Source organism: Chitinophaga oryzae (assembly GCF_012516375.2).
GTDB classification, from domain to species: domain Bacteria; phylum Bacteroidota; class Bacteroidia; order Chitinophagales; family Chitinophagaceae; genus Chitinophaga; species Chitinophaga oryzae.
This window is the reverse complement of record NZ_CP051204.2, coordinates 4,785,751-4,843,421: the sequence shown is the minus strand read 5'-3', so window position 1 is coordinate 4,843,421 and position 57,671 is coordinate 4,785,751. Positions and strand designations below refer to the sequence as shown.

The 57,671-nt window shown below is 53.8% G+C and carries 28 protein-coding genes (2 of these 28 only partly in view); 20 read left to right on the top strand and 8 right to left on the bottom strand.

Going from position 1 to position 57,671, the window contains the following annotated elements; genetic code table 11:
* The 5 genes from HF324_RS19680 to HF324_RS19660 all read right to left on the bottom strand — a co-directional run.
* A protein-coding gene (locus HF324_RS19680; RefSeq protein WP_168860599.1) for an MBG domain-containing protein crosses the window boundary here: on the bottom strand, positions 1 to 359 show its beginning. 7,327 nt of this gene lie to the left of the window's left edge; only the first 359 of its 7,686 coding nucleotides appear in the window; it begins with the start codon at positions 357 to 359; its stop codon lies beyond the left edge, outside the window.
* A 137-nt stretch (positions 360 to 496) separates the two neighbouring features.
* A complete protein-coding gene (locus HF324_RS19675) occupies positions 497 to 1,639 on the bottom strand; it encodes an ABC transporter substrate-binding protein (protein ID WP_168860598.1) in 1,143 nt (380 codons plus the stop codon).
* 10 nt (positions 1,640 to 1,649) lie between these two features.
* Positions 1,650 to 2,195: a phage tail protein gene (locus HF324_RS19670; protein ID WP_168804119.1), complete on the bottom strand. Its 546-nt coding sequence runs from the start codon at positions 2,193 to 2,195 to the stop codon at positions 1,650 to 1,652.
* A 27-nt stretch (positions 2,196 to 2,222) separates the two neighbouring features.
* A complete protein-coding gene (locus HF324_RS19665) occupies positions 2,223 to 2,777 on the bottom strand; it encodes a phage tail protein (protein ID WP_168804118.1) in 555 nt (184 codons plus the stop codon).
* A 20-nt stretch (positions 2,778 to 2,797) separates the two neighbouring features.
* Positions 2,798 to 3,274, bottom strand: coding sequence for a phage tail protein (locus tag HF324_RS19660; protein ID WP_373997308.1), 477 nt, complete (start codon positions 3,272 to 3,274; stop codon positions 2,798 to 2,800).
* 243 nt (positions 3,275 to 3,517) lie between these two features.
* Here HF324_RS19660 and HF324_RS19655 point away from each other — a divergent pair, with 243 nt between their 5' ends.
* Positions 3,518 to 4,366, top strand: a complete 849-nt coding sequence (locus HF324_RS19655) for a bifunctional UDP-sugar hydrolase/5'-nucleotidase (RefSeq protein WP_168860597.1) — start codon at positions 3,518 to 3,520, stop codon at positions 4,364 to 4,366.
* Positions 4,367 to 4,434: 68 nt separating this feature from the next.
* Entirely contained in the window at positions 4,435 to 5,175 is a 741-nt protein-coding gene (locus HF324_RS19650; protein ID WP_168860596.1) for a hypothetical protein, read from the top strand.
* A gap of 15 nt (positions 5,176 to 5,190) precedes the next feature.
* Here HF324_RS19650 and HF324_RS19645 read toward each other — a convergent pair whose 3' ends face one another.
* The gene (locus tag HF324_RS19645) at positions 5,191 to 6,177 is read right to left on the bottom strand and encodes a TolB family protein (RefSeq protein ID WP_168804114.1); all 987 of its coding nucleotides are present in this window, start codon (positions 6,175 to 6,177) and stop codon (positions 5,191 to 5,193) included.
* Positions 6,178 to 6,334: 157 nt separating this feature from the next.
* On the opposite strand from HF324_RS19645, the gene HF324_RS19640 reads away from it, so the two are divergent.
* Complete coding sequence (locus HF324_RS19640) at positions 6,335 to 8,275, top strand: sensor histidine kinase (RefSeq protein ID WP_168860595.1); 1,941 nt, start codon at positions 6,335 to 6,337, stop codon at positions 8,273 to 8,275.
* Positions 8,250 to 8,873: a response regulator gene (locus HF324_RS19635; protein WP_168804112.1), complete on the top strand. Its 624-nt coding sequence runs from the start codon at positions 8,250 to 8,252 to the stop codon at positions 8,871 to 8,873. Before HF324_RS19640 ends, HF324_RS19635 begins: the two co-directional genes overlap by 26 nt.
* 7 nt (positions 8,874 to 8,880) lie before the next feature.
* Here the strand turns inward: HF324_RS19635 and HF324_RS19630 are convergent, their stop codons facing one another.
* Positions 8,881 to 9,747, bottom strand: coding sequence for an alpha/beta fold hydrolase (locus tag HF324_RS19630; protein ID WP_220101202.1), 867 nt, complete (start codon positions 9,745 to 9,747; stop codon positions 8,881 to 8,883).
* 127 nt (positions 9,748 to 9,874) lie between these two features.
* Between HF324_RS19630 and HF324_RS19625 the strand changes: the two genes are divergently transcribed.
* From HF324_RS19625 to HF324_RS19585, 9 genes are all read left to right on the top strand, one after another.
* Positions 9,875 to 10,396, top strand: coding sequence for a hypothetical protein (locus HF324_RS19625; protein WP_168860594.1), 522 nt, complete (start codon positions 9,875 to 9,877; stop codon positions 10,394 to 10,396).
* A 209-nt stretch (positions 10,397 to 10,605) separates the two neighbouring features.
* Entirely contained in the window at positions 10,606 to 11,157 is a 552-nt protein-coding gene (locus HF324_RS19620) for an RNA polymerase sigma-70 factor (protein WP_159456160.1), read from the top strand.
* 50 nt (positions 11,158 to 11,207) lie between these two features.
* Positions 11,208 to 12,320: a FecR family protein gene (locus HF324_RS19615; RefSeq protein ID WP_168860593.1), complete on the top strand. Its 1,113-nt coding sequence runs from the start codon at positions 11,208 to 11,210 to the stop codon at positions 12,318 to 12,320.
* A gap of 87 nt (positions 12,321 to 12,407) precedes the next feature.
* Positions 12,408 to 16,058 carry a SusC/RagA family TonB-linked outer membrane protein gene (locus HF324_RS19610; protein ID WP_168804109.1) on the top strand — a complete coding sequence of 1,217 codons (3,651 nt, stop codon included), beginning with the start codon at positions 12,408 to 12,410 and terminating at the stop codon, positions 16,056 to 16,058.
* Positions 16,059 to 16,080: 22 nt separating this feature from the next.
* Positions 16,081 to 17,565, top strand: coding sequence for a RagB/SusD family nutrient uptake outer membrane protein (locus HF324_RS19605; protein WP_168804108.1), 1,485 nt, complete (start codon positions 16,081 to 16,083; stop codon positions 17,563 to 17,565).
* Between the two features lie 28 nt (positions 17,566 to 17,593).
* Complete coding sequence (locus HF324_RS19600) at positions 17,594 to 18,418, top strand: hypothetical protein (protein ID WP_168804107.1); 825 nt, start codon at positions 17,594 to 17,596, stop codon at positions 18,416 to 18,418.
* 25 nt (positions 18,419 to 18,443) lie between these two features.
* Complete coding sequence (locus HF324_RS19595; protein WP_168860592.1) at positions 18,444 to 20,555, top strand: carboxy terminal-processing peptidase; 2,112 nt, start codon at positions 18,444 to 18,446, stop codon at positions 20,553 to 20,555.
* Between the two features lie 73 nt (positions 20,556 to 20,628).
* Positions 20,629 to 21,777, top strand: coding sequence for a TlpA disulfide reductase family protein (locus HF324_RS19590; RefSeq protein WP_168860591.1), 1,149 nt, complete (start codon positions 20,629 to 20,631; stop codon positions 21,775 to 21,777).
* Positions 21,778 to 21,785: 8 nt separating this feature from the next.
* Positions 21,786 to 22,751 (top strand): TlpA disulfide reductase family protein, encoded by a 966-nt coding sequence (locus tag HF324_RS19585; RefSeq protein WP_168860590.1) that lies wholly within the window; start codon positions 21,786 to 21,788, stop codon positions 22,749 to 22,751.
* 50 nt (positions 22,752 to 22,801) lie between these two features.
* Here HF324_RS19585 and HF324_RS19580 read toward each other — a convergent pair whose 3' ends face one another.
* Positions 22,802 to 24,574: an ABC transporter ATP-binding protein gene (locus tag HF324_RS19580; protein WP_168860589.1), complete on the bottom strand. Its 1,773-nt coding sequence runs from the start codon at positions 24,572 to 24,574 to the stop codon at positions 22,802 to 22,804.
* A 712-nt stretch (positions 24,575 to 25,286) separates the two neighbouring features.
* On the opposite strand from HF324_RS19580, the gene HF324_RS19575 reads away from it, so the two are divergent.
* The 7 genes from HF324_RS19575 to HF324_RS19515 form a co-directional block, all read left to right on the top strand.
* Positions 25,287 to 25,805 carry a UpxY family transcription antiterminator gene (locus tag HF324_RS19575; RefSeq protein WP_168804102.1) on the top strand — a complete coding sequence of 173 codons (519 nt, stop codon included), beginning with the start codon at positions 25,287 to 25,289 and terminating at the stop codon, positions 25,803 to 25,805.
* A gap of 260 nt (positions 25,806 to 26,065) precedes the next feature.
* Positions 26,066 to 26,788, top strand: a complete 723-nt coding sequence (locus HF324_RS19570; RefSeq protein ID WP_168804101.1) for a thioesterase II family protein — start codon at positions 26,066 to 26,068, stop codon at positions 26,786 to 26,788.
* A complete protein-coding gene (locus tag HF324_RS19565) occupies positions 26,785 to 28,410 on the top strand; it encodes an MBL fold metallo-hydrolase (RefSeq protein ID WP_168804100.1) in 1,626 nt (541 codons plus the stop codon). Before HF324_RS19570 ends, HF324_RS19565 begins: the two co-directional genes overlap by 4 nt.
* Before the next feature lie 138 nt (positions 28,411 to 28,548).
* Positions 28,549 to 29,514, top strand: coding sequence for a pyridoxal-phosphate dependent enzyme (locus HF324_RS19560; RefSeq protein WP_168804099.1), 966 nt, complete (start codon positions 28,549 to 28,551; stop codon positions 29,512 to 29,514).
* Positions 29,515 to 29,598: 84 nt separating this feature from the next.
* Entirely contained in the window at positions 29,599 to 33,780 is a 4,182-nt protein-coding gene (locus HF324_RS19555) for a non-ribosomal peptide synthetase (RefSeq protein WP_168860588.1), read from the top strand.
* Positions 33,741 to 45,293, top strand: coding sequence for a non-ribosomal peptide synthetase (locus HF324_RS33655; protein ID WP_258539555.1), 11,553 nt, complete (start codon positions 33,741 to 33,743; stop codon positions 45,291 to 45,293). Before HF324_RS19555 ends, HF324_RS33655 begins: the two co-directional genes overlap by 40 nt.
* Before the next feature lie 41 nt (positions 45,294 to 45,334).
* On the top strand, positions 45,335 to 57,671 hold the 5' portion of the coding sequence (locus HF324_RS19515) for a non-ribosomal peptide synthase/polyketide synthase (protein ID WP_168860587.1). The gene runs 3,356 nt beyond the window's last position; the window shows 12,337 of its 15,693 coding nt (coding positions 1-12,337); its start codon is at positions 45,335 to 45,337; the stop codon falls past the right edge of the window.

The following is a 57,671-nucleotide window of genomic DNA, read 5'->3' as shown; positions in this document are numbered from 1 at the left end:
TATTCTTTGTTACCGGAAGCGACAGTGCCTTGTATGCCCGTTACTGTGCCGACGGAGGCGGTAAGTTTGTATTTGCAGGTGATGACGACCACCTGACCGGCTTTGAGCGTGGCCGGGCCGGACTGCCACCGGATAATGCCGTCCGTCTGCGAGCCGCCGGCAGGGCAGGAGAGTGATTGAAAGTCGCTGCCCGTCCAACCGAGGTCTGTGAAGTAAATATTGGTGTTGGCCGGAAGGTCACGGAACAGTACAAACGAAAAGGCGTCGTCCTGTATGCTGCCATCGGTATCATCATCGAAGGTGGTAAAGCCGGTAAATGCCAGGTCGCCGGGGTTTTGCGCCTGAACAATTGCAGCCATCCCGGTCAGTAAAAGTATTATGATGACAGTCCTGCGTAAAAATAACTTCATAGGGGGAAGTCTTAGGTATAAAAAAATATATCGTTGTGCATCCTTTAATGCAGCATGTAGTGTTTGGGCGATCCGCTGCGCGGTTGTCAGGCGCAGAGATAAGTGTTGATCCAGCCGGAAGCTTGTTCTTCCGGTTTTCGCCGGATAATGTCCTGCCAGATGTGTGCAGTGTTGTTTACCTCGCCCAGTATGGCTGGTTTAAACGTTTCATCCATCTGTACCAGCCAGGAGGGGCCCAGTATGTGATGGGTGGCAGCGTCCATATGAAGGATGCCTCGCGGGCTTTCCAGCTGCACTTCTTTCAGCATTTCCAGTATGGTTTCTGCACGAAAACGATGCTGGCCTGCTGTCCGGAGGATTTGTTCCAGTATAACGCCGGTGTCCCAGCCATGGAGTGCCGCCATGGAGGCTTCACGTCCGCTGTGCTGGCGGAATTGTGCTTTGAATAATTCATTGGCCGGAAGGTCCAGTATGGATACCCAGGGGGTATAGCCCTGGAGGCGGAAAGGCAGCTCCAGCGGCCCGTGTACGGCCGGCAGGGATTCGTCGGGCAGCATAGGGCCTGTAAACAGCTGTAAATCGTTGATACCTGACCGTTGTAAATGCTGCAGAAAACAGTGCGCAAGGTCTCCGTTGAAAAGAGACAATAACGCACGCGTTTCCGGATGAGCGTTCAGGAATGCTTCTAACGGTGCCGTGTTGAATTCCGCTGCTTTGTACTGGCTGATGTAGTTATAGGTCAGGTTGCCGCCATTGTTCATATAGGCCTCCGAAAATGCATGGCAATGGGAGTAGCCGCCGTCGTAGAAAGAAGTGCACATGGCAGCATGAGATGCTTTTGCAGCTGCATACATGCCTGTGAGCCTGCAATGAATAGTGCTGTTGAGCGTATGCGACAGCATAGCCGGATGGGGTTCCCAGTTGTGCAGGTATTTGGCGCCGCCATGCACCGCTATCAACAGTTTATTGAGCGCCCGCGCGAGGTCGGCCGTTTGTTTCAGTGTCGCCTGATCTGCATACACTACAAGTATGTCTGCCTTTTCCTCCAGCAGTAATCGTTCTGCCTCCTGGTGCACCAGACCCGCATTGGTCCCGTATTGGATGTTACTGCTGACCAGTGTGGCGCCTGTCTGCCGGTGTTGGAGACAAGCGGCCATGCCTGCCTGAAAATCATGTTGCAGCAGCAGGTTGAAAGTTGATTTGGGTAAAAGGGTACCTATTTTCATCATTAAGGGTGGATCAGGAGCGTGGAGGGAAATTACCCTGCGCACAGATGATAAAATTAAGCGGAAGATGGGGTTGCATGTTCTCTATAGGCTGGCCGCTCCCTGCAGGTTGTACCTGTATCGTTGTTTTTAGTGGCGCCATACGGTTGGTAGCGTGTTTGGCAGTGCTGTACACCTGTTGCCCGTTGGTAATGGCCATGTATGCGTTATCGGGGGATGTCAGCTGTCCGGGGTTTTCGCCCAGCACTGGCTGATATACGCTGCCTGATATCGTATGTATATGTGCAGGCAATTGATAACTGTACACGTTTTTCTTTTCGGTGCCGCCCATCTGGCCTGGCGTATAGGTAGCGCCCAACAGGTCGCCCGCATGTAAAGGGACCCTTCCCCGCAGGTCGGGAACTGCAAAGCTGTTCCTGCCATCACCACCATAGGTATAGGACAGCAGGGCAAACAGCGGGGTGTATTGTGCGACGCTTAGTAACGCGCCGTTGCATAAAAACCAGCCATTAGGAGCAAAGGTGCCTGCAAATATTCTGATTTCTCCAATGTAAGGCATAATGGATATTTATTAGTACGACGGAAGTTATCCCCTTGATGGAAAGAAACCTTCCAGCGCGATAAAAAATTGTATGGCCAGATATGGCTGCATATTGTTAACAGGAAGTGCGGGTGTGCCGCTATCCATTGTCAGCGTCTGTTGCAACGAGGCGGTTGTCCCTGCTCCGGCAGTGCTGCTGTACAGGTTACCAGTGACGGCTGTACCTGCAAAAGCGTCTACAGGGCTGTGGGTGTCATTATTAGCCCCTGCAGGAAAGGACAGTTTGTCTTCCCGTACGTTATGGATATGCGGTGGCAGGTTGGCAGCGGTAAGTGTCACTGATTTCTCGCCACCCGGCTGGGCCAGCGTACGCTGATTTAAACCAGGGCCCTGGCCGGCGCCTATGGGCACGCGGCCCCGCAGGTCGGGCAGCTGAAAGGTCGTTACGCCGTTGCCGCCATACCGGTTGCCCAGAATGGCATATAACGCCGTAAATTGCTGTATGGACACCGTTTGCCCGGCACATTGAACATACCCTTTGGGGGCATCCAAAAAAGCGGCCATGATAATGTCGCCTATAAACTGGTACTCTTTTACCATATATACCTGTAGATAAAAAATTAAATGGGAGACGGATAAATACCCTGCAATGAGATCACATAATTCAGGCAAAGGAAAGGCATCATATTGTCAACGGGCAAGTTACTGGTGGTGTTGGGTTCCGTGGTAAGCTTCCCTCCCTGGGGTGTTACCATATCACTTACATTTAATGCGATCATTTTTTCATCACTCTGCGTATCATAACGGGGCACAGCTGTAGCTGGTGCAGGGTAAGCATTGCCAGGAGCGGGCGTGTCAGCGGCCGTACCTGTTTTCATCCGGATGTCGGTGACGATGCTATGTGTGTGGTTGCTGATCTGACCAACAGTCAGCTGGGTAGTGGCATCGCCGCCGATCGCCCCCGGGATATAATTAAAATCCTGACTGTAGCTGCCTACCGGCACCCTGCCCTGAAGGTTCGGCAATGCAAATGTTTCAATGCCATCCCCGCCATAGGTGGTGCCTATTAAGGAATACAAGGTCGAATGCTCACTGATCTGAAGTAACTGACCATTGCAGTATGCAAATCCGGGGGAAGGAATTGGAATCCTATAAGGAATATTTCTCCAAGGAATGCCTCGTCCATAGTTTTGGTAGATTTAGGTAAAGGGTGCTCGTCGCGTTTGAAAAACCGCTGCAAAAGTATTACATATTTTTTTTCAGTCAATATTTATTTCCGGGAAAAAATAACAGGAATGTATATATCTTTGGGCGCAATTTCTTTCTGGTCCCTATAGTATATGAACAAAGATCGCCGCGCTTTTCTGCGTAACACCTCGCTGGCTACGGGTTTACTATTGCTCCAACAACCTTTCCGCTCACTGGCTGCCGCCACTGCCAACGCTACATATCTTCCAGGCAACAACCGTGAACTCACCATCTGGCATACCAATGATATGCATGGACAGGTCACAGACCTGCGCCCTTCCGGCGATACCGGTATCCTGCTGGACGCAGGCGACTTCCTTCATGACACGACTAACGCCGACGGGCATAGGAAAATAATCGCCGCTATGAACCGCGCCGGCTACCACGCCGCTACGATTGGCAATCGCGAACTGGCCGGCGGACAGGCAGCACTGGCCGCCCTGATCCCTGGTATGCAGTTTGCGTTGGTAAACTGCAATTACCGTTTTACGGACAAAGCCCTCGCACGACAGGTGTTACCCTATAAAATCGTATATGCCGGATCGTTAAAAGTAGGTATTACAGGCGTAGGCCCCGCATTGCCTGCGGGCAGCGGCGTTACGGTATTGTCACCGGTGCAGGCAGCCAATGATGTGGCCGTCCGCCTTAAACAGGAGCATGGCTGTCATGTGGTGGTATGCCTCTCGCATCTGGGTTACAAACAACCTGAGAATATTGCCGACAGCCGCGATCTGGCGATGGGTTCCACTCACATAGACTTTGTCATCGGTGGCCACCAGGAAAAAATTATCCGCTCCACCATGGTATTGCACAATGCCCGTCACCATGAAGTGTTCCTCAGCCAGGCAGGGTCCAATGGCGCCATGACCGGCTTTATGAAAATGCAGTTCGATGAAGACCGTAACAGGTGCGGCATTATGCCGGGAAGTATCATGGCCTGATGCCGTTTGTCCAGGAATAGTCCGTCGCAATGCTTACATTTGCCGTTGACCATTACCGATTTTAACCCATGCAGATAGACAAGAACGATATCAGGCTGTTCCCCGCTTACGAAGATGTTTTTTATGATAATATCCCCTTACACCGGCAGCACTTCCTGCCGCTGGCATCCATCAATCTGCGCTGTATAAATCCCGGTCGTAACGAATGGCTGCACCTGGTGTCTGTCAAAGAAATGTATGACGGCAGGGTAGGTGAGTCGAAAGAAGAATACCATACCGCTTTTACCCAACCGGACATGCTTGGTTTTGACGTCGTGGAAGGTAAGTACCGCTTCGAGGCCGACTGGCGTTATTTCAACGACTATCAGCTTATCCCGGCCGATCAGTATGCCAACGGTTTTCCGGAAGCGGAAATTGAATATAATATGAATGAGGCCATGTACCGCCTGAAGAAAGCGTATTTCGATCAATATGGCCAACTGTATGCCGGTGATTTTAGCCGCCCCGGTATACAGGTGTCGGATATTCGCCGCCTGGAACGGTTACGCGCATTAACACCGGCTGACCTGGAAAAAGATGCTATGTCGGATTACCTGGCGGAGCTGCACCAGCAGCGCCCTGCGGGCATATTCACCGCATTGTCGCCGGAAGAATTTCCGGGCGACTGGCCCTTTGAGGCGTTAGACCCTTCTTTCGAATATATCGGTAGTATGGATGGCTATGGATTCCAGCATACCGCGCCGGAGGGGATCAGCCTTTTTTACAGCCCTGCTTTAAAAAAGGCGTTGATCACCTTCGACAATACCTGATTACAAACGGGTGATTTATCTCCATACAAAATCCCCTACGATGGTGAAGCCCAACCCTTCGGAGTCAGCATGCCTGCCGCTTTCCACTACCTGGATGACCCGCTTGTCTTCGCCGGGATATACTTTGTACAGCTGGCCGTCTGCGGGCACCAGGCAAAGATGTGCGGCCGTGCCCCAACCGTCGCCAGGAGCGCCGGCCCTTGAGTTAGCAGCAATGGCGATGTACCTGCTGTCCGGTGAAAAGGAAGGCTTCACTTCCCGTTGCGTGCTTTCCGTGATCACGTGAAAATCGCTGCCGTCCGCATTCATAAGCCAGATATGATTGCCCGCGGAGAGGGCGATTTTTTTACCGTCCGGACTAGCCACTGCTTCTCCTCTCCAGTCGGTAAAAGGTATGTCCTTTACTTTGAAGGCACGCGTAAAGTCTTTACTGGTGCGGTACAGCGCGCCGTTCATCTTAAACAGGACAGTATTGTCCGGCGCCCAGTTGACGGGGTCGAGATATTTAAAATCATAGTTGCCGTAGCCGGAGATGCTTTTTATCACGCGGCCGTTCATGTCGATGATGACAAGACCGTCGTCCAGTGTGGGGCGCAGGGCCAGCATCGAGCCATCGGGGGAAATCATGGGCAGCCCGCCGTCATGGTCGTCGCCACTGGGCGCGCTGTAATGGATGGTCTTTATCACGGAAGCATCGCTGGTGTTAAATAATACATAGTCGCTGCTGGCAGCGTTGCCGGTAGGGTCCATCTGTTTTACGCCGGTTTTACCGTTCCAGCTGATGTCCCAGCCGGCTCCCTGCCAGTTAGGCATTAGCTGGGAAACCACGCCGGAAGACATGTCCAGCCGCTGGATGCCGCTTGTTCCCTGTTTGATGAATACAGCGCCGGGACCATAGTTATAGTTACCCCCACCGCCGGGGCCATCGTTGTTATTGTCTTTTTTGCACGCCGCCAGGCCAACAAAGGCAAGCGCTATCAGGAGACGGAAAGAGAGTCGCATATGATTTGAGGTTTTTACAAGGTCAGACAGGATGGTTTTTTCATGATTCAAAATTGAGCTAAAGCAGCTATCAGCGGAATACTCCCAAAGGAGTATTTTTTATTTTTTAAGGAGAGATGTAGTAAATTAGGTACTGTTTGTTATTAACTTCCCGGATGTGAAACATTTCCTTATTATATGCCTGGTTTTCTGTTGTAACACCCTGACAGGGACCGCCCAGTCCTATCAACAGCGGACAGACAGTTTACAGCGTTTGCTGGGTAAAGCAGTAAGCGATACGGACCGTATCCGGCTGATGGGTGAGCTGTCCGCTGCCTTCATGAATATGGGTAAACCCGCAGCGGCTTTTGATTTCGGCGCCCGTGCGTTGCGGATCGGCAGCAAGGTGCCTTACCGCTATTACAAAGCGCTGGCGCACTACCGGATGGGTTATGTGTATTTAATGCAGGCTGTCAATGACAGCGCCATTGCTCAGTATGACAGCGCCAGGCATTTGCTGGCGCCGGACAGCCTGTCGCCCGGTGCGGGAAGCCTGTACCTGAAATGTAATAATAACATCGCTTTCGCCTACGCCAATGACGGTTATTCCGAAAAGGCGATGGAGCTGATCATCGGTTCCCTGCCATTGATCCTGGCATTGAAAGATACTTTTATGTACGCTGCGACAGTACATAATATAGCAGCCGGGCTTACTAATACACATGATTATACGAAAGCTTATCCCTATTCGCAGGAAGACCTTCGGTATATGCAGTTAAAGGGGCGGCCGGAGGAGATCGCCGAATCCTTTCTGAGCAGCGCCCTGCTGATGTTGTACATGGATAGCCTCAGCCGCGGCGAGCGCTATCTCGATACGGCGGCCATGCATCTGAAAGCGCTGGGGCCCAATGCACTTTGGGCAAGGTACTACAGCTACCGGTCACGTTACTATACTGCCGCAGGTCAACCGGGGCCTGCCGCCATCGCGTGCGATAAGGCTTTCGAAGAACTGAAACAATTTGACAGGCGGACGAACCGGTATGATGTCTACACGGCGCAGGAAAAATTACAGGAAGCAAAAGGAGACCTCCGGGCCGCCAGGGCGGCAGCAGCTAAAAGATATGAAATGGCGCTGGAAGATGAGGCGACTTCTTTTGTTTTATCCTCGCTGGAAGCAATGGCGTCGTACTCCCGCAAAACGGGTGACCTGCGACAGGCGTACGACGACCTGGAAAAGTATGTTCATTTCAAAGACAGCATCGATAAAAAACAAACCGCATTTAAACTGAAAGAAATGGAGGCGAAGCTCCAGGCGGCCCGGAAAGAACAGCAGATAGCTTCGCTGCAAGGCAGGGCGCGTTTGCAGCGCTACCTCCTGTGGGGCGTTTCCATCGTACTGGGGCTGACGGTACTTTTTTTCCTGTATGTGATCCGCCAGCGTAAAGTCAGGATGGGGCAACAGATACGCGTCATTGAACAGGCGCGGCAGATGGAGATCACGGACGCCCTGCTGAAAGGAGAGGAGCGGGAACGGACAAGGATGGCGCGGGACCTGCATGATGGCCTCGGCGGTACCCTGGCCGGACTGAAACTTCATCTGGCGCGTATTGCGCAAAACAGCGGAACGCAGCAGGGACCACTGCGGCAGGTTGCTGAGCAGCTGGGCACATCGGTGCATGAACTGCGGCGCATCGCACGTAACATGATGCCGGAATCGCTGCTGAAACTGGGGCTGGAGCCGGCGCTGAAAGATCTCTGTGAAAACATGCTCTCCCCGCAGTTACAGGTAGTGTTCAACGCCTATAATATCCGGCAGGATATCTCCCCGCGTATACAGACCATGATTTACCGTATAGTGCAGGAGCTGCTGCACAATGCCGCACGGCACTCCGGCGCCCGGAAAGTGCTGCTCCAGTGCAGCCAGGAGGCGGACACGTTTTTTATCACCGTGGAAGACAACGGAAAGGGATTTAACACCGGTGACCATCACAGCGGCATAGGCCTGTCCAGCGTCCGCAGCCGGGTGGAACTGCTGAAAGGCAACATGCAGATCGATTCCGGGGAAAACGGTACCATCATCAATATAGAACTATATGTTACAGATAGCCATCGTGGATGATCACCCAATTGTGGTGAAGGGGTTGAAAGACCTGCTGGAGACGGTGCCCGGGTGGGCGGTGGCAGGCTGTTTTCATACAGGCAGCGGCCTGCTGTCCTTTATGGAAGACAATGAAGTGCAGCTGGTGCTGCTGGACATCAGCCTGCCGGATACCAACGGGATGCTGTTGTGCCGGGACATCCGCCGCCGGTGGCCCGACACCCGGGTGGTGGTGGTGAGTAACCTGAGCGACAGAAGCATCATCCGGCAGATGCTGCAGGAGGGCGCCGCAGGGTACCTGCTCAAAACGGCCGGCCCGGAAGACATGCTGGCCTGCATCCACGAAGTGCTGAAAGGGAATATCTCCATCTCCAGGGAGGTACAGGAAATCATCTCCCGGCCGGAACTGGACACCGGCGCCGTCATACCCGAGCTCACCAAAAGGGAAAAACAAATACTGCAACTGCTGGCGGAGGGCAAACGCTCCGCCGACATTGCACAGGAACTGTTCATCAGCCCACTCACGGTGAAGACCCACCGCGCCACGCTGCTGCAGAAATTTGGCGTCAGCAATATCGTGGCGCTGGTAAAACGGGCGCAGGAACTGCGGCTGCTGTAACCGCCGTTCATGGCTGGCCGTCGAGGAAGGCGCGGATGATGCCCGCTGTGATGCCGGGCATAGGACTACCGGCCTCGAAGGTCAGGCGCTCGCCGATAAAGGAACCGTGATTGCCGGGCAGTATGGCCAGCCGGGCGCCCGGTATCACCTGCGACATCTCCACGAAGTGCTGGGCGGTGATCACGTCGCGGTCGCCGCCTATCACCAGGGAAGGGACGCTGATGGACTGCATGTCTTCAGCTGTCCGGTCCCGAAAAGCCATGCGCTTTGCCCGGTCTTTGTTGAACATATTGACCACGCCCTGCTGATCGGGGTTCACCTCGAGGTAGGCTGTTGTTAACGGCGCCGGCATATCAGTGAACGTCGCCTTTTCCAGCCCTTCGAAGAACCCCGGCGCCATGCCTGCCCGTTTATAATTACCGGAGATCAGTACGATTTTATGGGCGATGGCCGGATGATGTATGGCTATTTCCATCGTGGTACAGGCGCCGTCGCTGAAACCCACGATATTGGCCTGACGGATGTGAAGGTATTGCAGCAGCGCCGCCACGTCGGCGGCATCCTGCTGAAAGGATTCAGGTCCGTTACGGTCGCCGGTACGCCCATGTGCCTGCAGTTCCATCGCAATTACCCTGTAGCAGGGCGCCAGCAGCGGCAGGAGCGTGCCCCAGTTGGAGGGGATAGTGGAGCCGCCGCCGTGGATCAGCACCAGCGGAATCCCACCATCGTTACCATGAATTTCATAATACATCCTGATACCATTAATAGTAGCGTACTGTCCGTTTTTTTCGCGTGCTTGCTGCATCATATCGTTGTTTGCTGTAAAAGAAAATAATCCTGGCAGTGCCATCACCAGGCAGATGAGTATTTTCATAACCTGTTTTTTGTAAAGGTAAAGGGCTGAAAGACAATCCGAACCGGGTACTTGTGACAAAACAGGTGGTAAATAACGACAGGTTGCAGGCGGAAAAATTCGTACATTCATTCCAACAAACGATACCATGAAACAGTTGCTGTTAACCACCCTGATGGGGGTGTTTTCCCTTACCACCCTGGCGCAACAAAAGACGAACCTGGCGAAGCTGCAGTTCGATGAACTGGCCGCAAAAGTATTGCAGGGCATTACCGGTGTCCGGCAGGGAAAGCTCTATGATCTTCCCAATATGCTCTCCTATGGCATAGACAATAAAGGCGTGTTGCTGTTTGACCGCTATGCGCCGCCACATGTGGAACTCCTGGCCTACAATGAGAAGGTGGCCGGCTTCGGCTTCCGTATTATGAGTTACGCCTTTCAGCAGGAGATAAAAGACTACCTGGAAGATCATTACGCCCTGAAACTGGCAGATTCCTCCCGCTGGGGGAAACAATACACCTATGCTGACAGTCAGGTCACTATTAACTTTCAGGCGGTGCCGGAAACAGACTTTAAACAGGGGAGAAGCGGTTACCTCGATATAAAAACCAGCACGCTGACGAAGGCGATTGCCGTTCAGGAAGAAAAATATAAAAAGGCGCACCGTTGAAAGTGCGCCTTTCTCAAAAAAGAATTCCCCCGCCCTTCACCCTTTTTCGGTATCCGTGTGCCTGATACTAATTATCGTATACCAGAACCATAATAACAGGATTATCGTCAGGCAGATTTCATGTGAACCGCAGCTAAAAGGAGATGATGGAAATAAATCCGGATTATTTTTTACTTTGTACGGGTAACAATGAACGTACCAAGTGGCTTATGCATCAACCAGGATCAGGAGAGGCTGTTTCCTTTGAGGAGCAGTTCAGGCAGCACTATACATTTTTATGTACGGTAGCCTATTACATTGTGGAAGATGAGGATGCGGCGAGAGACGTGGTACAGGACTTCTTCCTGTACTGCTGGCATAAGCGTCATATCATCCGGATCACACACGACTTTAAGAGTTATGCCGTCCGCGCGGTAAAAAATGCTTCGCTGAACTATCTCCGGAAATCCGGCAAAACGCAACTGGAGGAAATCCATGTCATCGAGGAGCTGACCCGCTATTTCCCGCTGGAAGACAAAGAAGAAGAGGAGCAGCGCAACAGGGCGCTGTGGGCGGCTGTTTCCCGTTTGCCCGAACAGCGGCAGCGCATATTTCTCATGAGCAACCGTGACGGGCTTAAATACAAAGACATCGCTGCCGTTCTGGATATTTCCGTGAATACGGTGAAAACACAGATCAAGCTGGCGTTACAGTTTTTAAGAAAGGAATGCGGGTGGATGGCGCGGATGATCTCTTTTATATTTTTTTTATCCCGCTTTTGAAAGTGGCTTCACCCTTTTTTGAAGTTCGGGTGCCTTAACAATAACCAGATATGAATTCAGATAACAACGAGCACAATATTGACTGGGAAAAGCTGATGCAACAGCTGGAGGACGGGCAGCTGCCGCCGGACATGAGCGACGCCGAACTGGCGGCGCTGGCCGCGGCCAGGGAAATGCAGGCCCGGCTGAAGGCCGGCCGTTTCTCAGCAGAGGACGGATGGCAACGGTTTACCGAAGTCAGGGACCAACGGAAAGGACGTATACGCGTATTCGTGAGAGCTGCCGTGGCTGCGGCAGTAGTATTGGCGGCAGGCGCCGCGTGGTGGACGTTCCGGGACAAACCACCGGTCACGCAGCTGGCCAACGCCCAGCCGGAAGAAAAAGTGATGCTGCACCTCTCCGGTGGCCGTACCGTCGCCCTGGGGCAAGACACACTGGAGATCCAGCATCATAATATTGCCCGTATAAAAGCCAATACAGACCATCTCGAGTATGCAGCCGGCGGCGGCCAGGAACAGGTCACTGCCATGGATACGCTGGACGTGCCCAGAGGCAGGCAGTTCTCGCTCCGGCTGGCAGATGGTACGCAGGTATGGCTGAACGCAGCTTCCCGCCTGATATTTCCGGCGGCCTTCCATGGCGCCACCCGGGAAGTGACCGTACAGGGAGAGGCTTTCTTTGAAGTCGCACAACAGGCCGGGCAACCTTTCATCGTCCACGCCGGCAAAACAGATATGAAGGTGCTGGGCACGGGTTTTAACGTGAACGCCTATCGGGCGCAGACGACGACCACCCTCGCCAGCGGCAAACTGCTGGTAACGGCAGGTACAGCGCAGATAGTATTGCAGCCGGATGAACAGGCGGTCTTAAATAATAACGGCACGCTGCAGAAGCAGGCGGTGGAAGCGCGCCTTTTTACCGCCTGGAAAGAAGGGGACCTCTTCTTTGAAGACGCCCCGCTGCAGGAAATAACTGTCACCCTGGCACGCACCTACGACTATGACTTTATATTCGACGATACCGACCTTGAAAGAATGAGCTTTACGATAGACATACGCCGCCCTGCGGTATTACAGGATGTACTCAACCAGATCACCAAAAGTTTACAAACGGTCCGTTTTGAAGTAGATGGCCGTACTGTACATGTGAAGAAACAACAATAAACAATTAAACTGCCGTCATACCGGCGATTGACAACGGGTAGTTCAGCGACCAGCGGTCGCTCCCTTAAACTTTAATATCAGACCAACATGAAAAAATTGCAGGGTTTGCCCTTCCTGCGAGGGGCCTTACTACGCTATGTCCGGAAGGCAGGTGTTCTGCTGTCATTTTTCCTGCTGATGGTTGTCCTTACAGCCACAGCCCAGCAGGAGGAAGCCGCCCGGGGCATCCTTACCCGTAAGGTGTCCTACAAGGCCACCAATGCGCCCCTGAGCAAAGTGCTGAAGGACCTCCGGAAACAGATGGACTTGCGGTTTACTTACAACAGTGAATTGATCGGCCGGCAGCCGGCGGTAACCGTCAAAGTGGAACAGAGTACGCTGGAAGCGCTGTTGAAGCAGTTGCTGAAAAACACCAACCTGCGTTTCAGCGTGGAGATGGGGGCTATCATGATCTATGAAGACACCCCCCAGACGACGGCCGTTCCGTCGCCCGGTGATAAAGTGACCGGCGTAGTGGTCCGTGGCCAGATCACGGACCCCGCCGGGCAACCGCTCAGTGGCGTAAGTGTGAAAGGGCTTGAATCTAAAGAGATGACGGTGACCCGGCCGGACGGGCTGTTCTTTCTTATTGCAAAACCCAATGAACAAATCAGCATGACCCTGCTGGGGATGAAGCCACTAGTATACCGCGCCGATCCCAACAAAACAGACATCATGCGTTTTAAGATGGACACCATCGCCCGGGATATCCAGGAAGTGGTGGTCAACGGCTATCAGAAAATCGACCCCCGTTTATCTACCGGTTCCTATTTTAAGCTGAAAGCGGCGGACATCATCGAGCCCGGCCAGCCTTCTGTAGACAGGATGTTACAAGGTAAGGTGCCTGGGATGATGATCGTCAATAATTCCGGTGGCGTGAACGCCAAACCCAATATACGCATCCGTGGTACTTCCACACTGGTCGGCAATACCCAACCGCTGTGGGTGATAGACGGTATGATACGCCCTGACCCGGTGAATATCTCCAATGCCCTGCTGAATAACCTCGTGTCAGAAGGCAGTGCCTCCAATTTTGAACTGATGGGCAACGCCATCGGCGGCCTTAATCCCTATGATATTGAAAGCATCACTGTACTGAAAGATGCTGCTGCCACCGCTATCTATGGCACCCGCGCGGCTAACGGCGTTATCGTGGTGACGACCAAGAGAGGTAAAGAAGGACCAATGCAGGTAAACTATAACGCGAACGTTTCCTTTCAGGCGCGTCCTTCCTATCGTAACCTGATGCTCATGAATTCCCAGGAGCGGGTCACCTTTTCCAAACAGATGCAGGAAGATCACGTGCTGTATAATGACTATTATGCCGGTATGGAAGAGGAGCTGACCTATGAAGGGCTGCTCCGCGCCCTGTATGCAAGGCATATCACCGAAGCGGAGTTCAAAGAAAGAGTGGCAACGATCGAAACCCGCAATACCGACTGGTTTAAACTGCTGTTCCGCAACCAGATGAGCATGCAGCACTCCCTGAGCCTGAGCGGCGGTACGGCCAAAACGGTATATTATGCGTCCGCATCTTATGCAGCCAACAACAGCTCCGCTAAAGAGGATGGAAATAAAGTATATGCAGCCAGCTTCAACCTGCGCTCACAGGTGACCAAACGGCTCTCGCTGGACGTATCCCTGCAAAGCAACTATCGCAGTGCCAGGACGTATTTCCAGGGCGTCAGTCCATTGACTTACGCGCTACAGACCAGCCGCGTGTTCAGCCCTGACGACTATTATCCGTTACGGGCGCCCAGTACTTCAGGCTCCAATTCTCCGCTGAAATACTATGCACCGCCCATCACGATGAACATTCTCAATGAGATTGCCCACACCGAAAATACTTCTACGCAATCGTCCACGAGCCTGAACCTGAACCTGGACTACAAAATCGCCAGGGGACTGGTGTTCCGGAATTCCTCCAGCATCATTACGGACGCTATGGATGGTTTTGCCGCGGCAGATGAGCAGTCTTACTATATCTCCAATACACGGGGGTGGCCCTACGGCACAATACCGGAACCCAAGGCCGTAACTTCGAGCGTTCTCCCTTACGGCGGTATGGCCTATATACAAAATCAACAAGCCCTGAGCTGGGGACTGAGAAACAGCCTGGATTACTCCAGAGGTTTTTTTGAGGAGCGCGACCAGTTCAATGTGAGCCTTGGTAATGAGATCCGCAGCTCAAAGACGAATGCAAACGTTGCTGTGGAGCCGGGATATTTCCCCGACCGCGGAAAAGCATTTGCCCCGGCAGACCGCAGCCGTAAAGATCTGTCCTCGCAGGTGATCAACAGCACCCTGGACAACACCGTCTCTTACTATGGCACCGTGGCCTACAGCCTGATGAACCGCTACGTCTTCAGCGGTACCATCAGATCTGACGGCTCCAACCGGTTCGGTCAGTTCTCCAATGCCAAATTTTTACCTAACTACAGCCTCTCCGGCCGCTGGAACGCCGCCATGGAAAGCTGGTTCCCCGCTACCACGCTGCTGACCGACTGGCAGGTGCGCGCCTCCTACGGCACACAGGGGAATGTGGTGACAGCAGTAAGCCCTAACCTGATCGCCACCTACGGTAGCCCCGACAGACCGGACCAGTTTGGTCAGCCATCACTGAGAATTAAATCCATGCCTTACCCGGATTTACGATGGGAAAAAACCTATCAGTGGAATATCGGTACCAACTTCGCCTTGTTCGATAACCGTTTTCGCGTGAGCGTGGATTACTTTTCCAAAAAAACCGTCGATGTGCTCGACAATATCAATATTCCCTACGAATACGGCATGAATACCATGTACCGCAACGGCAGTACATTGTATAACACCGGATGGGACGCGTCCGTAGATGTCAGCGCTATCCGCCGGAAAAATACACAGCTCTCCTTTACACTGTCAACCGGTAAAGTGAAGAACCGCGTTGCTGACAGAGTTTTCCAGGAAGACTTCTTTTTGCTGCTGAACGGCGGCGCACGCATCGCGGGAAAACCTATCAGCAGCTTTTATTCTTACCAGTACACAGGACTGGATCCGGTAAGAGGCATCCCCACGTTCGGTAAACTGAATGGCAAACCATCCAACAACCCGGACGACCTGCTGGTATACTCCGGACAACTTTTACCGGTCATCACCGGCTCTATCCAGCCCGTATTCCGGTATAAGTCATTCTCCGTTTCCGCCATGTTTTATGTGAGCCTTGGCAGCAGTAAACGGTTGAATGATCCTTTCCGCTCATCCCATCTGACAAGTAACGGCGTACCGTCTCCCAATGCCAATGTCCCCCGGGATTACCTTACCCGCTGGCGTAAACCCGGCGATGAAAAATACACCGACTTCCCTGTGTTGAGAGACCTGGGCATAGACGACCGTCTGCGTATACCATACCTCTATGCAAAGTCTGTGGGTATCGATCAGCAGCTGATTACAGACCCCTATACCGCTTATAAAGTATCTGACCTGAGGACAGTCCGCAATGACTATTTACGGTGTAACGCCATCCGGCTGGGTTATGGCATACCTTTCAATAAACTGGCCGGGACCGGACTTAAAAACCTGACCGTTAATGCCAGTGTCAACAATGTATTTACCATTGCCAACCGCCGGCTGGAAGGGCAGGACCCCGAGATAGAAGGGGCAGGGACCAGCGCTTTGCCACTCAGCAGGCAATATTCCCTGAGTGTAAATGCATCATTCTAATCCAAACATTTAACAGAGCGAGATGAAAAAAGTACTGATCATCATGATAGTGGCGCTGGGTATGACCTCCTGCAAAAAATTTCTGCAGGAATACTCACAAACAGATATCACGCCCAAGACCGCCCGTGATTATGGAAACCTGTTGTGGACGGAGGGGTACCCAGGGAGAACGATATTCCTGCAACCGTGGATGGCTTACCTCGACGACGATGTGGAATGTTATACCGGCCCGGTGAGGCAGGAACCGTTACCCAATGTGGCTGCCGGGATCTTCCAGTGGCAAACAGATTTTGAACGCCGGCTGTCAGGTGAAGGATATGCCTACAAAACCAATACCTGGGGTGTTTATTATCGCCTGTTGTTGGGAGTGAATCTGGCACTGAACGGGCTGGGGACGGCTTCCGGAACGCAGGAAGAAAAAGAGCTGCTGAAAGGACAGGCCTATGCGCTGCGAGCCTTTTACCATTTTATGCTGGTAAATATCTACGCAAAGCCTTACAATGATTCCACTACAACACCCGATAAGAGTCCCGGCGTACCCATTCGCACCACTGGCGACCTGGCCGACGTGTTCCTGGCACGCCATACCGTGAAGGAAGTCTATACGCAGATCACGAACGATATAGACAGTGCCGTGCTGCTGCTGGATAAATATAAAAAGAGCGTGGAGCTATATCGCATATCCGCTCCCGCCGCTCATTTGCTGGCAAGCAGGATATATCTCTATATGGAAAACTGGGATAAATGCATTCAACATGCAGACGCGGTGCTGAAGGAACGTTCCGGCCTCATGAACTTTAATACATGGGGATACGCAGATCCGGACAACAGGCCGCTGACAGGCATTAATAACGAGGAAACCCTCTTCGCCTACGGCGAGCCGGATGAGCAGGTAAACCTGCCCTTCACCATCAACTATGAAGTCTCCCGTAACCTGTTCAACACTTTTGAGGATAATGACCTGCGCAGGGAAATAAGCCTGGTCGTGCTGCCACCGGAGATGAAACAGTTTGTTGCTATTGAACTGGGACAAATGAAAACATCCGGCACTTATAAAACAGGAAACGCTACGCTAACCAACGGATGGCGCGTATCTGAAGCTTATCTCAACAGGGCTGAAGCTTATATACAGCGTTACAAAACCGGTGGGGATGCCGGCGCCGCCACCCAGGCGTTAAGAAGCCTCAATACGCTCCGGTCTTACCGCATCAATACCGCTTCCTTTAAGGCATGGGACGTTAAACCCGCCGCCGAAATGCTGCAAATGTGCCGGGAAGAACGCCGCAGAGAACTTTTCCGGGAGGAACTGCACCGCTGGTTCGATCTCAGAAGATACGGCATGCCTGCTATTGAGCATATCTACAGACCTAATGTGACGACGACGCAAATTTTCCGGCTGGAGGCCCGTGATCCGATGTACGTGATGCCTATCCCGGACGATGTGTTGAACCGTAATCCGGCGCTGCTGCAAAATCCGTTGTATCCTGGCGAACGCAAGCCGCTATAATATTTCCTAACGTTTAATGTGACTACCGATGAGAAGATATTTCGTGCTCCTGGCTTCTTTCCTGATGGCATTTACAGCCTGCCGTAAAGAAGCCATCCTGACACCGTCTGTCGATGTGCCCAGCTATACGCTGCCACAAGGCAACCACAGTTATGACGATTCGATCGTTCAGTTCTACCAGAAATACAACTGTTACATTTTGTACCGGTTTACCCATACCGATTTCGCCTATAACTATACAAATATGAGGCAGGATAGCGCCTTTAATGCCAACCCTGCCTATATTGGCAATACGCTCCGTTTTTTTTATGATCAGTTAATAACACGGTACCCCGAGTCTTTCCTGAAGAAAACACTTCCTTTTAAAGTGTTGCTGGCTTCCTATATCGGTACCGGCGCTACGCGCGATGCTGCGGGTTTTGCCAGCACCATCAGCACGCTGACGATCGGGTGGGCAGACAGTACCCTCCTTAATAAATCCCCTACCGCGACGAAACAGATGCGGGGCCTCCTGAACCGTTTTTATATGGAGCGGGCCTACCGGGTTAAAAGCGTGGACATACCTCAGGCTTTCATAGAGCTGGCACCATATGACTACCTGGCAATCCAGCCTGGCAACAAATACGCCAACGGTGTCATCGGCAACACGAACGGATCGATCCTGAACGTGGTGGTAGACTTCCTGGATTACGTTGAGGCGATTACCTCCCACAGCAAGGCCGAACTGGAAGCAACGCTGTTAAGTCCGACGGTGGACACCAAAGGACTGATCAGAAAAAAGTATGAAATCATCACCAACTACTTTACCAACAACTTCGCCACAGACCTGCAGGCTGTTGGAGAGAAACCCTGATAACAATACCCATTAATCGATGTACATGAAACAACTGCTTCGCAAAAATAATCAATGGCTGCTGATGGCCTGCGCCCTGTCTACCGGCTATACGGCCGCAGCCCAGGCGCCAGCCGATACCACGGCGTGGCCGGCCTACCGTAAAGATGTGGTGGCCGCCGTCTTCAATAAAATCAGCAAAAGTCATTTCGAACCCAGAAAGCTGGATGATGCTTATGCCGCCGGCGTTTGGAAAAGATATATCGCTTCGCTGGACCCTCACCGGAATATCTTCCTGCAGGAAGATATCAAACGCCTGTCGGCCTTTCAATCCACCATCGACGATGAAATAAAAAATTCCGGCACCGGTTTTTTCGATGCGGCTTTCGCTATCTATACCCAACGGGTACACGATCTGCAAATACTGTGTGAACAAACACTGGCCAAACCGTTCGACTTTAAAGTAAGGGAAACGGTGCTGGCTCAACGAAAAAATGCACCTTATCCGGTCACCAAAGCGGAACAGGCTGACCTCTGGCGTAAACTGCTCAAATATTATACGCTCCGTAATTATATGGAGATGCAGGATTCTGCCGCTACAGCGGTGCCCAGCCCGGCTTTGGAAGCCAAAGCCCGTGAAAAAACAGGAAAATGGTATGCCGACTATTTCCGGCAAAGTACCCGCAGGGAGGCGGCAAACGAGAAGTTCTTCCAGTACATGGCGGACGCCGTCATGGAAGTGGATCCGCACACCGCCTACACCGCGCCGCAAGCGCTGACGCTCAATGATATGCTCAATAAGCGTTACTTTGGTCTCGGCATTGAGCTGGGCGTAAAGGACGCTGACTTCTTCGTGAAACGTCTGTTGCCCGGTGGGTCCGCCTATCGTGCCGGCACCGTAAAAGAAAACGATCTTATCCTCGCTATCTCCGACCATCAGGGAAAGATGAAGGAAGTAGCCGGTATTCCGCCTACCGAAGTAGCCGCCATGATCCGCGGTGAAAAAGGTACGCCGGTGAAACTCCAGCTGCAGCAACCCGGCGACAAACCCCGCCAGGTAACGGTCACCCGGGAAGAGATCATAGACACGGAAAACCGTACGAAGAGCGCCGTGATAGAACATAACGGTAAACGCTTCGGTTATATTTATCTGCCCATATTTTACACTGACGACAGTCCTGCAAAAATTAACGGCGCCTGCAACGACGTGGTGCGCGCGGTAGAGCAACTGAAACAGGAAGAAGTGGACGGTATCGTGATGGACCTGCGCGGCAACGGCGGCGGCGCCCTCGATGAGGTGGTAAGAATGGGCTACTGTTTCGTACCGGAAGGCCCAATGAGCTGGCTCCGGGGCAAAGATAAAGTGGACCGCTACAACTCGCCTGCGGCAACACCACTGTACGACGGCCCGCTGACGGTGCTGGTGGACGAAAGCAGCGCCTCCGCTTCTGAAATATTCGCGGCGGCCATGCAGGACCGCAAACGTGCGCTGATCATCGGTACCAGCTCCACCTTCGGAAAAGGGACCGCACAGATGAACGTTAACCTCGGTAAAATGGGCGATCCTGACAAAGGCACCAAAGACATCAGCTACGGAAGCATGCGTCTGACGGTACAGAAGTTTTACCGTGTTACCGGCGAATCCACCCAGCTCAAAGGCGTAGTGCCGGATATTGTACTGCAGGACAGGATGAACCGGGAATCCGTGATGGAAAAGGACTATTCATCCGCATTGGTGTGCGATACCATGAAACTGATGCCGTTCGAACGGGAAACCTTTACGTTTGACTACAACACGGTCGTGGGAAAAGCCCGTAAACGAGCTGCACAGGCATCGGCTTTTAAAGCCATAGCTGCCAGCAACGCCCAGCTGGAAAAAATAGCCCAACAGCCTGCTCCGCTTGATCTGCCCGCGTTCCGCCAGCGATATAAGCAGGCAGCCCAGCTGGAGAAAGACATTAAGGCAACCAAACAAAACACCGGAGCCGATTCGCTGCGTGTATCACTGCCCGTTAACAGATCGCTCCACCCGTCACTGCGCAAAGCGGATAACAGTCCCGCCACTACGGAGTTCCTGCAGAAAACAGCAAAAGATATCTACCTCGCAGAAACAGTAAGGGTCCTGGAAGACATGATCAATAACAAAATAACAAAATAGTAAAATAATAAAATTGTTATCAGGCTTCACCCTTTCCGCCATTCAGGGTGCCTGATATATAAACAAATCCTTTATGAAAAAAATACTCTTTTCCTTACTGTTGGGCGCCGGTGCTTACAGTGCCTCCGCACAGGAGGTGGTGATCACCGCCAAACTGGACAAAATGCCCAACGATACGCTCGTAACCCTGATAGAGCCTTACACAGGGGAATGGGACACTGCAAGGGTGGTCAATCACAGCTTCACGCTAAAGTCCTCCATGAAGAAAGGAGGGAGCATCTACATCCTGATGATTGGCAACCAGGGCGAGAAATGCGGTACCATCCTTTACCTCGAAGAAGGCAAAGTCGAAATCACCGGTAAAGGGCCTTATTTCGATAACGCGATCTATAAAGGTGATACCTGGGTAAAGGAATGGCAGGAAATGATGGCACTCACCTCCCCGGAAAGTAAAGACGTGAAACAGCAGAATGAGCTGATGGAAAAGATCAACAAAGCCATGAAGGTAGGGGATGAAGAAGCCGCTGATAAATATAGCAAAGAACACGCAGCTATAACAGCAAAGGTGCAGAAATCCTATCGTGACTGGATCGCCAAACACCCTAACTCCGGCGTTTCCGCTTATGCGTTGACGGTGTTTTTTAACGGCACGAAAGAATATGATGAAGTGGCTGCGCTGCTGGGCGAACATGCCATCTCCACCCGTATCATGCAACGCCGGCTCAACCCCGGAAAAATAGATCCGTCACCGCTAACCCTGAAGTTCGGCGAACCAGGCGAAGCACAGGGCGCATTGGGGAAAGTAAAAGTAGGCGATATGGCGCCGGCATTCAGTGTACCGGATGTTAACGGCAAAATGGTGTCCCTGGCAGATTTCAAAGGACGTTATGTATTCCTGGACTTCTGGGCCAGCTGGTGCGGCCCCTGCAAACCGCAGATCCCTTATCTGAAAGCGGCCAACGATAAGTTTAAAGACAAGAATTTTTCCATGATCGCTGTCTCCCTGGACTCCAAAAAAGAGGCATGGGTAAATGCTGTCGAGAAACACGGTATCAACTGGACGAATGTGAGCAGCCTGAAAGGCTGGGGCGATGAGACTATAGCGGCCTACGGCGCCAACTACATCCCCTTTAACGTGCTGATCGGACCGGATGGTAAAGTCCTCGGCATGGGCCTGTATGGAGAAGATGTAGAGAAAAAACTGGCTGAAATCATTAAATAAACAATCCTATGAAATACGGCTCGCTACTGATTTTATGGCTGTTGCCCCTGTTGAGTTTCGCGGGAGACGGCTTCGTGATCCGCGGAAAGATAACCGGCGTCGCTAATGGTAGTGTGACGATCCTTGATCTTAGCGGAGGGAGCATCGCTGATTTCCCCCGTGTACGCATCGAGAACGGAGAATTTACCTATTCCGGCAAGCTGGACCACCCGCAACTGTTACAGCTGAAAGTAAGTACGCGTAAAATAGAAGTGTTCCTCGAAAACGCAGACTATACGATCAACTGCAGTTTTGATTCCCTCTCCGGCAGCAGCCTGAAAGGAGGGAAGTATAACGATCACTGGCAGCAGTATCGTGCCAGCAAGGTACTGCCAATGCAGTATTTCGCAGAGCACCCGCAGGCGGAAATCGCCGCGTGGATTGCCAACCGGTACGCGGTGAAGTACGATGAAGCGAAAGCGGCCTACGCTCAACTGACGTCCGAAGGTAAAAACTCGCCGGAAGGAAAAGCACTGGCAGAAAGGATCGGGACCTACCGGATGATCGAAGCCAGGTCTCCGCTGCCGGAATTCAGGACGGAAGATCCTGCCGGTAAAACCGTCTCGCTCAGCGACCTGAAAGGCAAAGTGGTGGTACTGGATTTCTGGGCCAGCTGGTGCGCTCCCTGCCGCGCTTACGTGCCCACCCTGCGGGAACACTACAACCGCTATAAAGACAAAGGGGTGACGTTCGTCGGCGTATCGGTCGATGAAGACAAGGGCAAATGGAAAAAAGCCATGGAGGAGCTACAAATGGAATGGATGCAGGTGCTGGCCGACGGTGGCTTCAAAGAAGAAACCGGTGTCCGGAAGCTGTTTAACATCACGGGCATCCCGCACCTGGTCATCGTCGACAAAGACGGACGTATCGCTACCTCGATGGACTTTTACCAGCGCAGCCATTTTGATGAAGTCGTACAAAAGCTATTGCAATAACCAATAGTCAACCCCTATATGCAGGCCGGCGCTGAAAAGCCGGCCTTTTTTTATTGAATAAACTGCATCTCACAGAGCGTTTTATACAACCCTTCTTCGTTGCTGATCAGCTCATGATGGGTGCCTTCTTCCACGATAGCGCCTTTATCGATGACAATGATCTTGTCGGCCTGCCGGATGGTGGCCAGCCGGTGGGCGATGACGATGGCCGTACGGCCCTTCATCAGTTTGCTCAATGCATCCTGTACCAGTTTTTCAGATTCCGCGTCCAGTGCAGAGGTAGCTTCATCCAGGATAAGGATGCGCGGTGATTTCAGTACCGCGCGGGCGATGGCGATACGCTGCCGCTGTCCGCCGGAAAGTTGTACGCCGCGTTCTCCCACGATGGTTTGCAGCCCCTGCGGCATGCGTTGAATAAATTCCCAGGCATTGGCTTTTTGCGCCGCGGCAATGATCTCCGCATCCGTGGCGTCCTGTTTGCCGTAGGCGATATTTTCCGCGATCGTGCCGCCGAACAGGAATACGTCCTGCGGTACGGTAGCAATCTGCGAGCGGAGGGCGGACAGGGGGAAGGTGCTGCTGTCTTTCTGATCAAAAAGTATATGCCCGCCCGTAGGATCGTAGATGCGTAACAGTAAGGACACGATGGTGCTTTTGCCGGCGCCGCTGGGGCCTATCAGCGCGATGGTCTGGTTGGCCTGTGCCTGGAAGGAGAGGTTTTTCAGTACCGGCGTGTCTTCCCGCCCGGGGTAACGGAAAGATACGTGGCGGAAGCTGATATAACCATGAAGGGTATGTTCGGGCGCCAGCCGGGTAACCGGTGCCAGGGGTTCCGCCGGTTCGTCGAGAATAGCGAAGAGGTTGTCGGTGGCGCCGATGCTCTTTTGCAGTGAAGCATATACCTCCGCCAGCCCGCCTATGGAGCTGCCGATAAAAACCGAATACAGCACAAATGAGAACAGCTGCCCGGTGTCCAGGCCGATGAGCGCTCCCCGCCAGATAACGGCCACCAGTGCGCCGAAGATGCCGGCGACGACGAAAGAGGAGAGGGCGGCGCGGTATTTACCGTTCTGGATACCGATACGGGCCGCTTCATCGGTCTTTTCGCGGTAACGTTTCATTTCCAGGAACTCGCTGGCGAATGCCTTGACGCTGAAGATGCCCTGCAGTGTCTCTTCCACGATGGTGCCGGAGGCGGCCACCTGGTCCTGTACCCTGCGGGAGAAATGACGGATGAAACGGCCGAAGCCAACAGCGATCAGTACCATGACCGGCATAATGGCCAGCATGAAAAGCGTAAGATGGATGGAGGTCAGCATCAGGAAGGTGATGCCTCCGACGATGATCACCAGCTGCCGTATGAGTTCAGCAATAGTGTTGGTGAATGTTTCCTGTAGCAGTGAAATGTCTGCGGATATCCTGCTGTTTAATTCCCCTACGCGGCGGGTAAGGAAAAACTGCATGGGGAGCTTGATCAGGTGGTTGTATACCGACTGCCGCAGGCTTGCCAGTGTCTTTTCGGCTACCTTTACAAAGATCAATGTCCTGAAGAAGGAACTAATGGCTTGTATGGTTAGGAGTACTACTAATGCAATGCCTGCTTCATGGATGTAGGCTGTTGCTTCCGGTTGTTTGCCGGCATTGATGAGCCGGCCCAGCAGTTCGGGAAAGGCAAGGCCTGCGAGGCTGTTGGTGATTAAAAAAAGCATGCCTGCTGTGAACAGGGCGCGGTGAGGCCGCAATAACTGTAACAGGCGTAAGGTGCGTTTAGGCTTCACAGTAATGTGGCCACCGTCGGTGATGGTTGTTGAGGGAAGTTGCATGGATTGATTTTGGGTATTGGAAAAAGGGTTTTTGTGATGTTGTTGGCAATATCATTGCAGTGCGCTGCTGAAACAAAAGTCCGGTGGTGTAAGATTTAGCAGCGGACAGCAAGTTAAATATAAAATGATTTACAGCAATGGAAAAAAATGTTTTAAAAATCGTCAGTCATGCAAATGATATTAAATGATTGTTAACGATAGGGTTCCATGTTGTAATACCTTACTGTGGCAGGTTTCATGCACCCTTTTACTGAATTGCTACTTCACCGGATTGTACCTCGCAACATATATTGTGTTTTTTTTCTGCTGCGGTGAGCCGCCGGATAATTTTTTTTGCTGAATAAAATATGTTTGCTAAATTCGACCCACTGATAAGGACGATAGAAGTGTTAATTATTGTACAACGATAAAAAAAGTAGTTAGCAGACCCTCAAATAATCAAATTTTCCTTAAATGTTAAACTAAGCCAGGAGACTAAACACAAACTAATACTATCCGGAAAATTCTGAGACATCCAAGGTGGTGTTTTATGTTAACTTATTACATCGTTTAAACAGCTACTTTATTTTTTTTATGTAATGTGAAGGATCTGGATTCACGCTAGCGACAGCTATGCCCGGAACTGAATGACATTGTTTCAGGAAAGGCATGTGAAACTATATCTGGAAGGAAAGCCTGTCGCTTTATTAGTATCCTTTAGAAAATACCCTCAATGAGCATTTCCGTAAATGGCTGGTATGTGGTGTATACCAAGCCCCGTCACGAAAAAAAAGTTGCCGCTTTTTTGTCAACTTTGAATATTGTCAACTTTTTACCTACAGCCAGAATTTTACGCGCGTGGAAAGACCGGAAAAAATTCATTGACGCTCCATTATTTCCTTCTTACCTCTTTATTTATCTGGAGGACCTGGAAACCTATTACAGGGTGCTAAGCCTGGAAGCTGTGTTATATTATGTGAAAACAGGTAAGGAGGTGGTAAAGGTGAAGGAAGACGTGATTCATAGTATCCGGCTGGTTACCCAACAGACAAGTAATATCGATATTGAGGTATCGGATGATTATTTTCTGCCCGGAAAACAATTGATGATCAAAGATGGAATACTATGCGGCCTCGTCTGCGAGGTGGTGGAAGTAAAAGGCGAACGGAAATTTCTGGTAAGGGTGAATATGCTGCAGAAGAATATTCTGGTGGCCGTATCTGGAGAATACCTCGATTCAATTGCCTTGTAAGCGGCCGGCCATGGTTACATTCAACATGGCCTGCATGGAAACCCTGGCGCGTTTCATTTTTTCAGCAGGACGGCTCCCCTCTGCTGCACAGGCCTCCGCCAGCCTGTAATTTCCCTGATATGATGCAGGAACAGACAGACATCAGCTGTGTAATACAGGTGACTGTCGTCGTCATTCCTTTATAACTCAGATACCGGACTCCCTGGTCCCGGACAGGGATTCCTATGTCCGATTTTTTGACAACGTGGAAACTTTGACATATGGAGAAAATCAATCTTTTCTGTCTGCCCTTTGCCGGAGGTAGCAAGTACTCCTACCGGTTGTATGAAGAACACCTGCCATCTTTCCTGAACCTTATCCCGCTGGAATATCCCGGCAGAGGTACGCGGATGAGTGAACCCCTGAAAGAAGATATACGGCAGCTGGTGAATGACCTCTATCAGCAGGTTGAGCATAAAATTGACAAGGCGCCCTACGCCATCTACGGACACAGCATGGGGGGACTGCTCTGTTATCTCCTGGCCCGCAAAATCAGGGAAGAAGGCCGCATGCCACCCCTGCATCTTTTTATCACCGGCACCTCCGGGCCCGCAGCACTGTCAAGAACAGAGAAGAAAAGGCACCTGCTGGATAAAAAATCTTTTATCGAGGAAGTCCGTAATCTCAACGGAAGCCCTGATGAAATACTGCAGAACGATGAACTGCTGGATTTTATAGAGCCCATCCTGCGCGCTGACTTCAAAGTGTCGGAGAATTACGCCCATATCCGCCACGAACCATTGGATATACCCGTTACCGTTATCACCGGAACGAGAGAAGATATGAAACACGAAGATATCCGCCTGTGGCAACAGGAAACCCATAAGCCGGTCGATTTCCGCCGAATGCCCGGTCATCACTTTTTTATCTTCAAATACCCCTACGAGATCGTCAGCATCATCGCCAAAAAATTACTTGTACATCACAAATCATATCAATTATGAGCGACAAAAAAGTATACCTCAAGCCCAACGTAGTGCTGGAACCATTGTATGACCGGTGGTATGCCTGGAGTCACCTGATCTCTCCGGCAACAGCAGCCATGAACACCATCGGACGCCACCTCACCATCATGGACTCTTACCTCGACGATCCCGCTATCCATGCGGAAGCCGTGCTGAATCCGAAAATGAAAGGCGGTCCCTTCATGGACTTCAACGGCGGAAGGGTAGCGGAAGTGAGTGCCCTGAAAGAAGATATCCTGAAACGCCAGCACCGGACCATCGAATTCGCTAAAGCCTGTAAAGAACTGGACAGAATACTGGCCGCAGAAGGCAAAGGCTTCGGACTGGAACCCCTGTACGAAAAAGTGCCGGACATCCTCAAAGGCTATGTGGAACTGTGTTACGACCGCAATAATAATGCAGACTACCGTTTCTTCGAATCACTCCTGTATAAAAGTGAATTCTATAATAAAGAGGCACAGAGCATCGCCCTGTGGATCACCAACAACGACCACCGGCCTTTCTGCCTCAGTACGCCCCGGCTCGATGAACCGGATGTGCTGCATCTCAACATCCCCTTCGATCACCCGGGTATTGACGCCATCAGCCGCATGAAACGGACGGCACGCCCCCTGTCGGAGATCAAAGCGATTTTCGGCATCACCCCGGAGCAGGAGGCGCTGTTTGACACCTTCTTTACGGAAACGCCGCCGCCAGCCTATAAACGGTATACCGGCGACAAAATCCGCATGCGCTATTTCGGTCACGCCTGTATCCTCGTGGAAACAAAAGACGTGAGCATCCTCGTAGACCCGCTGATCAGCTACTATGGCTATGAAAGCAGTATCGACCACTTCTCCGATGCCGACCTGCCGGATGTAATTGATTACGTGCTGATCACGCACAACCACCAGGACCACATCCTCTTCGAAACGCTGCTGCCCCTGCGTCATAAAATCAGGAACCTGATAGTGCCGCGTACCTGCAGCGGCAAGCTGGAAGACCCGGATCTGAAGCTGATGTTCAACAATATCGGCTTCGATAATGTAGTGGCGGTAGATCCGATGGAAACCATCGAATTTGTGGATACCACCATCACCGGCCTGCCTTTCACCGGTGAACACTGCGATATGAGCATTCTCACCAAATCCTGTTTCCTGGTACAGATCAGCGGTTTCAAACTGTTGTTCCTCGCCGACTCCAGGATCGTGGAATCTGCCCTTTATAAACTAATTCATAACCAGATCGGGGACGTGGACGTGCTGTTCCTTGGCATGGAATGCGACGGCGCTCCGCTCACATGGCTGTACGGCCCGCTGCTGACCAAAAAGATCACCCGGGACCAGGACAGCAGCCGCAGGCTCGCAGGATCCGACTGCCCGAAAGGGATGGCGCTGGTGAATATCTTCCACCCGAAAGAAGCTTATGTATATGCCATGGGGATGGAACCCTGGCTGGAATTTATCAGCAGCATCGTATATACCGACGAATCCAACCCGATCATCCAGTCCAACAAACTGGTAAAGGAATGTGAAGCGAAAGGCATCATCGCTGAACGGCTGTATGGAGAAAAAGAGCTCCTGTACAACAGAAAAGAAGCATTGGTGGCGGAAGAGCAGTAATGCCGGCCCTTTCCGATTGTTTGTTGATGACGCTCCTTTTTCTTTCCTGAACACCATTATCATTCGCCAACTAATCTGCTACCTGCATCCTCCCCGGATGCAGGTATACCCCCGGTTTTTTACCATAAAAATGCAAACATGCTACAGCAGCTTGAAAAGTTGTCCGCTTTTATCGGCAACACCCCCCTCATTTCCCTCCGGAATACCAACACCCCTTTGTGGGCTAAACTGGAGTATAACAATTTCTCCGGCAGCTCTAAAGACCGCGCCGGTTACAGCATTATCTACAACGGTATCAAAGCCGGCCATATCAACAAAGATACCACCATCATCGCGTCCAGCTCCGGTAACCTCGCTATTGCCGTGGCTTCCATCTGTAAAATGCTAGACCTGAAATTTATCCCGGTGATAGATCCGAACATCAACAGCGCTTACGAAGCGCTGCTGAATATCCTCTCCTATAAGGTGGTGAAGATCACAGAACGCGATCATACCGGCGGATACCTGCTCACCCGCATAGATACCGTCAACCGCCTGCATACCACCATCGAAAATTCTTTTATCGCCGATCAATACGGCGATCCCAATAATTACAAAGGCTATTACGGACTGACAAAAGAAATCCTGGCTTGTCCGGAGCCCATCGACTACGTGTTTGTGGCGGTAAGCTCCAGCGGCGCCATCACGGGCATCTCCAGCAGTATTAAAGCGGAGCGCCCTGATATTAAAATAGTAGGGGTAGATGTAGAAGGTTCCGTGATCTTCAACGCGCCGCCGGTAAAAAGATACATCTCCGGTATCGGCGCCAGCCAGGTGCCGCCTATCATAAAAAACGCCCTCATAGATGATGTGGTGATCCTTTCACAAACAGATATCGTGAAAGGCTGCCTCGAATTGCTTAATGAACAGGTGATCTTTGCGGGGGCTTCTTCCGGCGCCGTATATCTTGCCGCTAAAAATTATTTCCGTCAGCAGTCCTTTCCCAAACCTCCGAATTCACTGCTCGTCTTCCCCGACAAAGGCCATTCCTACCTGGACACGATCTACAATCCGGAGTGGGCGGCGCAACTGGCGCATAAGCTGCAATCGGCCACTGTCGCTTAAAAAAACGCCGCACATACGTTGTCTGACGCACTATTGGCCGGCGCTCCTGCGCCGTTCCCGGAAACTTCATTAAATCCAAGCACAATGCCCAGTTTAAATACTAACGATATTTTAGCCCTGTTGCAGCAGGCAACTGAAAATGGGGTCACAATATCTTTTGAAGACGATAGCCTGTTACTGAATATAGCGGATGACAGGGAACTCGATGAGTCGTTTCTTGCGAAACTAAAGGAACATAAAGTCAGGCTGATCGAATACCTGAAGCAACAGGATAACGAACAGGATTACACGACGACGATCACTCCGCTGGCTGGTATCTTTGAAGGACATGTTCCTCTGTCTTTTGGCCAGGAACGCCTCTGGTTCATTGATCAGCTGGAAGGGTCGGTGCAATATCATTTGAGAGGCGCGTTCCGTATCAGCGGCCGCCTGGACACAGCTTCGCTGGAACGCACTTTTCAGGCGATCGTGAACCGCCACGAAATACTGAGGACGGTCATCTTACAGGAAGAAGGCCGGCCGTACCAGCATGTGCTGGAAAAAGACCGGTGGCATCTTGGCTTTACGGCTGATACGAGCGAGACCGCAGATGCCATACAACTGAGCGCCTGCATCGGCACGTTGATCAATGCTCCTTTCGACCTGGGCCGGGACCATCCGCTCCGTGTACATCTCATCAGGCTGTCGGCAGAAGAACATATTCTGGTGATAGTCATTCACCATATTGCGGTAGACGGCTGGTCCATGTCCATCCTGTTTAATGAAGTGGAGGAACTGTACGCCGTTTATTCCGGTGGCCGTACAGACACGACACCGCCGCTTCCTGTTCAATATGCAGACTATGCGCTGTGGCAGCGTAAACACCTGCGGGGCCGCTTCCTGGAAAACAAACTGGACTACTGGCGAAAAAAGTTGTCCGGCACCGCTTTACTGGAGCTGCCGGGAGACGGTAGCCGGGGTGTCCGGAAAAGTACCAACGGCGCCTTGATCCCTTTCAAAATAGATAAGGAGCTGACCGGCCGGCTGCGGCTACTTTCCCGCGAACAGAACGTCACGCTGTACATGACCCTGCTGGCAACATTTAAAGTGCTGCTGCACCGCTATAGCGGACAGGATGACATCTGCGTAGGTTGCCCCGTTGACGGCAGGTTGCAGGAAGAAGCGGAAGGACTGATCGGATTCTTTGTAAATACGCTCGCCCTGCGCAGCGACCTTGGCAATAATCCTGCCTTTACTGACCTGCTGCAACAGGTAAAAGAAACAACAGTGGGTGCTTATGAACACCAGGAAGTGCCGTTTGAAAAGATAGTGGATGCGGTGGTCACCAACCGGGACCTTAGCAGAGCGCCGTTGTTCCAGGTCGTTTTTGGCCTGGAGAAAATGTCGGACAACTTTATGCTCCGCCTCGGTGGTTTGACTGTTAAGACTGAAGAGATCGAACATACGACCACGTTGTTCGATCTGAATTTTTCTGCCGTAGAAAATCCGGACGGTATCGATGTGAACCTGGAATATTGCAGCGATCTGTTCACCCGGCAGACGATTATCCGCTTATGGGGGCATTTCGAACAACTGTTGCGCAGCGTTGTAGCGGCGCCGCAGGAGAAAATCGGGCTGCTGCCGATGCTGACTGCCGGTGAAAGAGAACAGTTGCTGGGAACATTCAACGCTGCTGCTGTCGGTTATCCCAGGGAGAAAACCATGGTAGACCTGCTGATAGAACAGGCGCTTCGTACGCCCGATGCCGTTGCAGTATCACTGGACGGAACGACGTTGACCTACGGTGAATTACATGCGCGCTCCAACCAGCTGGCGCATCACCTGCGGGAAAAGGGAGTGGAAGAAGATACGCTTGTGCCTATCTGCCTGGAGCGTTCTCCGGAGATGATCATCGGTATCCTGGGTATCCTGAAAGCCGGCGGCGCCTACGTGCCTGTCGATCCGGATTACCCGGAAGAGCGGGTCCGCTTTATTATCGAAGATACCGCTGCCAGGGTAGTAGTGACCAGCAGTGCCTGCAAGGACAAACTAAAAACCAACCGCAAAGATATCGTGCTGGTGGCCGCAGATAAGAAGCTGCGTACGCCTGCCGCATACAAAACGGCGCCGCCGGTCACATCATTGCGGCCGTCTAACCTCGCTTACGTGATCTATACCTCCGGTTCTACCGGTAACCCCAAAGGCGTGCTCATTGAGCATCGCAACGTAGTGCGGCTGTTTGAGACCGAGGCGCCGTTGTATGATTTTAACAGCGCAGACGTCTGGACGATGTTCCACTCTTTCTGCTTCGACTTCTCCGTCTGGGAAATGTACGGCGCGCTGTTCTATGGCGGCCGCCTCGTGATAGTGCCTAAGCCGGTAGCGCAGGATGCGATGGCTTTCGGGGAACTGTTGCTGCGGGAGAAGGTGACCATCCTCAACCAGACGCCTTCCGCTTTTTACGTCCTGCAGGACTACCTGACCGGCGCCACGGATACCGTGCCGGTGCGGTATGTGATCTTTGGCGGAGAAGCATTAAACCCCGGAAAGGTACAGCCCTGGCTGCAACGATACGGCAACTGCCGGCTGATCAATATGTACGGCATTACAGAAACTACGGTGCACGTCACCTACCAGCCGATCGCATTACATCATGCCAACAGCGGCAGCGTTATCGGGGTACCTATTCCTACCCTGAGCCTGTACATCCTGGACCCCTACGGCGGACTGGTACCCCCCGGCGTAGCCGGAGAGCTGCATGTGGGCGGCGCCGGGCTGGCGAGAGGATACCTTCATCGTCCGGACCTAACGGCAACACGGTTTGTCGCCGACCCGTTCAGCCATGAACCCGGCGCCCGTATGTACCGTACCGGTGACCTCGGCCGCTGGCTGCCGGATGGAACAGTGGAATACCTCGGTCGTATAGACGACCAGGTGAAAATACGCGGATTCCGTATCGAGCTGGGAGAGATAGAAAGCGTGATGACCAAATGTAAGCTGGTCAACCAGGCGGTAGTGCTGGCGAAGGCCGATGGCAAAGGCAACAAACGGTTGATTGGTTATGTGGTGCCCAACGGCGTATACGACAAAGCCGCTATCCTGGCCTACCTGAAAGAACAGCTGCCGGAATACATGGTGCCGGCCATTCTCATAGCATTGGATAAACTACCGCTTACGCGTAACGGTAAGGTTGATAAAAAAGCGTTGCCCGATGCCGACGCGGGTGCTGTGCTGACGAATGAATATATAGCGCCGCATACTGCCACAGAACAGGCGCTGGCCCTCATATGGAAGGACCTGCTCGGGGTAGAACGGGTAGGGCTAAACGATAATTTTTTTGAGCTGGGCGGTGACTCTATTATTACCATCCAGGTGGTGAGCCGCGCCCGTCGTGCAGGCTACCACCTGCATCCCCGCGATCTCTTCCTGCACCAGACCATCGGCGGCCTCGCTGCCATGCTGGGCGCCGGGCAGGAGACAGTACATGCAGGGGAACAAGGCACGCTCACCGGCGAAAGCGGTTTGTTGCCGATTCAGCAATGGTATTTTGATAGCGAACCGCCTACGGTGTCTTACTATAACCAGGGACTGTCGATAGCGGTAGATAAACATATTACGCCGGAAGCCATGGCCAACGCCGTAGCAGGACTGGTGCGTTATCACGACGCGCTGCGTTTTACCTGTCAGCAGGGCGCCACCGGCTGGACACAGCGCTATGGTACTGCGGAAGGCAGCCTGGAAGTGGCAGATCTCCGCGCTACCCCGGTGGCGGCCATGCAGGAACAGCTGCTGTCGTACGCTAACGCGGCCCATCGCAGCCTGGATATTGCCACCGGCGATTTATTGCACGCCACCCTGCTCCTGACACCTTCGACGGAAGCACATAACTATTTGTTACTGGCTATCCATCACCTGGCGGTAGATGGCGTGTCCTGGAGAATTATACTGGAAGACCTGGCATTATTGCTGAAAAATAAAGACAACAAACAGGCGGAAGCTGTGCTGGGTGCTAAAGGCGCTTCTGTGCGCCAATGGCGGGAAGCGCTGGCGGGCTATGGAAGCCAGGCGTTGCTGTCCGGTCAGCCGGCTTATTGGGAGAAAATTACCGGCCACTATGCGCCGCTAAGCAAACAGAAAACCAATGTGCGGCCTGCTACGCTGAAGGATATACGCACACGGCAGGTACGGCTGGATGCTGCAAAAACAACCGCGCTGCTGCAGGAAGCCCCAAAGCCTATCATACCGCCATCAACGATATACTGCTGTGCGCACTGGCGCAGGCCGTAGCTGCATGGGATGGCCGGCAACAGGTGGTCATCGGCCTGGAAGGCCACGGAAGGGAGGATATCGCTAAAGGTATCGATACTACGCGTACCGTTGGTTGGTTTACCTCGCTGTACCCGGTATTGCTGGATATCGCGGGGCAGGCCGGTACAGGCGCCACATTGAAAACGATCAAAGAACAACTCCGCCAGGTGCCCGACAGGGGCATCGGCTTCGGGGTACTGAAATATCTTAACAAAGTCCCTGCGCTGCAAGGCGGTGATCCATGGGACATCGTGTTTAACTACCTGGGGCAGTTGGACAACCTGACAGGAAACGACGGCCCGTTGCGTTATGCAGCTGAGCTGCCGGGACAGTCGGTAGCGCCGGACTATCCCGTACAGGAAAAAATAGCGGTCAACAGCATCATTCAAAACGGAGCGCTCGTGCTGGACTGGAGCTATAGTACGCTGCATTTCGAAGAGGCAGATATTATCGCCTTGTCCGCCGGGTATCTTGAGCAGCTGGAAACTTTGATCGCGCATTGTACGGCTGTGCGCCACGCTGTTTTTACGCCCTCCGATTTCGGGCTGGGCGGTATTGTCAGCATGGAGGAGCTGGATGCCTTTATGGCTGCAGACTTCAGGGGGGCGGAACGACAGGCGCAGGTGGAGGATATCTGCCGCCTCAGCGGCCTTCAGGAAGGAATGCTCTTTCACGGCCTGTACGAAAGTCAAAATGCGGCTTACTTCCAGCAGCTGAGATGCGACCTGGAAGCGCCGGACATCGATGCGCTGCAACAGAGCTGGAATCATCTTCTCAGCCGCTACAGCATATTACGCACCGGTTTTTATTATGATGATTTCAGCATACCGTTGCAATGCGCTTACCGCGAGGCAGAGATGCCTTTTGAACTGCTGGACTTCAGCCACCTGACGGAAGAGGCGCGGCAACAGGCATTGAGAGACTATGAGGCGGCAGACCGCGAAAAAGGCATCGATTTTACCGTAGTGCCCCTCATGCGGGTGGCGCTGATACGGTTGAATGATAAGCGCTACCGGATGCTGTGGACGTTCCATCATATCCTGTTTGACGGCTGGTCCATGGCGTTGTTGCTGGAGAACCTGTTACGCACCTACGGAAGACTGTCTGCCGGAGAGCCCCCTGAACCATACGAAAAAGACCGGTACAACGATTATATCCGTTACGTGGAGCAGCAGGACAAGGCGCAGGCAGCGGCTTACTGGCAGGGGTACCTGAAAGATACCGATGAAGGCACGCTGTTGCCATTCATCCACGCAGCCACGGAACGAAATAAAGGCGCCGGTGTTTATAACACGGCAACGGTGTCGCTGGACAGGAATGCTACTGCCGTACTGACGCGTTTTGCGCAGCAGCAGCGGCTTACGATCAATACGATTATGCAGGGCGTATGGGCGTACCTGTTATCCCGCTACACCGGCCGCAGCGAAGTGACCTACGGCGTTACAGTGTCCGGCCGCCCGGAAGATCTTCCAGGCGTGGAACAGCGGGTAGGCTTGTATATCAATACGCTGCCGTTGCATACGGCGGTGCGGGAAAACAGCCGCGTGGTCTCCTGGCTGCAGGAAATACAGGCCTCCCAGCTGGAAAGCAGGGAGTTTCAATATACCGGCCTGGATACCATCCGGCGCGGCGCAGGTATCTCCGGTGATTTGTTTGATACCCTGCTGGTGTTTGAAAACTATCCCGTCGGTAAAGCACTGGAAACCGAAAATTGGCGGCTGCGGATAGACAACCTTGCTGTTGAGGAACATACCAATTATCCGCTGAGTGTGATCATCGAAGCAGGTGAGGAGACCCGCATCAGTTTTAATTACAATGCGGGCATACTTTCTTCTGCCGATGTTCAGGCTATGGCAGGTCACTTCGAACAGGTATTGCGACAGCTAACGTCGTCTGCAGATGCCCTGGTACAGGACCTGGAATGGCTGACCGATGCAGAGCGCCGTCAGCTGGCCGCTTTTAACGATACGGATGAAAGTTACCCTGAAAACCAAACGCTGGTCAGCCTTTTCCTGGAACAGGTGCACCGTACGCCCGAAGCCATTGCTGTCGTCTTTGAAGACGAGACGCTGACCTACCGTCAGCTGGAAGAACGTTCAGCGCAGCTGGCCGGTTTTCTGCAGGATAAAGGAATTGGGAGGGAAACACTGGTGCCCGTCCTGCTCGAACGCTCCGGCGCCATGATCGTGGCCATCCTGGGCGTGCTGCGCGCCGGCGGAGCTTACGTGCCCATAGACCCGGGTTATCCGGAAGAAAGGGTCCGCTATATGCTGAAAGACACCCGGGCGACGGTGGTACTGGCCGACAGCAGGACAGCCGCGCTGGTGCCGGCAGGCGTGACCGCCGTGCGACTGGATACCGACTGGCCGCTTATTCACCGCTACGCCGCTGCGGCGCCGGCGGTGACCATAACTCCTCAAAGCCTCGCTTATGTGATCTATACTTCCGGTTCCACCGGTATGCCCAAAGGGGTGATGAACGAACACAAAGGCGTGGTCAACCGCCTGCAGTGGGCGCAGGATTATTTTGGCCTGCTGCCGGAAGATGCGGTATTGCAGAAGACCACCTTCAGCTTCGACGTATCGGTATGGGAGCTGTTCTGGCCGTTGGTTTCCGGCGCTAAACTGGTATTTGCGAGGCCGGACGGCCAAAAGGACGCGGACTACCTACAGGCCGCCATACAGCATTATGGTATCACTACCATTCATTTTGTGCCGTCGTTATTGAATGTATTCCTTGAAAATATTGACAGCGGCGCCTGCCCTTCGCTGCAGCGGGTGCTGTGCAGCGGCGAAGCCCTGAAACCGCAACAGGTGCTGGCGGTAAGAGAGAAGCTGCCGAATGTGGACCTGTATAACCTGTACGGCCCTACGGAAGCTGCGATCGAGGTCACCTGCTGGCATGCCCCTGCAACGCCCGGTCATATTGATATTGTGCCGATAGGTAAGCCTGTCGCCAATACCCGGCTTTATATCCTCGATAAAGCCGGTCATCTGCTGCCTCCAGGTATTGCCGGTGAGTTGCATATTGCCGGCATACAGGTAGCGAGAGGCTATCTGAACCGGTTGGACCTGACTGCCGAAAAATTTGTGGCTGATCCTTTCAGCCAGGCTGCCGGAGCCAGGATGTACCGTACCGGTGACCTGTGCCGCTGGCTGCCGGATGGCAACATCGAATATCTCGGCCGCATAGACGATCAGGTGAAGATCCGCGGTTTCCGTGTAGAGCCGGGCGAAATAGAAAACGCGCTGCTGGATACGCAGCTGGTCAATGATGCCGCCGTTGTAGTGAAGGAAGATGCCGGTGGTCATAAACGCCTGGTCGCATACGTGGTGCCGGCTGCCACATTTGACAAGGAAGTAATCGTATCCGCACTCAGGGAGCGGCTCCCGGAATACATGGTGCCCGCCATCACGGTACCGCTGGAAGCCATTCCGCTGACGGCCAGCGGAAAGGTAAACCGCAAAGCGTTGCCGGACCCCGACTTCTCAACAGTAACGGCAAATGCCTATACTGCACCACGTAATGAAACGGAGCGCATACTGGCGGAGATATGGCAACAATTGCTCAACCTGCCGCGTATAGGCGTTTACGATAATTTCTTCGAATCCGGCGGAGATTCCATCATCACCATACAGTTGGTGAGCCGCGCCAGAAAGGCTGGCCTGAACTTCCAGCCCCGCGATATCTTTACCTGTCAGCATATTGCTGCGCTGGCGGCTGAATTGCAGTCACGCAGCCAATCAGCGCTGACAGGTGAGCAGGGCCTGCTCACAGGGGACAGCGGTCTGCTGCCCATCCAGCAGTGGTACCTGGAAACCGCCGGTCCCGACGCACCTTATTTCAACCAGAGCCTGTTGCTGACGGTCAGCAAACAGATAGATGCTGATACGCTGGCAACCGCCGTAAAACAGCTGTTGGCTGCTCATGACAGCCTTCGCTTCAGGTTCCGTTATGATGGAAAGGAATGGACGCAGACGTATGGCGACTATCAGGGTATGCTGGAAGTGGAAGACCTGCGGGAAACGCCGGCAGGTCAACTGGCAGGCCGGATACAGGAGCTGGCGGATCATTACCATGCTACCCTTAGTCTTGAAAATGGTATCCTCGTCAGAACAGTATTCCTGCGTACGCCTGCAACAGAAACGGGTAACCGGCTGCTGGTGGTGATCCATCACCTCGCAGTTGACGGCGTGTCGTGGCGTATCCTGCTGGAAGATCTTGCGTTGCTGCTGAAGGAAGGCTCCGGGGCGCTGGCGGCGCCGAAAGGCACCTCTTACCGGCAATGGCAGCAGGCGCTGGTCAGTTATGGCCAGTCCGCCAGGTTGCAAAGCCAGCAGGCATTCTGGGAACAGGTCAGGGAACGTTATCTTCCGCTGCCAACGGATTTTAGCAGTAACGGCAGAATAACGGCAGCGGACATACGTACCCACGAGGTGCGGTTGAACGCCACCTCCACGCAACAGCTGTTACAACGCACCGCATCAGCTTATCGGACGGAGGTGAATGACCTGTTACTGGCGGCATTGACCCGTATATTGTCGGCCTGGAGCGGCGCCGCGGGGACTGTTATTGGTCTTGAAGGCCACGGCCGTGAAGACATTGCCGCCGATATAGATACCAGCCGCACCGTTGGTTGGTTTACTTCGCTGTACCCCGTATACCTGCCCGCTGCTGAAGGCGAAGGACCGGAGGCGCTGCTGAAAACAGTGAAAGAAAGCCTGCGTAAGATCGCCGATAAAGGGATTGGTTACGGCGTGCTGAAGTACCTCCATAAAGTACCGTCGCTGCAAGGCAGCCATCCCTGGGATATCATCTTCAACTACCTCGGACAGGCGGACAATGTGACGCAGGCCGGCAGCTATATCGGCCTGGCAAGGGAATCTTCCGGTACAGGCCTGTCGCCGGCGCTTCCGGTCAATGAAAAGATGGTAGTCGATTGTATCGTACAGGACGGAGCGCTGGTGATACAATGGAAGTACAGCCATCAGCATTACAATCCCACAACAATAACACAGCTGGCGGCAGACTACCTGTCGCAACTGGAAACACTGATACAGCATTGTGTTTCCCGGCAGGAAACAATGGTCACACCAGCCGATTATGGCCTGGGGCAGGAGATCAGCTGGGAAGAGCTGGACCGCTTCCTGGAGGCGCCTTACAAAGGCGTCAGCCGCCGCAGACAGATGTCCGGTTTATACCGGCTCAGCGGACTGCAGGAAGGTATGCTTTTCCATAGTCTGTATGATGGTGAAGGCGGCACCTATATAGAACAATTTGTGTGCGACCTGGAGCAATTACGCCCGCATGCTTTCATACAAAGCTGGAACCGGCTGTTACAACAATATACTATTCTGCGCACCGGATTTTATTATGATGAATTCACCATTCCTGTACAGTGCGTATATGAGCAGGTGGAAATACCGGTGACAGTACTCGATTATACCCACCTTGGCAAAGCGGCGCAGGAAGAGGCTTTTGCCGCTTTTAAGGCGGAAGACCTGCGCCAGGGATTTGATTTCCGTGAAGCGCCGCTTACACGCCTGGCCCTGGTCCGGCTGCAGGACAATACCTACCGCATGTTATGGACATCCCATCATATGCTGCTGGATGGCTGGTCGCTGTCCGTGCTGGTGGACAGCCTGCTCAATACCTATGAGCTGCTGGTTACCGGTAACGAACTGCCTGCCCTGACGGTGGACCATTTCGGAGACTATATCCGTTACCAGGAGAAACAGGACAAAGCGCGACTGCAGGCTTTCTGGTCCCAATACCTGCAAGGCGCGACAGAAGGCACCCTGCTGCCGTTTATTGAGGCAGCAGCTGCGAGGACCAAAGGCAGCGGCGTTTACCTGGAGCATCTGCTCACACTCGACGCTACCTTTACGCAGCAGTTGACTGCTTTCACACAGCAACATCATATCACTACCAGCACGCTGATGGAAGGCGTATGGGCGTACCTGTTACATCGCTACACCAGCCGAAACGAAATCTCCTATGGAGTAACCGTATCCGGAAGGCCGGACGATCTTTCCGGTGTGGAACACAGAGTCGGTCTGTACATCAACACCCTGCCGCTGCACACCCGTGTGGACGGGCAACAGGACATCGTATCATGGCTGCAGGCCATACAGGCGGGGCAGCTGAAAAGCCGCGACTTCCAGTATGCCAGCCTGAACGACGTGCAGCAATGGACAGGCGTGGGCGGCGATCTTTTCGACAGCTCCCTTACCTTCCAGAACTATCCGGTTAACGACGTGCTGGAAGCCCGCGACTGGGCGTTGAAGATCAGGAATGTACAGATACACCCGCATACCAACTATCCGTTGACGATTATCATCGGCATCGCGTCAGAAACGACGTTGTTGTTTGCTTATAACAGCGACCTGCTGCCGGCGACTGCTGTGCGGATGATGGCCGGTCACTTCCGGGAGACGCTGGAACAAATCATTACACACCAGGCGAACCTACTGGCGGACATAGAACCGCTGACGCCGGCCGAAAAAACTACGCTGCTGAATACATCTTCCGTAGACTATCCACAGGAAGCAACGGTCGTTAGCCTGGTGGAAGCACAGGCAGCACGGGTGGAACAGGAAACCGCGGTAGTCTTTGAAGAAGACAGCCTAACCTGGCGGCAACTGGAAGACCAGTCTAACCAACTGGCCCGGTACCTTCGTAACCTGGGAGTACAACCCGGTGAGCTGGTACCGCTGTGCATAGAACGGTCCGTACAAATGATCGCCGGCATGTTGGGTATTCTGAAAGCAGGAGCGGCGTATGTGCCCATTGATCCTGATTTCCCCGCCGAACGGATCGCTTATGTGCTGAAAGATACCGGCGCCCGCATTGTTGTGAGCAGCAATGCCTGCAAGGACTTGCTGCCGCAACGGGCATCGCTGCAGGTGATGACGATCGACGGCAACGCCGCGAAAATCGCGGCGCTGGCGACGTCCCGCTTACAGGCGGTTATTACGCCGGACAGCGTGGCTTACGTGATTTACACTTCCGGCAGTACCGGTCAGCCTAAAGGGGTGCAGGTAACCCATGGTAACCTTGTCGACTATACGTACGGCCTGAAAGCAGCAACACCCCTGGAAGATTGCCGCACCTTCGGCTTATTGTCCAGTATCGCGACAGACCTCGGCAATACGGTGATATTCGGATCGCTGCTGACAGGCGGGGCGCTGCATCTCTTCTCCAAAGACACGATCAACGACCCGAAGAAAATCAATAGCTACCTGCGCCGGCGCCCGCTGGATGTTATTAAGATAGTGCCTTCCCACTGGAAAGCGCTGTGCTCCGGCGACGAACTGTTGCTGCATCAAAAGCTGCTGATATTCGGTGGCGAGGCGCTGGACAGCGGCGTGACAGACAGTATCCGCGCGGCCAAAGCCTCCTGCACGGTGGTGAACCACTATGGCCCAACGGAAACGACTATCGGAAAATTACTGCATGTAGTAAACCCTGAACAGGTATACGGGAAGACCGTGCCCATCGGTAAGCCTTTCTCCAATACCAGCGTTTATATTGTGAGCCCGGACGGAAAGCTATGCCCTGTGGGCGTGCCGGGAGAACTGCTGATTGGCGGCGCCGGTGTGGCCAAAGGGTATTTACATCAGCCGGCGCTCACGGAGAATAAATTTATTACTGACCCATTCCACCCAGACGCCGGCCACCGGTTGTACCGAACCGGCGATCTGGTGAAATATCTGCCGGATGGCAATATCCTCTTCCTGGGCCGCATCGATGATCAGGTCAAGATCAGGGGATACCGCGTGGAGCCAGGGGAAATAGCCTCTGTATTAACGGCCGCCGAAAGCGTGAGGCAGGCCGTGGTGCTGGTAAAAGCCGACACCTCCGGTGAAAAGCGCCTGGTCGCCTATGTGGTACCGGACGGCGAATTTAACCGGGAAGGAGTAACCGCCTATATCCGCCAGGAACTGCCGGATTATATGCAACCATCGGCCATACTGGTGCTGGACCATTTCCCGCTGCTGCCAAACGGAAAAATCGACCGTAAAGCGTTGCCCGATCCGGAAGTAGCGGTGACTACCGGCGACGATTACACGGCGCCGTCCACACCAACGGAAATCAGGATGGCCGCCATCTGGAGCCGGTTACTCGAAGTAGACCAGGTAGGGCTGCATGATGATTTCTTTGCACTGGGAGGACACTCGCTGCTGGCCATCCGTCTTATCTCCGCCATCCGTAAGGAACTGACAGCCGAAGTGGTGATTGGCGACGTATTCGACTATCCCACTGTCAAAATGCTGTCGGCCCGCCTCGACCATAACCGTGTCGATACCACCGTGCCTGCCGTCGTAAAACAAGCCAGGCCCAAACAGGTGCCACTGTCGTTCGGCCAGGAACGTTTCTGGTTTATCGATCAGATGGAAGGCAGCGTACACTATCACGTGCCGGCGGTATTACGTCTCAAAGGCAGGCTGCAGCCACAGGTGCTGGAAAACGCTTTGCGGACGATCGTGGACAGGCACGAGGTGTTGCGCACCGTCATGGAACAGGAAGACGGTCAAGCCTATCAGCATGTGAAGCCCGCCGGCAACTGGCGCATGGACAGGACCTCCCGCCCTGACTATCTGCATAACGTGGCGGCGCTGCATGAAGAGATAGCCCGGCTGGTAGCCGTACCATTCGATCTGCAGCACGACTATATGCTGCGGGTGCACCTGGTCACCCTGTCTGAACAGGAACATGTGATGGTGGTGATACTACACCACATTGCTTCCGACGGATGGTCCAACACCATCCTGGTGAATGAACTGATGGAACTATATGCCGCCGGCGTGGAAGGCCGTACGCCGCAACTGAAAGCGCTGCCGGTGCAATATGCCGACTACGCCATCTGGCAGAGAAATTACCTGTCAGGCGACGTGCTGGAACAGCAGCTGGGCTACTGGAAACGCCAGTTGACAGACGTGGCGCCACTGCAGTTGCCAACAGACTTCATCCGTCCGGCGGTACAAAGCAACCGCGGCGCGCGCTACTGGTTTATGATCGACGAGGAGCTGACCGGCAGGCTACGGTCATTATGCCACGAAGAAGGAGTAACCCTGTTTATGACCTTGCTGGCAGCTTATAATGTGCTCCTGCATCGTTACAGCGGACAGGATGATATCTGTGTAGGCAGCCCTGTGGCGGGCAGAACACAGCACGAATCGGAAGGGCTGATAGGGTTGTTTATCAATACCATCGCGCTGCGCGCTGATCTGAGCAATAACCCCATATTCACCACTTTCCTGCAACAGGTGAAAACAACTACGCTGGGTGCGTTTACCCATCAGGAAGTGCCCTTCGAGAGAATCGTGGATGCCGTGGTGAAGGACCGCGACGTGAGCCGTACACCTTTATTCCAGGCTGCTTTCGTACTACAGAACGCGCCGGAAGTACCTGACTTAAAACTACAGGACGTACAATTTGCCCTGGAAGATATTCCATACACTTCTTCCAAAGTGGACCTCAATTTCACCATGGAGGAAGTAGGCGGGGAGCTCCGCGGCTGCGTGGAATATTGCGCAGACCTCTTCCGCGAAGATACTATCCGGCGGATGGCCCGGCATTATGAGCAACTGCTGCGTACAGCCGTGGCTACCCCGGACACCAGTATCGGTACGATGACGCTGTTGAGCGAAGCGGAGACGGCAACCCTCCTGCATACGTTCAATGCAACAGCGGCAGATTATCCGCTTCACCATACTATTATCGATCAGCTGAAAGTGCAGGTGGACCTGCAACCGGAAGCTACCGCGCTGATCTTCACCGGCCAGCAGCTGACTTACCGTGAACTGGACGAACGTGCTGCGCAGATGGCCCATTACCTCCGCAGCAAAGGTGTGACCAACAGGTCTCTCGTACCGGTGTGCCTCGAACGTTCGCTGGAAATGATCATCAGTATCCTGGGCATCCTGAAAGCCGGGGCCGCCTACGTGCCTGTTGATCCGGAGTATCCGGCGGACCGTATCAGTTATATGCTGTCCGATACCGGCGCCGATGTGATGGTCAGCAGTGCCGGCTGCAGCGGGAAGTTACGTGCAGCCAATGCCGATGCCACCATTGTGCTGGTAGATGAAGAAGCCGATGCTATCGGTAGTTGCCCGGTGGCGGCGCCGGCAAGGCTGCCGAAGCCGGAAGACCTGGCCTATGTGATCTATACGTCCGGTTCCACCGGCAAGCCTAAAGGGGTGATGCTGGAGCATCGCGGCGTGGTTAACCTGGCCCTCAGCCAGAGAGATGCCCTGTGGCTGAAGCCCGGTATGCGCTCGCTCCAGTTTGCCTCCTTTGGTTTTGACGCCTCCTGCTACGAGATATTCAACACACTGTTGAGTGGCGGTGTCCTCGTGCTGCCACGCAAGGAAGACCTGCTATCGGCTGACAGCTTTGCGGAACTGGTCGAAACGCAACGGGTAGACCTGGTGACGCTGCCGCCTTCTTACCAGCATATCATCAAGGACGTATTGGGACCGGTAAGGACCATCGTGTCTGCAGGTGAGCCGCTGAACCGGGAAGACGGGAAGTACCTGCAAGGCAAAGGTATCAGGCTGATTAACGCGTACGGGCCTACGGAGAATACGGTATGTACCACACTCACGGACCAGCCGATACGGGAAGATAATGTGGTGACCATCGGAAAGCCCATCGCTAACGTTGAAGTATATATACTCGATCGCTACGGTGCATTATGCCCCATCGGCGTGGCAGGGGAGATGTGTATCGGCGGCGCTAACCTGGCCCGCGGCTATCTCCACAGGGAAACACTTACCACAGAGAAATTTATTCCGCATCCTTTCAGCACGGTCCCCGGCGCCCGGTTGTACCGCACCGGAGACACCGCCCGCTGGTTGTCCGACGGTAATATCGAATACATCGGCCGTATAGACCATCAGGTGAAAATACGCGGATTCCGTATTGAGCTGGGAGAAATAGAAACAGTACTACTGGAGTGCGGTCTCGTCAGCGAGGCCGTGGTACTGGCGAGAGCCGACGGCGCTGATAACAAACGGCTGGTCGGATACATCGTGCCACAGGGAGCATTCGACAAAGAAGGCATCCTCCGCTACCTGAAAGAAAAGCTGCCGGAATATATGGTGCCGGCGCTGCTGATACCGATGGAACAATTGCCGGTAACGGCCAGCGGTAAAATCGACCGTCGTGCTTTACCGGACCCCGACGATCTGCACAAAGGAACATTCGTGGCGCCACGTGATACGATGGAGGCAGACCTGGCCGCTATCTGGCAGGAGCTGCTGGAAGTGCCACAGGTAGGCATATACGATGATTTCTTTGAACTGGGCGGAGACTCGCTGCTGGCGGTAAGGGTCGTTGCGCATCTCAAACGGAAGCTGGCCGTTCATCTCTCTGTCAGCAAACTGTTTGAATGTAAGAACATCGCCCGGCTGGCAGCCTGTATCCATGCACTGTCTGCAACTACTGCAGCGGAAAGCGATACGGCTTACGACGTACACGAATTGTAATCGCTGTCCATCAACATTTACTGGTATTATAAAGACGATATATGATTGAGGTTAACTTTAACAAGGCAATAGCATTGGTGGCGAAAGCCCGGGAGCAGGGTGTCATACTCTTCCTGGAAGAGGGAAAGATCAAATTCCGGACACCCAGGGATGCTGGTATCACTCCGGAACTCCTGGAAGAGATAAAGCTGCACCGGGAGGAAATCAAAGCCTTGTTGCACCAGGCTATCTCCGCGGAGACAATGCGCATCATCCCCGGCGCGGCTGCCAGCCATGCCGGGGCGCGGCTCTCCTTTAGCCAGGAAAGACTCTGGTTCATCGATCAGCTGGAAGGGAGCGTTAAATATCATATCCCTGTTGTATTGAAGATGAAAGGCGACCTGCAGGCAGATGCCCTGCAGCAGGCGCTGAAGACAATTGTAAACCGCCATGAGGTGTTACGAACCGTATTCCGGGACACTGCCGGTGTGGCTTCCCAGCTGGTGCTGGATAAGGACGCCTGGCGAATGGAAACCCTTACCGCGCCGGAACACTATCAGGAGCCTGTTGCGCTGGAACAGGCCATCCGGACGATCATCGATACGCCTTTTGAACTGGCCGCCGATCATATGCTGCGCGCCACCCTCATCTCGCTGGGCGGCGACGAATACGTCCTGGTAGTAGTCCTGCATCATATTGCGGCCGATGGCTGGTCTACCGGTATCATCGTGCGCGAGCTGGCAGAACTCTATCATGCCGCTGTCGCCGGCAGGGCGCCACAGTTACCGCCAATGGACCTGCAATACGCAGACTACGCCGTATGGCAACGTCAATACCTCTCCGGTAACACGCTTGCTATGCAGTTAGGCTACTGGAAAAACCAGCTCTCCGGAACACCCGTGCTGGACCTGCCCGCGGACTACCCGCGGCCGGCTGTTCAAAGCGACCGGGGCGACGTTATTACGTTTAACCTTGACCGTGATATGTCCGGCAAAGTGAAGTCTTTTTCCCGGGAGCAAGGCGTAACCATATTTATGACATTGCTGGCAGCCTTTAAAGTGCTGCTGTACCGTTATACCGGTCAGGAAGATATCTGCGTAGGCACGCCGGTGGCCGGCAGAACGCGCAACGAAACGGATAACCTCATAGGATTTTTTATTAACTCGCTGGCGCTGCGCAGCGACCTGTCAGGCAACCCGACGTTCGGCACCTTGTTACAGCAGATAAAACAAACGACCCTTGCCGCATACGATCACCAGGAGCTGCCCTTTGAAAAAATCGTAGAGGCGGTAGTGAAGGAAAGGGATATGGCGAGGAACCCGCTGTTCCAGGTAATGTTTGCCCTGCAGAACGCACCGGCGGCGCCCGAACTGGAGCTGGACGGCGTTACGTTTGCTTACATGGAAACTGCGCATACCACGGCAAAGTTTGACCTGACCTGCTCTTTTGAAGAGACTGCCGCCGGTTTCACCGGAAGAATGGAATATTGCACCGACCTGTTTACAAGGGCTACGATACAACGGATGATCGGGCATTTCCGGTTGCTGCTGCAGGGTGTCTTACAGACACCTGATAAACCGGTACATCTGTTGCCGATGTTATCTGCTGCGGAACAGGAACAAGTGCTGAAGGCTTTCAATAATACCGCTGTCGCCTACGCCGATGATCAGCCCGTTACGGCCCTGTTCTCTGCACAGGCGCAACGGGCGCCGGACGCAGTTGCCCTCATGTTCGGCGACATAGTGATGCGTTACGGTGAACTGGAAAAACGGTCTAACCAGCTGGCGCATTACCTGCGCGGCAAAGGCATACAACAGGGAAGCATTGTTCCGGTTTGCACCGAAAGGTCTCCCGAAATGATGGTGAGCATCCTCGCCATACTGAAAGCAGGAGCGGCCTACATGCCCCTGGACCCGGCCTACCCGGCGGAAAGGCTGGGTATTATGCTGGAGGAGAGCCGCAGCAATGTACTGATAACCACTACAGATTTTCACGATCGTTTTTTACAGGAACGGCCGGGTATGGAGCTGTTGCTGGCAGACCAGCTGCCGGCGCTCCTGACAGGCTGCCCGGACACGGTACCCGGTAATCCGCCGTCCGTCAATGATCTGGCTTATGTGATGTATACTTCCGGTTCTACCGGCAAACCCAAAGGCGTGCTGGTGTCGCACCGGAATGTAACCAGCCTGGTGCTGCAGCCGAATTATGTTTCCCTGGACGCTAACACCACCATCTTATCGGCCGGATCGCTGGCTTTTGACGCCACCACTTTTGAGTACTGGGGCGCCCTGCTGCACGGCGGCCGCCTGGCGCTCAGCGTGGGCAACAGCTTGCTCGACAGTGCCGTCTTTAAACAGGAACTTTACAGTAAAGAAGTAACCGTCCTGTTTATCACTACCAGCTGGTTTAACCAGCTGGTGGACACAGATATCACCGTCTTCGGCCGTCTGTCGGCTATTCTCACCGGTGGTGAAAAGATGTCTGAAAAGCATGTGGAGCGCTTCCGGGAACTATATCCCGATATTCATATCAGTAACATTTACGGACCTACGGAGAATACTACGTTCTCTTTAAGTTATCTTATCAATCCTCATGAGCTTGGTCCCAATACGCCTATTGGCATACCGCTCAATAACCGGACGGCTTATGTGCTGGACGATGCACAACAGCTGGTACCGGTTGGCGTGGCAGGGGAGTTGTACGTTGGCGGAGCTGGCCTGGCAATGGGTTATCTCGACAGGCCGGAACTGACAGCAGAAAAATTTGTTCGTCATCCTTTCAGCAATAACCCGGAGGAAAAACTGTACCGCACGGGAGACCGCGCACGCTGGCTGCCCGATGGTAATATCGTATACCTGGGACGTGTGGACGACCAGGTGAAGATCCGTGGCCATCGCATAGAGCCGGGCGAGGTGGAAAGTATCCTGCTGACCCATCCTGCTGTGGCGCAGGGCATCGTGGTTGTCAAAACGGATGAAAAAGGGTTGAAACGACTGGCGGCCTACGTAGTGCCGGTGGATACGTTTGACAGGGATGCGCTGGTGAACTATCTGAAAGCGAAGTTGCCGGAGTACACGGTGCCTGCGGTCATCGTGCCCCTGGAGAAATTTCCGGTGACGGCCAACGGGAAGATAGATAAAAAAGCACTGCCTGAGCCGGAAATGAACACGATGTCTGGTCACGATTATGTGGCGCCCCGCACCAAAGCCGGTCACGATATGGCCCGGATATGGCAGGAACTGCTGGGAGTACCACAGGTAGGCATATACGATAATTTTTTCGAACTGGGAGGCGACTCCATCATTACCATACAGGTGGTAAGCAGGGCGCGGAAGGCCGGTTACCGGCTGCATCCGCGGGACCTCTTCCGGCATCAGACCATCGAAAGGCTGGAAGTGCTATTGTCTGAAAACAGGGAACAGGTGCTGACAGGCGAACAGGGTTTGCTGACAGGAGAGAGCGGATTGATACCGGTGCAACGTTGGTTTTTTGACAACAACGCTGCGGCGGCAGGCCATTTTAACCAGAGCGTGCTGGTAGGCATTGATAAAAAGATTGCTCCTGCGCAGCTGGCGGCTGCCATTAAGGCGCTGGTCCGTTACCATGACGCGCTTCGTTTTGTTTACCGGAACGAGGAGACGGGCTGGCATCAGTCCTATGGTACCCATGAAGCAACGCTCACGGTGGAAGACCTGCGTGCGGTGCCGGCGGAAGACCTTGCCGCGCAGCTTACAGCGTATAGCCATGCAGTGCATCGTTCCCTGGATATAACCAGGGGCATATTGGTACGCGCCGTACTGCTGCAAACGCCGGATACGGAAACGCATCATCGTTTGCTGATCGTTATCCATCACCTGGCGGTAGACGGCGTGTCCTGGCGTATTCTACTGGAAGACCTGGAGGTGCTGCTGCAACAGGAAAACGCGGCACTGACACTCGATAAAGGAAATTCATACCGGCAATGGTATGAAGCGCTGGTGGCCTACTCCGGCCAGCGGCGATTAACGGCCCAGCTGCCTTACTGGGAAAACATCCACCGGGAAGGCAGGCAGGCAGTCTTAAAAGCCGCCGCGCCTTTCAACGGCAAAGTCTCCATGGCGGACTTCGACAGCATAACCACCAGGCTGGATGCCGGCTGGACACGGCAGCTGCTGCAGGAAGCGCCACAGGCGTATCGCACAGAGATCAACGATATCCTGTTATGCGCGCTGGCGCTGGCCGTTGGTAAATGGGACCAGGCCAGCAAAGTATGTATCGGACTGGAAAGCCACGGCCGGCACGATATCGGCGGCATGGATATCAGTCGCACGGTAGGCTGGTTCACCAGTTTGTACCCGGTACTGCTGGAAACTGACCCGCAGCTGTCGCCCGGCGCCGTGTTACGTTCCGTCAAGGAGCAGCTGCGTTCCGTTCCTGATAAAGGCATCGGATTCGGCGTGTTGAAGCAACTGCTGCAGACACCCTCGCTGCAGGGCGACGACCCGTGGGAGATCGTATTTAACTATCTCGGCCAATCGGACCGTGTGGTAAAACAGGATGGGGTTTTAACCATGGTGGAAGAATCTGCCGGCCCCGGTGTAGGTGAAGCTTATATGATGCAGGAAAAGATCGGTGTGAACAGTATCGTCAGCGATGGGGCGCTTGTATTGGCGTGGTCCTTCAGCACCCGGCATTTCCAGGCGCAGCAGATACAGGCGCTGGCCGATGAATATATACGGCAACTGCAGCAATTGATCACAGACTGTGTCGCACAGCAGCATGTGCTGGCTACTCCCTCCGATTACGGGTTACAGGATGTGATGACGATTCCCGGACTGGACGCCCTGCTGGATGTTACCCATGCCGGTATTTCCCGGCGTGCGCAGGTGTCAGGATTGTACCGTCTGAGCGCGTTACAGGAAGGGATGTTGTTTCATAGTCTGTACGATCAGGCAGGCGGCGCATACATAGAGCAATTTGGTTGTGATCTGATCAATGTGCAGCCGGAAGCCTTCAAGGCTGCGTGGGAACAGGTGATGCAACGGCATACCATCCTGCGCACCGCTTTCTTCAGCGATGAAGCAGCCATTCCATTGCAGGCTGTCTTCAGGGAAGTTGCATTGCCGTTCCGGCTGCTGGACTATAGCGGGATGGACGCAGCGGCGCAACAGAAAGCAGTGGAAGCCCTTACGCAGGAAGATGCCCGTCAGCCCTTCGATTTCAAAGTGGCGCCGATGATGCGTATTACGCTGATCAAATTGGCGGAGAGGCGTCACCGGTTGTTATGGACTTTCCATCATATTTTGTTTGATGGCTGGTCTGTGCCCGTGTTAATGGAGGAGTTGCTGCATGCCTATGAGGCGGCGGTGAAGGGCGCTCCGCTGGCGGCTGGTACGGAAGATCGTTACGAAGACTTCATCCGCTACCTGGAGAAACGGGACGATGACAAAGAAGAACAATATTGGCGCCGGTATATGGAAGGGGTAGAAGAAGCTACCCTGTTGCCTTTTATCCGCGCGGGCGCCGACCGCACGCGCGAGGCCGGCGTGTATAAAGACTTTGTCCTGAGCATCGATGCGGCGGCAACGGCAAAGATCAGTGCTTTTGCCCAGCAACAGCATGTTACGGTGAATACGCTCATGCAGGGCGTATGGGCGTTACTGTTACACCGCTACACCGGCCAGGAGCATGTTACCTATGGCGTAACGGTGTCCGGCCGGCCGGAGGACTTGTCCGGCGTGGAACAAAGGGTAGGCATGTACATCAATACCATTCCGCTGCATGCAGCCGTTGCTCCGGAGAAAGCGTTGGGGCCATGGTTGCAGGAATTGCAGCTTTCGCAGCTGCAAAGCCGTGAACATCAGCATACCGGGTTGGATACTATCGGGCGTTGGTGCGGTCTCACAGGGGAGTTGTTTGATACCCTGCTGGTGTTTGAGAACTACCCCGTGAGCAAAGTGCTGGATGCACAGTCGTGGCTGTTACAGGTCGAGAATGTAGCGGTACAGGAGAAGACAAACTATCCGCTCACTATTTTGATCGTAGCCGGAGAAACGCTCCACATCCGCTTCAGCTACAATACCACGCTGCTTTCAGATAATTATCTGCAGGCTATCGCCGGCCATTTTGAAACCCTGCTGGCGCAATTGCCGGAAAACGGCAGCAGCCATCTGTCTGCGCTCTCCTGGCTGACCGTCGCAGAGCAGCGGCAGCTGCACAGCTTCAACGATACCGCCGTTGATTTTCCTGAGCAGCAGACACTGACATCGCTGTTTGCGGCGCAGGTAAACCGTACGCCGCTGCTGATAGCTGTGGTGGATGAGCAGGGTTGCCTGACTTACCGCGAACTGGATATTATCACGAACCAACTGGCGCATTACCTCAACAGTAAAGGCGTAGGCGCGGAAACGCTGGTACCGGTATGCCTTGAACGTTCGCTGGATATGATCATCGCTATTGTAGGCATTCTGAAAGCCGGCGGCGCTTATGTGCCGGTAGACCCAACCTACCCGGAAGAGCGGATCCTGCACATACTGGAAGATACCAACGCGGACATCATCCTCACAGACCACACCGGTTTCCGGGCTATCCCCGACAATTTTAACGGTGTGGTACGCCTCGATGAAATCCGGCCGGTACTGGGTATTTATCCGGAAACCCCGCCAGAGCAGGTGATTCAGCCTGGTCAACTGGCTTACGTGATCTACACTTCCGGTTCCACCGGTAAACCTAAAGGCGTGATGAATGAACACGCCGGTGTCGTTAACCGCCTATTGTGGACCCAGCAATACTTTGGGCTCAACGGTGACGATGCCGTTTTACAGAAAACAACTTTTTGTTTCGACGTATCCGTTTGGGAGCTGCTATGGCCGCTGATTTGCGGTGCACGGCTGGTGATGGCTGTCCCTGAAGGACAGAAAGATACCGGCTACCTGAAAGCGGCCATTGACCGTTATGGTATCACTACCATTCATTTTGTCCCTTCGATGTTACATATCTTCCTCGAAGATGTGAGCCCTGAGGAGGTGCCGGGCCTGAAAAGGGTGCTGTGCAGCGGGGAAGCGCTGAAGCCGCAGCAGGTAAGCCTGTTCCGTGAAAAAGTACCCTATGCACGGTTGTATAACCTCTACGGTCCTACGGAAGCGGCGATCGACGTTACCTGCTGGCAGGTGCCGGACAGTTACACAGAAAATGAAATAGTGCCTATCGGGAAACCGGTAGCCAATACACAGTTGTATATCCTCGATAAAACCGGTGGTATGCTGCCGCCGGGCGTTTTCGGAGAGCTGCATATCGGCGGGATACAGGTGGCCCGCGGCTATCTGAACAGGGAAAACCTTACCGCAGAGAAATTTATCGCGGATCCCTTCAGTGACGGCCGCCTCTATAAAACCGGCGACTGGTGCCGGTGGTTGCCTGACGGCAATATAGAATATGCCGGAAGGATCGACGACCAGGTGAAGATCCGTGGATTCAGGATCGAGCTGGGAGAGATAGAAAGCGTATTGCTGGAGAACGGACAGGTAAGCGAAGCGGTAGTCGTGGCGCGCGATGCGGCCGACGGCAGCAAGCGCCTCATCGCATATGTGGTGCCGGTAGGAGAGATAGACCGCGCTGCGGTGATGGATGAACTGAAGCGCCGCCTCCCTGAATACATGGTGCCGGCAGTACTGGTACCATTGAGCGTGATGCCGCTGACCGGCAGCGGGAAGATCAACCGCAAAGCTTTACCGGAGCCGGGTGAGTCCTTCCTTGCCGCGGCGGCCTACGTGGCTCCGGCCAATGAAACGGAACAGGTACTGGCAGGCATCTTCCAGGATATTCTGAACATTTCCCGTGTAGGCGTTAACGATAACTTCTTTGCGCTCGGTGGTAACTCCCTCTTGTCCATGCGCCTGGTAGCAGCGATCCGCAAACAGCTGCAGCTGGAGCTGCCGGTGAAATCGGTATTTACACACGCTACCGTAGCCCTGCTGGCGGCGCATCTCGGCAGCCGGCAACATGCGGCCCCGACGCTTCCCGCCGTGGAGCCGGTGCCGCGCCCGGAAAGAGTGCCGCTTTCGTTTAGCCAGGAGCGTTTATGGTTTATCGATCAGCTGGAAGGAAGCGTGCAGTATCACATCCCTGTGGTGCTGCGGCTGAAAGGACGGCTGGACAGAAGCGCACTGGCAGCTGCCTTACAAAGTATTATCAATCGCCATGAGATACTGCGGACGGTAATTGCCCAGGAGGATGGTATCGCCTGGCAACGGCTGCTGGACCGCGACCAGTGGCAGCTGACGGTGACAGACGATCCCGTTTACCATGAAGATCCGCTGGCCTTGTCATCACTGGTGCAGGCTCAGGTACAGGCGCCTTTTGACCTTGCGAAGGACCACATGCTGCGGGCGCATCTTGTGGTGCTGTCGGCAACGGAACATTTGCTGGTGGCGGTGATTCACCATATTGCATCCGACGGCTGGTCTTCCGCCATCATCGTCAACGAGCTGGCCGGCCTTTACCGGTCGTTTGTCCGCAATGAAGTGAACACACTGCCGCCGCTGCCGCTGCAATATGCAGACTATGCCATCTGGCAGCGCCGTTATCTGACAGATACTGTTTTGTCGCTGCAGCTCGACTACTGGAAAGCTCAGCTGCAGGACGCAGAGACGTTGCAGTTACCGACCGACTTCACCCGTCCGGCAGTACAGCGGAACAGGGGCGCCGTTTCCTGGTTCCGGCTGGACAAGCAGCTGACCTCCGGCCTGCGGGCGTTGGCGCAGCAACAGGAAGCGACGTTGTTTATGACGCTGCTGGCGGCCTTTAAGGTACTGTTATTCCGCTATAGCGGCCAGGAAGATATTTGTGTAGGCAGCCCTGTGGCCGGCCGTACGCGGCAGGAGACAGAAGCACTCGTCGGTTTCTTCATCAATACATTGGCCTTACGCAGCACGGTAGATGGCCGGCAGTCCTTCACCAGCCTGTTACAGGCGGTGAAAGAGACCACGCTCAACGCCTACCAGCACCAGGAAATACCGTTTGAAAAAGTGGTGGAGGCGGTGGTGAAAGCGCGCGACCTCAGCAGGAGCCCGTTATTCCAGGTGATGTTCACCCTGCAGAATATGCCGGAAAGCACATCGCCGGAACTGGAAGGGTTGCAGATGGAAGCGGCGCCGCTGTCTTACGCTACCACTCAATATGATCTCAGCTTTACACTCGAAGATACGCCGGATGGACTGCGGGGAAGTGTGGAGTACTGCACAGACCTGTATATGTCCGCCACCATCGGGCGGATGGTACAACATTTTGAACAGCTGCTGCGCAGCCTCGTGGCAGCGCCGGCAGCCAGCCTCGAATCGTTGTCTATCCTCAGTGAAGCGGAAGAGCAACAGTTGCTGTACGGGTTTAATCAAACCCGGCAACCGGCGAAAATAACAACGGCACAAACGCTGGCAGACCTGTTTACCGAACAGGCCAGCCGTACCCCGCTGGCCACGGCGCTGGTATTCGGCAACGCGGTGCTGTCTTACGGTGAGCTGGATAAACGTTCCGGCCAACTGGCGGCCCGGCTGGCACGTAACGGTGTTGGCGCGGGTACGCTCGTGCCGCTGTGCATTGACCGCTCCCTGCAGATGATGGTGGCCATCCTTGGCATCCTGAAGGCCGGTGGTGCTTATGTACCGCTGGACCCGCAACATCCGGCGGAAAGGATCGGCCGTATACTGGATGATATCGGCGGTGACCAATTGATCGTGACCACGCCGGAACATACCCATTTGTTTCCGCCCCAATCCAGGTTGTTACTGCCCGACGACTGGTATAAGCCGGCAGATGAGGAGTACGCGATAACGCCGGCCACACCGAAGGACCCGGCCTATGTTATCTATACGTCCGGATCTACAGGCATACCCAAAGGCGTGGTGATCCCACATGCGGCGATCGTCAACTTCATCGTCCACCGCAGCAGGGATTTTCAGATAGACGCAACAGACAGGGTGCTGCAGTTCTCCAACTATTGCTTCGATGCCTCGGTGGAGCAAATGTTCCTGCCTTTGGCCAACGGCGGCGTGCTGGTGCTGATACCGGAGGCGTTACGGCTGGACAGGCAGGAGTTTGAACTGCTGCTGGAGCAGGAAAAGATTACCCATCTTGATACAACGCCGGGCTTCCTGGCCTCTATTACGCCGGGCAACTATGGATCGTTGCGCCGGGTGGTTTCAGGAGGTGAAGCATGCAGCCTGCCGCTGGCGGCGGCATGGGCGCCCTACGTTGATTTTTATAACGAATACGGCCCTACGGAAACAACGGTGGTAGCCACTGCCTGGCATTATCAGTCGCAGCAGGCTATTGGCACAGATATGCTGCCTATCGGTAAACCGTTGACGAACGTAAGCGCCTACATCCTGGACAATACCGGTCGCCCCGTGCCGGTGGGCGTACCCGGGGAACTTTTTATCGGCGGCATACAGGTGGCCGGCGGATACCTGAACAATCCAAAGCTGACCGCCGAAAAATTTGTTGATGATCCGTTTGGCGGCCATGGAGGCAGGTTATACCGTACCGGTGACCTCGCCTGCTGGCAGGCCGATGGTAACATCGCCTACCTCGGACGGATAGACGACCAGGTGAAGCTGCGTGGCTACCGGATTGAGTTGGGAGAGATTGACAACGCATTGCTTCAACATCCGTCCGTCCGCGAGGCTGTGACGGCCGTTAAAACCGATAGCGCCGGCCATAAAAGGCTGGTGGCCTACCTCACCGGTGAACAGCTGCCCGACCGTGAACGCTTGTCCGCCTTCCTGCGCGACAGGCTGCCGGAATATATGGTGCCGGTACAATTCATTTCTTTGGATGCCATCCCATTGACGCCCAACGGGAAGGTAGATAAAAAAGCGCTGCCGCTACCGGACATGGATACACTGAGCGGTAACGCATACGTGGCGCCCCGTAATGAGACTGAATCACAGCTGGCGGCGATTTGGCAAAATCTCCTGAACCTGCAACAGGTAGGGATATACGATAATTTCTTTGAACTGGGCGGTGATTCGATTATCACTATACAGGCAGTGAGCCGCGCCAGGAAAGCAGGAATAAACCTGCATCCGGCGGACCTGTTCAGGTACCAGACGATTGCCGGCCTTGCGGCCATGCTGGCTGCAAAGCAGGATACGCCGGACAACGAGGCGGAACAAGGTACGTTGTCCGGGATAAGCGAACTGCTGCCCATACAACACTGGTATTTTACCCATACAGCTAATGCTGAAGGAGAATGCCATTTTAACCAGGCGCTCTTGCTGGAGGTGGACAAATCAGTTGCTGTCAGCTCACTCGAAGCAGCCATCGCAAAACTGGTACAGCATCACGATGCGCTGCGCTTCAGTTATAACAAACAGCGGCCATGGCAACAGACGTACGGCGCCTGCAAGGGTACGCTGGAGATAATAGACCTCAGGGATGAAACCACGGACACCTTACCGGCAGAAATTACCACGCAGGCCGAACGCTATCAGCGCAGCCTGTATCCCGAACAGGGCATTGTGGTCCGGACGGTATTGATGACAACACCGGATACTATTTCCCATCATCGCTTGCTGATCGTTGTACATCACCTGGCGATAGATGGCGTATCCTGGCGTATCCTGCTCGAGGACCTGGAGCAGTTGCTGAAACAGCCCGCTTCTCCGCTTCCGCCGAAGAGTAATTCCTACCGCCAGTGGCAGCAGGCGCTGGCCGCTTATGGCCAACGGTCAACGGTATTGAGCCAGCTGGGCTACTGGGAACAGGTCACAGCCGGATTTACACCGTTACTGATGGATAAATCCTATGATGGCGCCGTTACTATCGGAGACACGGCTAACCTGGTGGTACGGCTGAACGCCGGGCAGACAAAGCGATTGCTGCAGGATGTTCCAAAAGCGTATCATACGGAGATAAACGACCTGCTGTTATGCGCGCTGGCGATGACATTGCAGGAATGGAATCGCGCGGACAGCGTGACCATCGGCCTGGAAGGCCATGGCCGGGAGGCTATCGACAACACGACAGACATCAGCCGTACGGTAGGATGGTTCACCAGCCTCTATCCTGTAAAGCTGGCGACAGGAAACGGCAGCATCGGGATGCAACTGAAAACGGTCAAAGAACAATTACGCCATGTGCCGGACAAAGGTCTCGGGTACGGCGTGTTAAAATACCTGCGGCAGGAAGCTGCGCTCCAGGGCAACGATCCATGGGAGGTGGTATTCAACTATCTCGGTCAGACCGATAACGTGACCACCGCCGACGGGTTACTGCGTATGGCGGCAGAATCGCCGGGAGCCGCTACCGGAAAAGACTTCCCGCTGCCGGAGAAAATAGCGGTAGATGGTATGGTCCAGGATGGTGAGCTGGTGCTTCGCTGGAAATACAGCCGGCAGCATCTCAGCGCCGACGCTATGGATA

What these genes read in the sequence shown, in the direction of transcription:
- HF324_RS19625 (WP_168860594.1), top strand. Translation starts at nt 9,875, where the DNA reads ATGAAACAGTTGCTGTTAACCACCCTGATGGGGGTGTTTTCCCTTACC.
- HF324_RS19575 (WP_168804102.1), top strand. Translation starts at nt 25,287, where the DNA reads ATGAGCATTTCCGTAAATGGCTGGTATGTGGTGTATACCAAGCCCCGT.
- HF324_RS19570 (WP_168804101.1), top strand. Translation starts at nt 26,066, where the DNA reads ATGGAGAAAATCAATCTTTTCTGTCTGCCCTTTGCCGGAGGTAGCAAG.
- HF324_RS19635 (WP_168804112.1), top strand. Translation starts at nt 8,250, where the DNA reads ATGTTACAGATAGCCATCGTGGATGATCACCCAATTGTGGTGAAGGGG.
- HF324_RS19585 (WP_168860590.1), top strand. Translation starts at nt 21,786, where the DNA reads ATGAAATACGGCTCGCTACTGATTTTATGGCTGTTGCCCCTGTTGAGT.
- HF324_RS19605 (WP_168804108.1), top strand. Translation starts at nt 16,081, where the DNA reads ATGAAAAAAGTACTGATCATCATGATAGTGGCGCTGGGTATGACCTCC.
- HF324_RS19595 (WP_168860592.1), top strand. Translation starts at nt 18,444, where the DNA reads ATGAAACAACTGCTTCGCAAAAATAATCAATGGCTGCTGATGGCCTGC.
- HF324_RS19590 (WP_168860591.1), top strand. Translation starts at nt 20,629, where the DNA reads ATGAAAAAAATACTCTTTTCCTTACTGTTGGGCGCCGGTGCTTACAGT.
- HF324_RS19615 (WP_168860593.1), top strand. Translation starts at nt 11,208, where the DNA reads ATGAATTCAGATAACAACGAGCACAATATTGACTGGGAAAAGCTGATG.
- HF324_RS19565 (WP_168804100.1), top strand. Translation starts at nt 26,785, where the DNA reads ATGAGCGACAAAAAAGTATACCTCAAGCCCAACGTAGTGCTGGAACCA.
- HF324_RS19610 (WP_168804109.1), top strand. Translation starts at nt 12,408, where the DNA reads ATGAAAAAATTGCAGGGTTTGCCCTTCCTGCGAGGGGCCTTACTACGC.
- HF324_RS19650 (WP_168860596.1), top strand. Translation starts at nt 4,435, where the DNA reads ATGCAGATAGACAAGAACGATATCAGGCTGTTCCCCGCTTACGAAGAT.
- HF324_RS19630 (WP_220101202.1), bottom strand. Translation starts at nt 9,747, where the DNA reads ATGAAAATACTCATCTGCCTGGTGATGGCACTGCCAGGATTATTTTCT.
- HF324_RS19560 (WP_168804099.1), top strand. Translation starts at nt 28,549, where the DNA reads ATGCTACAGCAGCTTGAAAAGTTGTCCGCTTTTATCGGCAACACCCCC.
- HF324_RS19665 (WP_168804118.1), bottom strand. Translation starts at nt 2,777, where the DNA reads ATGGTAAAAGAGTACCAGTTTATAGGCGACATTATCATGGCCGCTTTT.
- HF324_RS19620 (WP_159456160.1), top strand. Translation starts at nt 10,606, where the DNA reads ATGCATCAACCAGGATCAGGAGAGGCTGTTTCCTTTGAGGAGCAGTTC.
- HF324_RS19655 (WP_168860597.1), top strand. Translation starts at nt 3,518, where the DNA reads ATGAACAAAGATCGCCGCGCTTTTCTGCGTAACACCTCGCTGGCTACG.
- HF324_RS19580 (WP_168860589.1), bottom strand. Translation starts at nt 24,574, where the DNA reads ATGCAACTTCCCTCAACAACCATCACCGACGGTGGCCACATTACTGTG.
- HF324_RS19600 (WP_168804107.1), top strand. Translation starts at nt 17,594, where the DNA reads ATGAGAAGATATTTCGTGCTCCTGGCTTCTTTCCTGATGGCATTTACA.
- HF324_RS19555 (WP_168860588.1), top strand. Translation starts at nt 29,599, where the DNA reads ATGCCCAGTTTAAATACTAACGATATTTTAGCCCTGTTGCAGCAGGCA.
- HF324_RS19675 (WP_168860598.1), bottom strand. Translation starts at nt 1,639, where the DNA reads ATGATGAAAATAGGTACCCTTTTACCCAAATCAACTTTCAACCTGCTG.
- HF324_RS19670 (WP_168804119.1), bottom strand. Translation starts at nt 2,195, where the DNA reads ATGCCTTACATTGGAGAAATCAGAATATTTGCAGGCACCTTTGCTCCT.
- HF324_RS19645 (WP_168804114.1), bottom strand. Translation starts at nt 6,177, where the DNA reads ATGCGACTCTCTTTCCGTCTCCTGATAGCGCTTGCCTTTGTTGGCCTG.